This is a genomic window from Kitasatospora sp. NPDC097605 (genome assembly GCF_040302725.1).
GTDB lineage: Bacteria > Actinomycetota > Actinomycetes > Streptomycetales > Streptomycetaceae > Kitasatospora.
On record NZ_JBEOSF010000010.1, the window covers coordinates 1 to 56981 of the forward strand.

Annotated in this window: 49 protein-coding genes and 3 pseudogenes (1 of these 52 running past the window's edge); 31 read left to right on the forward strand and 21 right to left on the reverse strand. The window is 75.9% G+C overall.

The window, feature by feature from the left end:
* Nucleotides 1-173: 173 nt before the first annotated feature.
* Together ABTX81_RS13735 and ABTX81_RS13740 are read left to right on the forward strand one after the other, a co-directional pair.
* The gene (locus ABTX81_RS13735; RefSeq protein WP_350544180.1) at nt 174-1451 is read left to right on the forward strand and encodes a DUF5685 family protein; all 1278 of its coding nucleotides are present in this window, start codon (nt 174-176) and stop codon (nt 1449-1451) included.
* Between the two features lie 140 nt (nt 1452-1591).
* Nucleotides 1592-2776, forward strand: a complete 1185-nt coding sequence (locus ABTX81_RS13740; RefSeq protein WP_350544182.1) for an alpha/beta hydrolase family protein — start codon at nt 1592-1594, stop codon at nt 2774-2776.
* Nucleotides 2777-2867: 91 nt separating this feature from the next.
* Here the strand turns inward: ABTX81_RS13740 and ABTX81_RS13745 are convergent, their stop codons facing one another.
* From ABTX81_RS13745 to ABTX81_RS13760, 4 genes are all read right to left on the reverse strand, one after another.
* On the reverse strand, nt 2868-3029 hold the full coding sequence (locus ABTX81_RS13745; RefSeq protein WP_350544184.1) for a hypothetical protein: 162 nt from the start codon (nt 3027-3029) through the stop codon (nt 2868-2870).
* 56 nt (nt 3030-3085) lie between these two features.
* On the reverse strand, nt 3086-3487 hold the full coding sequence (locus tag ABTX81_RS13750) for a pyridoxamine 5'-phosphate oxidase family protein (protein WP_350544186.1): 402 nt from the start codon (nt 3485-3487) through the stop codon (nt 3086-3088).
* A 78-nt stretch (nt 3488-3565) separates the two neighbouring features.
* Nucleotides 3566-4204 (reverse strand): MBL fold metallo-hydrolase, encoded by a 639-nt coding sequence (locus ABTX81_RS13755; protein WP_350544188.1) that lies wholly within the window; start codon nt 4202-4204, stop codon nt 3566-3568.
* Nucleotides 4201-5286: an S-(hydroxymethyl)mycothiol dehydrogenase gene (locus tag ABTX81_RS13760; protein WP_350544190.1), complete on the reverse strand. Its 1086-nt coding sequence runs from the start codon at nt 5284-5286 to the stop codon at nt 4201-4203. Before ABTX81_RS13760 ends, ABTX81_RS13755 begins: the two co-directional genes overlap by 4 nt.
* 424 nt (nt 5287-5710) lie before the next feature.
* Here ABTX81_RS13760 and ABTX81_RS13765 point away from each other — a divergent pair, with 424 nt between their 5' ends.
* Both ABTX81_RS13765 and ABTX81_RS13770 read left to right on the forward strand, forming a co-directional pair.
* Nucleotides 5711-6952: a cytochrome P450 gene (locus ABTX81_RS13765; protein ID WP_350544192.1), complete on the forward strand. Its 1242-nt coding sequence runs from the start codon at nt 5711-5713 to the stop codon at nt 6950-6952.
* Nucleotides 6949-7221 (forward strand): ferredoxin, encoded by a 273-nt coding sequence (locus tag ABTX81_RS13770; RefSeq protein WP_350544194.1) that lies wholly within the window; start codon nt 6949-6951, stop codon nt 7219-7221. The genes ABTX81_RS13765 and ABTX81_RS13770 overlap by 4 nt, the downstream gene beginning before the upstream one ends.
* A 61-nt stretch (nt 7222-7282) precedes the next feature.
* Here the strand turns inward: ABTX81_RS13770 and ABTX81_RS13775 are convergent, their stop codons facing one another.
* Nucleotides 7283-8530, reverse strand: coding sequence for a phosphotransferase (locus ABTX81_RS13775; protein ID WP_350544196.1), 1248 nt, complete (start codon nt 8528-8530; stop codon nt 7283-7285).
* 122 nt (nt 8531-8652) lie between these two features.
* Between ABTX81_RS13775 and ABTX81_RS13780 the strand changes: the two genes are divergently transcribed.
* Nucleotides 8653-9078 carry a hypothetical protein gene (locus tag ABTX81_RS13780; RefSeq protein ID WP_350544197.1) on the forward strand — a complete coding sequence of 142 codons (426 nt, stop codon included), beginning with the start codon at nt 8653-8655 and terminating at the stop codon, nt 9076-9078.
* Nucleotides 9079-9115: 37 nt separating this feature from the next.
* Nucleotides 9116-9624: pseudogene (locus ABTX81_RS13785) on the forward strand (DUF4262 domain-containing protein).
* A 191-nt stretch (nt 9625-9815) separates the two neighbouring features.
* Here the strand turns inward: ABTX81_RS13785 and ABTX81_RS13790 are convergent.
* Nucleotides 9816-10682 (reverse strand): PhzF family phenazine biosynthesis protein, encoded by an 867-nt coding sequence (locus ABTX81_RS13790; RefSeq protein ID WP_350544199.1) that lies wholly within the window; start codon nt 10680-10682, stop codon nt 9816-9818.
* Nucleotides 10683-10838: 156 nt separating this feature from the next.
* Here ABTX81_RS13790 and ABTX81_RS13795 point away from each other — a divergent pair, with 156 nt between their 5' ends.
* From ABTX81_RS13795 to ABTX81_RS13805, 3 genes are all read left to right on the forward strand, one after another.
* The gene (locus ABTX81_RS13795; RefSeq protein WP_350544200.1) at nt 10839-11642 is read left to right on the forward strand and encodes an MBL fold metallo-hydrolase; all 804 of its coding nucleotides are present in this window, start codon (nt 10839-10841) and stop codon (nt 11640-11642) included.
* Between the two features lie 5 nt (nt 11643-11647).
* Nucleotides 11648-12079, forward strand: coding sequence for a nuclear transport factor 2 family protein (locus tag ABTX81_RS13800; RefSeq protein WP_350544201.1), 432 nt, complete (start codon nt 11648-11650; stop codon nt 12077-12079).
* Between the two features lie 121 nt (nt 12080-12200).
* A complete protein-coding gene (locus ABTX81_RS13805; RefSeq protein WP_350544202.1) occupies nt 12201-13457 on the forward strand; it encodes an NAD(P)/FAD-dependent oxidoreductase in 1257 nt (418 codons plus the stop codon).
* Between the two features lie 81 nt (nt 13458-13538).
* Here ABTX81_RS13805 and ABTX81_RS13810 read toward each other — a convergent pair whose 3' ends face one another.
* Entirely contained in the window at nt 13539-15161 is a 1623-nt protein-coding gene (locus ABTX81_RS13810) for an alpha/beta fold hydrolase (RefSeq protein ID WP_350544204.1), read from the reverse strand.
* A 765-nt stretch (nt 15162-15926) separates the two neighbouring features.
* Here ABTX81_RS13810 and ABTX81_RS13815 point away from each other — a divergent pair.
* On the forward strand, nt 15927-18308 hold the full coding sequence (locus ABTX81_RS13815; protein ID WP_350544206.1) for a xanthine dehydrogenase family protein molybdopterin-binding subunit: 2382 nt from the start codon (nt 15927-15929) through the stop codon (nt 18306-18308).
* Between the two features lie 48 nt (nt 18309-18356).
* The gene (locus tag ABTX81_RS13820) at nt 18357-18824 is read left to right on the forward strand and encodes a (2Fe-2S)-binding protein (RefSeq protein ID WP_350544208.1); all 468 of its coding nucleotides are present in this window, start codon (nt 18357-18359) and stop codon (nt 18822-18824) included.
* A gap of 6 nt (nt 18825-18830) precedes the next feature.
* Here ABTX81_RS13820 and ABTX81_RS13825 read toward each other — a convergent pair whose 3' ends face one another.
* Both ABTX81_RS13825 and ABTX81_RS13830 read right to left on the reverse strand, forming a co-directional pair.
* Nucleotides 18831-19142, reverse strand: coding sequence for a hypothetical protein (locus ABTX81_RS13825; RefSeq protein ID WP_350544210.1), 312 nt, complete (start codon nt 19140-19142; stop codon nt 18831-18833).
* Between the two features lie 59 nt (nt 19143-19201).
* The gene (locus tag ABTX81_RS13830; RefSeq protein WP_350544212.1) at nt 19202-20215 is read right to left on the reverse strand and encodes a zinc-binding dehydrogenase; all 1014 of its coding nucleotides are present in this window, start codon (nt 20213-20215) and stop codon (nt 19202-19204) included.
* 95 nt (nt 20216-20310) lie between these two features.
* On the opposite strand from ABTX81_RS13830, the gene ABTX81_RS13835 reads away from it, so the two are divergent.
* Both ABTX81_RS13835 and ABTX81_RS13840 read left to right on the forward strand, forming a co-directional pair.
* Nucleotides 20311-20958 (forward strand): TetR/AcrR family transcriptional regulator, encoded by a 648-nt coding sequence (locus tag ABTX81_RS13835; RefSeq protein WP_350544214.1) that lies wholly within the window; start codon nt 20311-20313, stop codon nt 20956-20958.
* 93 nt (nt 20959-21051) lie between these two features.
* Complete coding sequence (locus tag ABTX81_RS13840; protein ID WP_350544216.1) at nt 21052-22248, forward strand: alpha/beta hydrolase; 1197 nt, start codon at nt 21052-21054, stop codon at nt 22246-22248.
* Nucleotides 22249-22288: 40 nt separating this feature from the next.
* Here ABTX81_RS13840 and ABTX81_RS13845 read toward each other — a convergent pair whose 3' ends face one another.
* The 6 genes from ABTX81_RS13845 to ABTX81_RS13870 all read right to left on the reverse strand — a co-directional run bounded on the left by ABTX81_RS13845 (nt 22289) and on the right by ABTX81_RS13870 (nt 30493).
* A complete protein-coding gene (locus tag ABTX81_RS13845; protein WP_350544218.1) occupies nt 22289-22888 on the reverse strand; it encodes a TIGR03086 family metal-binding protein in 600 nt (199 codons plus the stop codon).
* 105 nt (nt 22889-22993) lie between these two features.
* A complete protein-coding gene (locus tag ABTX81_RS13850) occupies nt 22994-23749 on the reverse strand; it encodes an SDR family NAD(P)-dependent oxidoreductase (protein ID WP_350544220.1) in 756 nt (251 codons plus the stop codon).
* Nucleotides 23750-23976: 227 nt separating this feature from the next.
* Nucleotides 23977-24735 carry a transglycosylase family protein gene (locus ABTX81_RS13855; RefSeq protein WP_350544222.1) on the reverse strand — a complete coding sequence of 253 codons (759 nt, stop codon included), beginning with the start codon at nt 24733-24735 and terminating at the stop codon, nt 23977-23979.
* Nucleotides 24736-25342: 607 nt separating this feature from the next.
* On the reverse strand, nt 25343-26011 hold the full coding sequence (locus tag ABTX81_RS13860) for a response regulator (protein WP_350544223.1): 669 nt from the start codon (nt 26009-26011) through the stop codon (nt 25343-25345).
* Nucleotides 26012-26096: 85 nt separating this feature from the next.
* Nucleotides 26097-27863: a sensor histidine kinase gene (locus ABTX81_RS13865; protein WP_350544226.1), complete on the reverse strand. Its 1767-nt coding sequence runs from the start codon at nt 27861-27863 to the stop codon at nt 26097-26099.
* Nucleotides 27864-27958: 95 nt separating this feature from the next.
* A complete protein-coding gene (locus ABTX81_RS13870; RefSeq protein ID WP_350544228.1) occupies nt 27959-30493 on the reverse strand; it encodes a SpoIIE family protein phosphatase in 2535 nt (844 codons plus the stop codon).
* 93 nt (nt 30494-30586) lie between these two features.
* Between ABTX81_RS13870 and ABTX81_RS13875 the strand changes: the two genes are divergently transcribed.
* From ABTX81_RS13875 to ABTX81_RS13885, 3 genes are all read left to right on the forward strand, one after another.
* Nucleotides 30587-30925 carry a DUF4326 domain-containing protein gene (locus ABTX81_RS13875; protein WP_350544230.1) on the forward strand — a complete coding sequence of 113 codons (339 nt, stop codon included), beginning with the start codon at nt 30587-30589 and terminating at the stop codon, nt 30923-30925.
* Nucleotides 30926-31028: 103 nt separating this feature from the next.
* Nucleotides 31029-32330: an outer membrane protein assembly factor BamB family protein gene (locus ABTX81_RS13880; RefSeq protein WP_350544232.1), complete on the forward strand. Its 1302-nt coding sequence runs from the start codon at nt 31029-31031 to the stop codon at nt 32328-32330.
* Nucleotides 32331-32391: 61 nt separating this feature from the next.
* Entirely contained in the window at nt 32392-33027 is a 636-nt protein-coding gene (locus tag ABTX81_RS13885; RefSeq protein WP_350544234.1) for a nucleoside/nucleotide kinase family protein, read from the forward strand.
* Between the two features lie 31 nt (nt 33028-33058).
* On the opposite strand, the gene ABTX81_RS13890 is transcribed toward ABTX81_RS13885, so the two are convergent.
* The 5 genes from ABTX81_RS13890 to ABTX81_RS13910 all read right to left on the reverse strand — a co-directional run bounded on the left by ABTX81_RS13890 (nt 33059) and on the right by ABTX81_RS13910 (nt 37735).
* Nucleotides 33059-33898 (reverse strand): DNA-formamidopyrimidine glycosylase family protein, encoded by an 840-nt coding sequence (locus ABTX81_RS13890; protein WP_350544236.1) that lies wholly within the window; start codon nt 33896-33898, stop codon nt 33059-33061.
* 58 nt (nt 33899-33956) lie between these two features.
* On the reverse strand, nt 33957-34430 hold the full coding sequence (locus ABTX81_RS13895) for a universal stress protein (protein ID WP_350544238.1): 474 nt from the start codon (nt 34428-34430) through the stop codon (nt 33957-33959).
* A gap of 172 nt (nt 34431-34602) precedes the next feature.
* Nucleotides 34603-35610, reverse strand: coding sequence for a zinc metalloprotease (locus ABTX81_RS13900; RefSeq protein ID WP_350544240.1), 1008 nt, complete (start codon nt 35608-35610; stop codon nt 34603-34605).
* 305 nt (nt 35611-35915) lie between these two features.
* Nucleotides 35916-36608 carry a P-loop nucleotide/nucleoside kinase family protein gene (locus ABTX81_RS13905; RefSeq protein WP_350544242.1) on the reverse strand — a complete coding sequence of 231 codons (693 nt, stop codon included), beginning with the start codon at nt 36606-36608 and terminating at the stop codon, nt 35916-35918.
* Between the two features lie 200 nt (nt 36609-36808).
* Nucleotides 36809-37735, reverse strand: coding sequence for an LLM class F420-dependent oxidoreductase (locus ABTX81_RS13910; RefSeq protein ID WP_350544244.1), 927 nt, complete (start codon nt 37733-37735; stop codon nt 36809-36811).
* A 177-nt stretch (nt 37736-37912) separates the two neighbouring features.
* Between ABTX81_RS13910 and ABTX81_RS13915 the strand changes: the two genes are divergently transcribed.
* Nucleotides 37913-38275: a DUF6401 family natural product biosynthesis protein gene (locus ABTX81_RS13915; RefSeq protein WP_350544246.1), complete on the forward strand. Its 363-nt coding sequence runs from the start codon at nt 37913-37915 to the stop codon at nt 38273-38275.
* A gap of 15 nt (nt 38276-38290) precedes the next feature.
* Here the strand turns inward: ABTX81_RS13915 and ABTX81_RS13920 are convergent, their stop codons facing one another.
* A complete protein-coding gene (locus ABTX81_RS13920) occupies nt 38291-39100 on the reverse strand; it encodes a mechanosensitive ion channel family protein (RefSeq protein ID WP_350544248.1) in 810 nt (269 codons plus the stop codon).
* A gap of 205 nt (nt 39101-39305) precedes the next feature.
* Here ABTX81_RS13920 and ABTX81_RS13925 point away from each other — a divergent pair, with 205 nt between their 5' ends.
* The 14 genes and pseudogenes from ABTX81_RS13925 to ABTX81_RS13990 all read left to right on the forward strand — a co-directional run.
* Complete coding sequence (locus ABTX81_RS13925) at nt 39306-40082, forward strand: alpha/beta hydrolase (protein WP_350544250.1); 777 nt, start codon at nt 39306-39308, stop codon at nt 40080-40082.
* A gap of 464 nt (nt 40083-40546) precedes the next feature.
* Nucleotides 40547-40969: a CU044_2847 family protein gene (locus ABTX81_RS13930; RefSeq protein ID WP_350544252.1), complete on the forward strand. Its 423-nt coding sequence runs from the start codon at nt 40547-40549 to the stop codon at nt 40967-40969.
* Nucleotides 40966-41940 carry an effector-associated domain 2-containing protein gene (locus ABTX81_RS13935; RefSeq protein WP_350544254.1) on the forward strand — a complete coding sequence of 325 codons (975 nt, stop codon included), beginning with the start codon at nt 40966-40968 and terminating at the stop codon, nt 41938-41940. The genes ABTX81_RS13930 and ABTX81_RS13935 overlap by 4 nt, the downstream gene beginning before the upstream one ends.
* Nucleotides 41937-42257, forward strand: coding sequence for a hypothetical protein (locus ABTX81_RS13940; RefSeq protein WP_350544256.1), 321 nt, complete (start codon nt 41937-41939; stop codon nt 42255-42257). Before ABTX81_RS13935 ends, ABTX81_RS13940 begins: the two co-directional genes overlap by 4 nt.
* Before the next feature lie 65 nt (nt 42258-42322).
* Nucleotides 42323-43435, forward strand: coding sequence for a VMAP-C domain-containing protein (locus ABTX81_RS13945; protein WP_350544258.1), 1113 nt, complete (start codon nt 42323-42325; stop codon nt 43433-43435).
* A 50-nt stretch (nt 43436-43485) separates the two neighbouring features.
* Nucleotides 43486-44571, forward strand: coding sequence for an AAA family ATPase (locus ABTX81_RS13950; protein WP_350544260.1), 1086 nt, complete (start codon nt 43486-43488; stop codon nt 44569-44571).
* 5 nt (nt 44572-44576) lie between these two features.
* Entirely contained in the window at nt 44577-49349 is a 4773-nt protein-coding gene (locus tag ABTX81_RS13955; protein ID WP_350544262.1) for an SAV_2336 N-terminal domain-related protein, read from the forward strand.
* 98 nt (nt 49350-49447) lie between these two features.
* Nucleotides 49448-49948 (forward strand): hypothetical protein, encoded by a 501-nt coding sequence (locus ABTX81_RS13960; RefSeq protein ID WP_350544264.1) that lies wholly within the window; start codon nt 49448-49450, stop codon nt 49946-49948.
* A 109-nt stretch (nt 49949-50057) separates the two neighbouring features.
* Nucleotides 50058-50780 carry a DsbA family oxidoreductase gene (locus tag ABTX81_RS13965; protein WP_350544266.1) on the forward strand — a complete coding sequence of 241 codons (723 nt, stop codon included), beginning with the start codon at nt 50058-50060 and terminating at the stop codon, nt 50778-50780.
* 28 nt (nt 50781-50808) lie between these two features.
* Nucleotides 50809-52227 (forward strand): phytoene desaturase family protein, encoded by a 1419-nt coding sequence (locus ABTX81_RS13970; protein WP_350544268.1) that lies wholly within the window; start codon nt 50809-50811, stop codon nt 52225-52227.
* Nucleotides 52228-52339: 112 nt separating this feature from the next.
* A pseudogene (locus ABTX81_RS13975) lies at nt 52340-53935 on the forward strand (AMP-binding protein); the annotation flags it as partial.
* 84 nt (nt 53936-54019) lie between these two features.
* Nucleotides 54020-54364 (forward strand): annotated as a pseudogene (locus ABTX81_RS13980) (acyl-CoA thioesterase); the annotation flags it as partial.
* Entirely contained in the window at nt 54361-56745 is a 2385-nt protein-coding gene (locus ABTX81_RS13985) for an oxidoreductase (RefSeq protein WP_350544269.1), read from the forward strand. The pseudogene ABTX81_RS13980 and the gene ABTX81_RS13985, both read left to right, overlap by 4 nt.
* Nucleotides 56742-56981, forward strand: the start of a protein-coding gene (locus ABTX81_RS13990) for a carbon-nitrogen hydrolase family protein (RefSeq protein WP_350544271.1). The gene runs 765 nt beyond the window's last position; only the first 240 of its 1005 coding nucleotides appear in the window; it begins with the start codon at nt 56742-56744; its stop codon lies beyond the right edge, outside the window. Before ABTX81_RS13985 ends, ABTX81_RS13990 begins: the two co-directional genes overlap by 4 nt.

The following is a 56981-nucleotide window of genomic DNA, read 5'->3' on the forward strand; positions in this document are numbered from 1 at the left end:
CGGGGCGGTGGCGGACCCGCAGGCCGGTGATCTCGACGCCGAGCGGCCCGTCGGCGGCGGGCGGGAGCGGGAGCGGGTCGGCCGGGTCGGTGGTTCCGGGCAGCCGGGTTGGCGATCATATGATGTGCCCGATCATGGGCCGGGTGGCCCACGCGCGACACGGGGGGAACCACATGTTCGGCATCATCAGACCCTGCCGCCACCGCCTCTCCGAGCGGTTGCAGGCGAGCTGGATGGCCCACCTCTGCGGGCTCTGCCTGGCCCTGCGGGACGACCACGGGCAGTTGGCGCGCACCGCCACCAACTACGACGGGCTGATCATCTCGGTGCTGGTCGAGGCCCAGGCCACCGCCGGCGACGGCGCCGGACGGCGGACCGCGGGGCCGTGCCCGCTGCGCGGCATGCGGACGGCCTCGGTCGCGCGGGGCGAGGGCGCCAAGCTGGCGGCCGCCGTCTCGCTGGCGCTCGCCTCGGTGAAGATCCGCGACCACGTCGAGGACCGGGACGGCGTCTTCGCCCGGCGGCCGGTGGCGGCGGGCGCCCGGGCGGTCACCCGGCGCTGGGACCGCAAGAGCGCGGGCAGCGCCTCGGTGGTCGGCTTCGACACCGCCGTCCTGCTGGACGCGGCCGCCCGGCAGGGGGAGCTGGAGCGCGCGCTGCCGGCCGGCGGCTCGCTGCTGCTGGTCACCGAGCCCACCGAGACCGCCACCGCCGCCGCGTTCGCGCACACCGCCGCACTGGCCGGCCGGCCCGGCAACGCGGCGCCGCTGGCCGAGGCCGGGCGGCTGTTCGGCCGGCTCGCGCACCTGCTGGACGCCGCCGAGGACGAGCAGGCGGACGCCGCGAGCGGGGCCTGGAACCCGCTGACCGCGACCGGCACCGACCGCGCCGAGGCCGAACGGCTCTGCCGGGACGCCGTGCACGGCATCCGGCTCGCGCTGCGGGACGTCGAACTGGCCGACCGCACGCTGGTGCACGTCCTGCTCGCGCACGAGACCGAGCGCGCCGTCGAGCGGGTCTTCGGCCACCCCGGCCACACCGCCTGCCGGGTCGGGGCCGAGGGCGGCGACGGCGCCCCGCTGGCCGCCAACCCGTATCAGGCACCGCCGCAGCACGACCCGAACCAGGCCCCGCCGCAGCACCCCGGCGCGCCGATCCCGCCGTGGGTCCCGCAGGGCCCCGGCTTCACCCCGCCCGGCGGCCCGCCGCCCAACCGCCGCAACCTGCTGGCCGGTTGCGCGCTCTGGGCGCTGATGGGCTGCACCTGCCAGCTGCTCTGCTGCGAGCACGACCACCCGTTCACCGGCGAGCGCCGCGAGGGCTTCTGCGCCCGGCACGACTGCTGCGACTGCGGCAACTGCTGCGACGCCTGCCAGTGCTGCGGGGAGGGCTCCGACTGCTGCAGCGGCTGCTGCGACTGCGGAGACTGCAGTTGCGGCTGCGACTGCTGACCGGCCGCGCACACCCTCAGGTGGAGCCGGCCCCCGGTCCGACGGCGCTCCGGCGGCCGGGCCGGCTCCCCCTCGCGGCGTACCGGCGGTCCCCCGGCGGAGCGACGTGCCGGGGCCCACGCCGAACCTAACGTGACGTCATGTCGAAGAACCGACGGTGGCGTTCCGCCGCCCTGACGATCGTGTCCACCACCCTGGTCCTGGCCCTGGCCGGTCCGGCCACCGCCGCGACCGGCGCCGTTGCCGAGGGCCCCCCCGGCACCAGCAGCACCGCCGGCCAGGCCAGGCCGTACGTTCCCGCACCGACCGCGCACCGCCCGATCGGCACGACCTCGGCCCACCTGGTCGACCCCGGCAGGCCCGACCCCTGGCGTGCCGACGCACCGGCCCGCGAGCTGATGGTCACCTTCTGGTACCCCGCGAACTCGCCCCGCGGCGCCCACGCGCCCTATGTGTCCAAGGAGTTGTCCCGGGCGCTGTACGGCCTTGAGCAGCCCGCCGCGCTCCGGACCCATGCCGTGGCCGACGCCCGCCCGGCCGCCGGCCGGCACCCGCTGATCCTGCTCTCCGCCGGCTTCGGCATGAGCCGCACCTCGCTCACCGCCCTCGGCGAGGAGTTCGCCTCCCGGGGCTACGCGGTGGCCGCCGTCGACGCCACCTACGAGACCTCGGTGGAGTTCCCGGGCGGCCGCATCGAGTCCTGCCTGGCCTGCGGACAGGAGGGCAGCGACCCGGAGTTCGGCGCCAAGTCCTCCCGTGCCCGGGCCTCCGACCTGCGCTTCGTGCTCGACCGGCTCACCGCGCCCGGGCGCGGCGGCCCGGTCCGCGGCCTGACCGTGGACGCCTCCCGGATCGGCGCCGCCGGGCACTCGCTCGGCGGGGCGGCCGCCCTGGAGGCGATGCGCGAGGACCCGCGGATCAAGGCCGCCGCCAACCTGGACGGCAGCATCTGGATCCCGGCCGGCGACGACACCGGGCGCCCGGCCCTGCTGTTCAGCGCCGGAGTCGGCGCCTCACCGGAGGCCACCCAGAACTGGGAGGACAACTGGAAGCGCTTCACCGGCCCCCGCTACTGGGTGGACCTGTCCACCGCCGGGCACCTGTCGTTCTCCGACGATCACTGGCTGGTCGACAACCTCGGCCTGCGTGACCAACTGACGCCGGAGGCCTACCGGGAGAACTTCGGCACCATCGACGGCAACCGCGCGCTGGCCGCCACCCGCGCCTACCTGGGCGCGTTCTTCGACCGGCACCTGCGCGGCCGTCCGGCCCCGCTGCTCGACCGGCCCTCGCCCGCCTTCCCCGAGGTCCGCTTCACCAAGTAGCCCGCCGGGCACCGCGGTTCGATTCGAGTCGCCCGTCCGCGCGCCACGCTGCCAGAGCGGCAGCACCGCGACGCGCGCGGCCGGGCGGCGCTCATCCCTCACGGCCCGGCACCACCGCGGTGCGGCGGTCCGCCGCCAGCGAGTCCTCCAGCCGGGCCAGCAGCACCCGGAACCGGTCCGCGTCCTCGGCCGTCATCCGGCCGCCGTCCACCGGGGCCCGCACGCCCCGGTCCCCCGTCGTTCCCTCGTTCATGGCCCGACCGTACGGCGTGACGATCAACACCGGATAAACGGAACGCCGGCCGCGGTTCAGGCCCGGCCGAGCACCCGGTCCACGGTGATCTCGATGACCACCCGGTCCGGGTTCACCCGCGGCTCGCGGTAGCGCTCGGTGTACCGCCGCTCCGCCTCGGCCACCGCCTCCGGCGCGTCCCGGACCACGGCCACGCCCTCCAGCGTCGACCAGCGCGCCCGGTCCACCTGGCAGACCGCCACCCGTTGCCCGGCCTCCCCGGCCGCCAGCACATTGCGCACCTTGCGGCTGGTGCGGCTGCTGATCACCCGCGCGATGCCGTGCTCCGGCTCGAACGTCACCCCCACCGGCACCACGTGCGGCGACCCGTCCGGCCGCCGGGTGGTCAGGGTGGAGATGTGCCGCTCCCGCCAGAAGGCGAGGAAGGCGTCGTCGAGCGCGCGCGGGTCATGGGCCATGCCCGCGATCGTACGTGCCCGGGCCCGGCGGCCGACCGCCGGGCCCGGGACACGGGCCGGTCCCCGGGGGCGCCGGGCTCAGTGGCCGCGGGCGATCCACTCCGGCAGGGCCGGGGCCTCGGCGCCGATGGTGGTCGGGTCGCCGTGGCCGGTGCGCACCACCGTCTCCGCGGGCAGCGTGAGCAGCCGCTCGCGGATGGAGTCGATGATGGTCGGGAAGTGCGAGAACGAGCGGCCGGTGGCGCCCGGGCCGCCGTGGAAGAGGGTGTCGCCGGTGAACACCGTGCCGAGGTCCGGGGCGTAGAGGCAGACCGCGCCCGGGGCGTGGCCGGGCGTGTGCAGGACGGTCAGCCCGGTGCCGGCGACCTCGATCCGCTGCCCGTCGGCGAGCTCGCCGTCGGGGAGGCGGTCGGGGTGGGTGAGCTTCCACAGCGGCAGGTCGTCCGGGTGGAGCAGGATCGGCGCGCCGGTGCGCGCGGCCAGCTCCGGGGCGGCGTCGATGTGGTCGTTGTGCGCGTGGGTGGAGACGACGGCGAGCAGCCGGCGCCCGCCGAGCGCCTGCTCGATCGCGGCGGCGTCGTGGGCCGCGTCGATCACCACGGCCTCGGTGTCGTCGCCGACGATCCAGACGTTGTTCTCCACCTCCCAGCTGCCGCCGTCGAGTTCGAAGGTGCCGGCGGTGACGAGCCGGTCGACGCGCAGGGTTCCCCCGCTCACAGGACCACCACCGAGCGGAGCACGTCGCCGTGGTGCATGCGCTCGAACGCCTGCTCCACCGCGTCGAGCCCGATGGTCTCGCTGACGAAGGCGCCGAGGTCCAGGCGGCCCTGGAGGTAGAGGTCGATCAGCATGGGGAAGTCCCGGGAGGGCAGGCAGTCGCCGTACCAGGAGGACTTCAGCGCGCCGCCGCGCCCGAACACGTCGAGCAGCGGGAGCTCCAGCTTCATCTCCGGGGTCGGCACGCCGACCAGGACGACGGTGCCGGCCAGGTCGCGGGCGTAGAAGGCCTGCTGGTACGTCTCCGGGCGGCCGACCGCCTCGACGACCACGTCCGCGCCGTGGCCGCCGGTCAGCTCGCGGATCGCCTCGACCGGGTCGGTGGACTTGGAGTTGACGGTGTGGGTGGCGCCCAGCTTCTCGGCGGTGGCGAGCTTGCGGTCGTCGATGTCCACCGCGATGATCTTCGACGCGCCGGCCAGCCGCGAGCCCAGCACGGCCGCGCCGCCGACCCCGCCGCAGCCGATCACCGCGACCGTGTCACCGCGACCCACGTTGCCGGTGTTGATCGCGGCGCCGATGCCCGCCATCACGCCGCAGCCGAGCAGCCCGGCGACGGCCGGGTCGGCGGCCGGGTCCACCTTGGTGCACTGGCCGGCGGCGACCAGGGTCTTCTCGGCGAACGCGCCGATGCCCAGCGCCGGGGACAGCTCGGTGCCGTCCAGCAGCGTCATCCGCTGCTTCGCGTTGTGGGTGTTGAAGCAGTACTGGGAGCGCCCGCGCTTGCAGGCGCGGCACTGGCCGCAGACCGCGCGCCAGTTGAGGACCACGAAGTCGCCGGGCGCGACCTCGGTGACGCCCTCGCCGACCGTCTCCACGATGCCCGCGGCCTCGTGGCCGAGCAGGAACGGGAACTCGTCGTTGATCCCGCCCTCGCGGTAGTGCAGATCGGTGTGGCACACGCCGCAGGCCTGGATCCGCACCACCGCCTCGCCCGGCCCGGGGTCGGGCACGACGATGGTCGTCACCTCCACGGGCGCGCCCTTGGCGCGTGCGATCACTGCCTTGACCTGCTGGGCCATCCGTTCCACCTCCGTCGGCCGGTGCCGCTCTGCACCGGCGTGACCTGCGTCGACGCGGTCGGTCGACACGAGTCGGGTGACTCGCCCACGAAGCGTAGCGCCCGGCCCGGCGGAGGGTCGGGGAGCGTCCCGGGTGATCCGGCTCACCGGGGACGCTCGCCGCGGCGCCCACCCCGGGGGCGCGCTGCGGGGCGCACGGCCACCGTCGAGCGCCCCCGGCTGCCACTGCGCCCTCACCATGCCCTCGGTGCCCGGGCGTTGGCTGGATTCCACGCTGACGGCGGCCCGTCGTCCACGTACGGTCGGAGCGGAACCCGGCCCCTCCGGCGCACCGTCGGCCACCCCGCCCGTCCCCCGCGCACCACCCGGATCCATCCCCCCGCAGGCCGCCCGTGCGGCCACCGCCCTGGAGTCTGGAGAACGGATGACCGCCGATCACAGTGCCACCGGTGCCGGAACCGGTACCGCCCCGCACCCCGGCACGGCCCCGGCCGCGCTGCCGCCGCTGCACTGCCTGCGCCTGCTCGAACCCGGCCCGCCCCGACTGGCCGCCCTGCCCACCGGCACCCCGGTCTGGCTGGTCAGCCGGCACACCGACGTCCGACAGGTGCTCACCGACCCGCGCCTGGGCCGCGCCCCGCTCTACGCGCCGGACGCCCCGCCGGTCACCCGCGCCCCCAACCTGCTCGACGACCCGACCGCGCTGCTCAACATCGACGGCGTCGAGCACCAGCGGCTGCGCCGCACCGTGCAGCGCGCCTTCACCCCGCGCGCGATCGCCCGCTGGCGCCCCTGGGTGGCCTCGGTCGTCGACGGGCTGATCGACGAGCTGATCGAGCAGGGCTCGCCCGCCGACATCGTCGCCGCCTACACCCGTCCGCTGCCGGTCGCCGTGATCAGCCGGCTGATGGGCCTGGACCTGCTCGACAGCAAGCGGCTCGAACACTGGAGCGACCACGCCCTGGCCACCACGGCGTACCCGCCGCAGGCCATCCGCGCCGCGATGGAGGAGTTCGCCGGCTTCGGCACCGAGGTCATCGCCGAGCGCCGCGCCGCGCCCGGCGACGACCTGGTCAGCGGACTGCTCGCGGCCGCCGACGACACCCCCGGGATCACCGAGGAGCAGATCGTCACGCTGGTCATCGGCCTGGTGGTGGCCGGGCACGAGACCACCATGACCTCGCTCGGCAACGCCCTGGTCTACCTGCTCGGCGAGGGCCGGGACGCCTGGCGGCAGCTGGCCGCCGACGAGCAGAGCGCGGCCGCCGCCACCGAGCAGCTGCTGCGCGCCGTCCCGCTGGGCGACGCCGACGTGCTGCCCGGCCTGCTGCGGCGGGCGGTCGAGGACGTCGAGATCGGCGGGGTGCGGATCCCCGCCGGGAGCGTGGTCGCCGCCGACGTCGGCGCCGCCAACAGCGACCCGGCGGTGTTCACCGGGGACCTGCTGACCGAGCTGTTCTCCCCGCTCGCCGCGTCGAGCTACACCTTCGGCGCCGGGCCGCACCACTGCCTGGGCGCCTGGCTGGCCCGGATGGAACTGGAGCTCGCCCTGCACCGGCTGGCCCGCCGGCTGCCCGCGCTGCGGCTCACCGCGCCGCAGGACGCCATCGAGTGGCGGCGCGGCCTGCTGACCCGCAGCCCGCAGCGCCTCCAGGTCGCGTGGTGACGGGCCGCGACACGGCCGGGACCGCCCCCGAGGTGATCGTCCAGGTCGACCGCGACCGGTGCATCGGCTCGGGCATGTGCGCGCTGACCGCGCCCGGCTCGCTGGCGCTCGGCGCCGACGGCCTCGCCCGGCCGCTGCGCGAACAGCCGACCGGCGCCGCCGGGGAACCGCTCACCCCGGAGCTGGCCGACGCCGTCGACTACTGCCCGGTCGAGGCGCTCACCCTGTACGGCGCCCGCGACGGGCGCCGGATCAGCCCGGCCGGCTGACCCTCCGTCGGCGCCGCGCCCCGTCCGGCGCGGCGCCGGCGACACCGGCGGCACCGGGGGTTCAGCCGAGCGCCGCCAGGGCGTTCCTGACCTCCGTCGCCGGGTCGCCCTCGTGGTAGGGGCGCTCGCTGTCCTCGATGTGGTCCAGGAACTCCTGGTAGCGCAGCGCGTAGCCGAGGTGGACCAGCGGGCCGGCCAGCTCCAGCGCCCGCTCGGGTGCGCAGCCCGGCACCCGCTCGCGCCAGGCCCGCGCCCACACCCCGGCCAGCTGGGCCCACCGCTCGTCGTCCACGAAGGCGCGCGGCCGCCACCCGTCGGCCACCGGGTGGCCGAGGCAGGCGTCGGCGTAGTCGATGACGACCGGCCCGCCGTCGCCGCCGTCGCCGTCGCCGGAGCGCCAGTTCCCGGGGTGGAAGTCGCCGTGCACCACGGTCTCCGGCAGCCCGCACGCGGTCAGCTCCTCGACCAGGGCCGGCAGCCGCGCGGCCAGCGCCCGGGCGGCGGCCAGCTCCTCGGCCGTCAGCTCCGCCCCGGCGGCGAGCCGGTCGAGCAGCGCGGGCACGGCGGCGGCCAGCGCGCGCGGGGTGCGGTCGCGCAGCCCGGCGGCGGCGGCCCGGCCGTCGGCCGCGAGCGCCGCCTGGGCGGCGACCAGCCGGGGCACGACGTCCGCCACCTCCGCCTCCGACGGGCCCCAGCAGTCCTCGCCTGGCACCTCGTCGAGCAGCACCCGCCCGTGCGCCGGGTCGGCGGCGAGCACCACCGGCACCAGGGCCGGGTCGGCGGCGCCGAACAGCGCGATCGCCTCCGCCTCCCGGGCGTTGAACGCCGGGTTGACCACCTTCAGCCAGGCCGGGCCGGCCGCCGTCGGCAGCCGGAACAGCCCGGACAGGTTCCAGCTGCGGACCTGCTCGGCGCGCCCGGTGACGGGCCGTCCGGCCGACGTCAGCGCCCGCTCCGCCCAGTCCACGGCCGCCCGCAGCCCCTCCGGCGTGGCCCAGCCGGCCCGCCGCTCGGCCGGCCCCAGCAGCGCCGCGGTCCCGGCGTCCGGCTGCCGCGCCGCCCGCCCGGCCGGGCGCTCCAGCGCCTCGACGTGGTACACCGTGTGCCCGCCGCGACCGCCCTCCCCGCCGGTCACCCCGACCAGCCGGACCACCACCACGGGCACCCCGACCTCCGCCGAGACCCGCTCCACCACCACCCCGACCGCCGACCACCACGGCACCCCCACCTCGAAGGGCCCCACCGGCCCGAGGTACCCGCCGTCATACGTGAGGTGGACGCCGACGGTCCGCCCGTTCCCATGATCCATTCGCGCAGCCTCCCCCACCGCCCCCCGAAGCGCGACCGATTTTCCACACCCAGCTGCCACCACCCCGGCACCCACGACCGCCCCCCAGCCAGCGCGACCGCGCAGTGCGGCATGATCCACCCATGGAGACGGTCGTGGACCTTGACGAGGCAGCCGCCGAGGTGGCCGCCCGGCGCCCCGGGTGGGAGGCCGCCGGGGCCGGGCTGGCGGTGGGGCGGGTGACATGGCGTGAGGGCGCGGCGCCGGGGCCGCACGGGCTGGAGACGGACCGGTCGCGGGTGGCTGATCCCGACGCGCTGGGCGTCCTGCTCTCCGGCCCGGCGGACACCCTGCTGTCCGTGGTGCTCTTCCGGGGCGGCTGGGCCGACGTCGACTACGCCGCCGGGCCGGACGACGCCGGAGTGCTCCCCGGCGCGGGGATCGGCTCGGCCGCGGCCTTCGGCGCCCGGCTCGACGCCTGGGTGACCCGCGTGTTCGGCGCCCACCTCCCCAGCACGGCCCGGTCGCGCAGCCCCCGCCCCGTGGCTGCCGAGGCCTGCCCTGTGTGATCTGCGCCGCCGACAGCCCGAAGCGTGCCCGCCCGCTGTGGTCGGCGCTCCGCCGGGGCGGTGGGCCCGGCGTCCCCCGGCACCGGCGGCGCGCCGCGGCGGACGTCCTGGCCCACGGCCACCACGCCTCCCGGACTGGGCCTTCACCGTGGGCCTCTGGCACACCTCCCGCGTGCCCGAGCCGGTCATGGCCGGCCTGGACGCGCACGAGCGGATGTATCGGCTCAACGAGGCCGTGGCCCGGCTGCGCGAGGGCGCGTCCGCCGAGCCGGACTGCCTGCTCGGCGGGGTGATCGACGACTACCCGCTGCTGGTCAAGCCCGTCGACCCGGCTGGCACCAGGCCCTGCTCGGCACGGCCGTCGGCTTCTACCGCCGCGTCCCCGTCCCGGTGCTCCAGCTGGTCTGGCCCGACCGGAACCACCGCTGGTGGCCATGGGCCCCGGACGCCTCCCCCGGCTGGCGGGCGCAGCCACGCCTCCGGCTGCCGGTCGACGGCCACCCGGAGGGCGCCTGGACGGCGGAGGCGGCGGAAGCCGCTCGCTGAACCGCCGCCGCCCCGACACCCCCACGCGGAGGCTGCCGGTCGACGGCCACCCGAAGTGCGCCTGGGCAGTGGAGGCGTCCGAAACCGCCCGCTGAACCGCCGCCGCCCCGACACCCCCACGCGGAGGCTGCCGGTCGACGGCCACCCGAAGTGCGTCTGGACAGCGGAGGCGGCGGAAGCCGCCCGCCGCGCTACGGGATGGCCACCGCCGCGCCCGAGACCCGCACCCGCGGGGCCTCCGTGTGCAGGTCGACGTGGAGGATGCCGGGGCGGCCCAGGTCCTCGCCCTGGTGGAGGGTGAGGGTGGCCGGGGCGGTGGCGGGGTCGAGGGTGCGCAGGTAGGCGCCGAAGGCGGCGGCGGCCGCGCCGGTGGCCGGGTCCTCGACGACGCCGCCGACCGGGAACGGATCGCGCACGTGGAAGACGTCGGGGGCGGCGCGCCAGACCAGTTGGACGGTGGTCAGGTCACGGGCGGCCATGTAGGCGGCCAGGCCGTCGAAGTCGTAGGCGAGCCGCGCCAGCCGTTCGCGGGTGGCGGCGGCCAGCACCAGGTGCCGGGCGCCCGCGTAGGCGTAGCGCGGCGGCAGCGCGGGGTCGAGGTCCCCGGGCGCCCAGCCGAGCAGGGCGAGCGCCTCGGCGACGTCCGCCGCGCCCGCCTCCGTGACGTGCGGCTCGACGCTGGTGAGGGTGGCGCGCAGGGCGCCGTCCGCGCCCTCGGTGACCTCGACCGGCACCTCGCCCGCCGCCGTGCGGTAGAGGTAGCGCCCCGGGCCGACCCGTTCGGCGAGCGCCACGGCGGAGGCGACGGTGGCGTGGCCGCAGAACGGCACCTCGGCCAGCGGGCTGAAGTAGCGCACCGCGTAGCCGCCCGCCGGGTCGGGGGTGAGGAAGGCGGTCTCCGAGTAGCCGACCTCGGCGGCGACGGCGAGCATCCGCTCGTCGGACAGTCCGGCGGCGTCGAGCACCACGCCCGCCGGGTTGCCGCCCTCGGGGTCGGCGGAGAAGGCGGCGTAGCGGAGGATCCCGGGTGCGCCGGCGGCGGCGTCGTCACTGGTCATGACCGCTCGAACGTGCCCCGCCCGGCCCGTGTTCCCGGCCCGTGTTCCCGGCCCCTGCTCCCCGGCCCGGGGTGCGGGCGGGCGGCGGGTCGCCGATGCTGGGCGACGGGGCACGCGTACGCGCCCGGCTCCCGGTCCCGAGGAAGGACAAGGCTCATGAGCGCCCTCGACTTCGAGGTCATCGACACCCCGGACAGCTCGCTCAACAAGACCTCCGTGCTGGTCACCGGGCCGCAGGACGCGCTGCTGGTGGACGCCGGCTTCACCCGGTCCGACGGACGGCGCATCGCGGAGCGGGTGAAGGCCGGCGGCAAGCGGCTGACCACGGTGTTCGTCAGCCACGGCGACCCGGACTTCTACTTCGGCGCCCAGGAGGTGCAGGACGTCTTCCCGCAGGCCCGGTTCCTGGCCACCGCGTCGACCGTCCAGCACATCCAGGAGACCTTCGACGCCAAGGTGCGTGCCTGGTCGCACCTGGGCCCGGAGCTGCCGACCCGGCTGGTGCGCCCGGAGGTGCTGCACGCCGACGAGCTGGTCTTCGAGGGCCACCGCTTCGAGCTGCGCGGGGCGGACTTCCACCTGCCGGACCGGCACTACCTGTGGCAGCACCACCACCGCACGGTGCTCGGCGGGGTGCTGCTGTTCCAGGGGCTGCACGTGTGGACGGCCGACACGCCGACGCCGGAGCAGCGGGCGGCCTGGATCGACCTGCTGGACGGCATGGCGGCGCTGGAGCCGGCGTTCGTGGTGGCCGGGCACCGGACGGCGGACGCGCCGACGGACACCTCGTCGATCGACCACACCCGGGAGTACCTGCGGGCCTTCGAGACGGAGATCGGCCGGGCGGCGGACGCGGCGGCGGCCAAGGAGGCGCTGGAGCGCCGTTTCCCGGACCTCGGCATGCGGCTGGCGGTCGACCTCGGGACGAAGGTGGCCAAGGGCGAGCTGAGCTGGGGCTGAGCGCGATGATCGAGATCCCGCGCTCCGACGCGGCGTTCGCGGAGTCCGAGGCCCCGGCCGACGTGGTCCGCCGCCTGTACCTGGCCTCGGCCCGCGGCGACCTGGGGGCGCTGCGGGCCACCCTCGCCGACGACGTGGAGTGGACGGAGATGGCCGGTTTCCCGCTGGCCGGCACCTACCGGACGCCGAAGGGCGTCACCGGCGCGGTGATGGAGCGGCTGGCCGCCGAGTGGGAGGACTGGACGGTGCACGACGACCGGTACGTGGTGGCCGGTGAGGACGTGGTGGTGCTGGGCCGGTACACGGCGGTGCACAAGGCCACCGGGCGGCCGCTGGCGGTGCGGGTGGTGCACCACTTCACGGTGCGCGGCGGGCGGATCGTGCGGTTCGAGCAGTTCACCGACACCGCGCTGGTCCGGGACGCGATGACGCCCTGACGCGGTCCCCTCCTGTCACCCGTTCGGGGGAGCCGTCGCGGCGCGCCGGACGCCGTCTCGACAGCCCCGCCGGGCGGCGGCAGGCTGTCCGTGGTTTCCGCCGGAGAGCGAGGAGTTCACCATGAGCACGGACAGCACGGGCAACGACGGCGGCGGGCGGGAGCGCCCCATCGTGATCGTCGGCGCCTCCCTCGGCGGCGCGAAGGCCGCGCAGGCGCTGCGCGAGGCGGGGTACACGGGTGGCATCGTGCTGATCGGCGACGAGCACGAGCGCCCGTACGAGCGCCCGCCGCTGTCCAAGGGCTATCTGCTCGGCACGTCCGCCCGGGAGAAGATCTACGTCCACCCCCCGCAGTGGTACGCCGAGCACGACGTGACGCTGCGGCTGGGCACGCCGGTGGTCGCCGTCGACCCGGCCGCGCACACGGTGACGCTGGCCGACGACGGGCGGGTGGAGTACGCGAAGCTGCTGCTGACCACCGGCTCGGTGCCGCGCCGGCTGCCGGTGCCCGGGGCCGGGCAGGAGGGCGTGCACTACCTGCGGCGGGTGGAGGACAGCGAGCGGATCCGCGAGGCCTTCCGGGCGGGCGCCCGGGTGGTGGTGATCGGCGCGGGCTGGATCGGGCTGGAGACGACGGCCGCGGCCCGGGCGGCGGGCGCCGAGGTGACCGTGCTGGAGGCGGCCGAGCTGCCGCTGCTGCGGGTGCTGGGCCGCGAGGTGGCGCAGGTCTTCGCCGATCTGCACCGCGACCACGGGGTGGACCTGCGCTTCGGCGTACAGGTCGCGGAGCTGACCGGCGAGAACGGCCGGGTGACCGGGGTGCGGCTGGCGGACGGGACGACGGTGGCGGCGGACGCGGTGGTGGTGGGCATCGGCATCGCCCCGGACACCGCGCTCGCCGAGGCGGCGGGCCTGGAGGTCGACAACGGCATCAAGACCGACGAGCACCTGCGCACCTCGGACCCGGACATCCACGCCGCGGGCGACGTCGCCAACGCCTACCACCCGCTGTTCGGACGGCACCTGCGGGTCGAGCACTGGGCGAACGCGCTCAACCAGCCGCAGACGGCGGCCCGGGCGATGCTCGGCGAGGACGCGGTGTACGACCGCGTCCCCTACTTCTTCACCGACCAGTACGACCTGGGCATGGAGTACGTCGGCTGGGTGGAGCCGGGCGGCTACGACCGGGTGGTGTTCCGGGGTGACCCGGCGACCCGCGAGTTCATCGCCTTCTGGCTGTCCGAGGGCCGGGTGCTGGCGGGCATGAACGTGAACGTCTGGGACGTCACCGACCCGATCCGGGAGCTGGTCCGCTCGGGGCGGCCGGTGGACGTGAAGGCGCTGGCCGACCCGTCCGTTCCGCTCGACGAGCTCTGAGATCCGTCGTGAAGGCCGAACGGCCCGCCCCCGGAAGGCTGTTGCCGGGAGCGGGCCGTTCTGTTCCGGGAAGGTCGGGCGTCAGGCGACCGGCGGGAACGCCTCGACGTCCGGCTTCAGCAGCTGGCCGGGGGCGGGGGCCTTCTGGTTCACCAGGTAGTCGGTGACCAGCTTGCCCAGCTCCTTGCTCCGGCCGACGGCGCAGTGCTCGACCACGTCGACCGAGACCAGCACCGCGTTGCCCAGCTGGCGCTGCATGCGCTGGGAGAAGGTGTAGTTGGTGGCCGGGTCGTAGAGGTTGCCGATGACCATCACCGGGTTGGCGGTCTTCTTGCCCCACGGGCCGGTGAAGCGCTCGGCGTCACGGGCCGGGGCCGGCCAGGTGGAGCAGGTCGGGCCGTCGAAGGCCTGGTAGCGGCCGAAGGTCGGCGACTCCTTCTCCCACTTCTTCGCCACGTTGACGAAGGACCACGGGTTGGACGGGTACGGCTTGTCCTGGCAGTTGACGCCGTAGTAGGAGTCGTCGGCGGTGTACGGGGTCTCCGGCAGGGCCTCGCGCAGCGCGTTCGGCACGGTCGTCGCGAGCACCTTGGCGTCCTCGACGGCGGCCGGGTCGACCGGGGCGGGGGCGACCAGGCCCTGGGCGGCGGCCGGGGCCTGGATCACCTGGTGCAGCGCCTGGAGGGACTTGGCGAGCGGCGCCTGACGGCTCTGCGAGTACAGGGCGTTGGCGACCTGGCTGGTGAAGCTGGAGAGGGTGACCTGGGTGCCGTCCGGCAGGGTGACCGGGGCGGTGCGCAGGTGGTCGCGGATCGCGTCGAACTTGCTGCGGGTGTCGCCGTCGCCGAAGGCGCAGCGCGGGGCGCCGGCGCTCTGGCAGCGCTTGAGGTACTCGGCGAGGGCGACCTCGAAGCCGGTGGCCCGCTGGCGGTCGTACTCGACGCCGTTGTGCATCCGCAGGTTGGGGTCGACGTTGCCGTCGACGATCAGCGCGCGGACCTTGTCCGGGTACATGCCGGCGTAGGTGGCGCCGATCAGGGTGCCGTAGGAGAAGCCGGCGAAGTTGAGCTTGGCGTCGCCGACGGCGCGGCGCATCCGGTCGAGGTCGCGGACCACGTTGATGGTCGACATGTGCTCGATGAGCGGACCGGCGTTGCGCGAGCAGGCGTCGGTGTAGTCCTCGGTGGCGTCGATGGTCTGCGCTATCTCGGCCTTGGTCACCGGGACGCCGGTCATCCGGTCGTTGACGGAGGCGGCCTCCTCGTCGGTGGTGAAGCACTTGAGCGGGTTGCTGCGGGCCACGCCGCGCGGGTCGAAGCCGACCAGGTCGAAGCGGTCCTGGACGTCCTTGCCGAAGCGGGTGGTGGTCGCCCAGAGGTAGCCGCTGCCGCCGGGGCCGCCGGGGTTGAGGAAGAGCGAGCCGATCCGCTTGGCCGGGTCGCTCGCGCGGCGGCGCATCATCGCGATGCCGATGCTCTCGCCCTTCGGGTGGTCGTAGTCGAGCGGCACCTGGTAGACGGCGCAGTCGTAGATCTTCGGGTCGGGCTGGCTCGGGTCGGGGTTGCACGGCTTCCAGTCGACCGGTGCCACCTTGGCCTCGGCGGCCGGGCCGGGGTCCGGTGCGGCGACGGCCGCGGCGGCCGAGCCGGCGACGAGGGCGAGCGCACTGGTGACCGCCAGTGCCGCGCTGGTGATACGGGACACGAAACCTCCTCCGGTTCTGCAAACCCGGACAGCCTGTCAGGCCGCGATCAACAGGGGAAGACGTGTGCGACGGAGATTCTCGCGAGGATGGCCCGAATGGGCGTCAATCCGCTTTTCCCGGGGCCGATTGACGGGAAACAGTGCGGCCGATGGCTGAAGATCACCATTCACCGTATGAGCTGGCACGCCCCTGGGCGGCTCGCGGGCGGTCCGGCCGGGATCCTGCGGCCCGGCCGGGCGGGGCTTGCGTCCGGGCCCGAACCACCCGGCGCCCGCTCAGCACACCTCGCTCAGCACACCTCGGTGAGCGCCCCGGCCAGGAACGGCAGGAAGCAACGGGCCGTCAGGAAGGAGGCCACCACCACCCTCGCCGGCGCGAGCGCGTTGGGTCGAGGAGGTGGGGCGGGGGCGGAGCGGCACGGTTCTCCCTGGGTGATGGGTGGGGCGGTACCCCCGGTCTCGATCACCGGCGGACCATTCGTGAGGGCCAGTAATAACCCGTGATCGTGGGCCACTTCGCCCCACCGGGGCGCCCGGAACACCCCTCGGCGCCGGGCCGTGCCCCCGTCCGCCCCCTCGGCCGGGCGCGCGCCCCCGGGGCAGTTGTCCCCCGGACGGCGGCACCTCCCGCCGTACCCGGCCTCTTCCACGCCCTCCGTGTCCGTCCCGTCCGCCGACCGTTCAGCTGTCCGATCCCGCCCCGGAACGGCGTGTTGACCGGCCAGTAGGGCCCTCCTATGCTCGACCGCGTTCTCGTTCGCGATCGTGAACACGACCAGAACGTGCACGCCCCGCGAGCGCCGTCCGGCACCGGGGCGGGACCTCGCGGCTCCCGCCCGGCGGGAGCCGTCACCCGGCGAGAAGGGCTCTCCCATCAGCACCTCCATCGCACCCGCAGAGGGCACGGGCGCCGCCCCCGAGCCGCGGTCCGCCGGCACCGCCCGCCGCCGCTTCCTGACCTACCTGCTCGCCGCGCCGACCCTCACCGTCGCTGCCCGGGCCGGACTCGACGCCGCCGCGCCCACCGCCGCCCGGGCCGCCGAGGCCGCCGGAGCCCCGGCCGCCGGAAGCCCGGCTGCCGCCCCCTCGCCGCTGCTCGGCCTGCCCGGCATCCCCGACATCGTCGACCTCGGCCAGGCGCTCCAGGTCGCCGGCCTGCCCACCGCGCACCTGCTCGTCCTGGAGATCACCGCCGCCGGCCGCGCCGTCCTCCACCTGCCCCGGCTGGAGGTCGGCCAGGGCCTCACCACCACGGTCGCGATGATGGTCGCCGAGGAGCTCGACGCCCGCCTCGCCGACGTCGACGTGCCGCTCTCCGACAGCCGCCCGGACCTGCTGTTCAACCAGCTCACCGGTGCCTCCAACTCGGTCCGCACGCTGTACGACCCGGTGCGCGCCGTGGCCGCCGCCGCCCGCGCCCGGCTGGTCACCGCCGCCGCCCGGCACTGGTCGCTGCCGGCCGGCACCCTGCGCACCGCCGACTCCGCCGTGCTCGCCCCCGACGGCCGCCGGGTGGGCTACGGCGACCTCGCCGCCGCGGCCGCCGCGATCGCGGTGCCGGCCGTGCCCGCCACCCCCAAGCCGGCCGAGCAGCGCCGGGTGATCGGCCGCCCCACCGGCCGGATCGACGCCCGCGACATCGTCACCGGCCGCGCCATGTACGCCGGCGACCTCGCCGTGCCCGGCGCCGTGCCGACCGTCGTCGCCCGCCCCACCACCATCAACGGCACCCTGGCCACCCTGGACGCCTCCGCCGCCCGCGCCATGCCCGGCGTGCTCGGCGTGGTGACCATCCCGAGCGGCGTCGCCGTCCTCGCCGAAACGTTCGACCAGGCGCTCAGGGCCCGCGACGCGCTGCGCACCAGCTGGCACCCCGGCCCGGTCGCCGCGCTCTCCGACGCCGACATCAGGAAGCGGCTGCGCGACGCCCACGCGCCGTTCCTGGTGCCCCCGCTCACCCCGTACGTCGACGGCGAGTTCGACTTCGCCTTCGTCAACCACGCGCCGATGGAGGTGCTGACGGCGGTCGCCGACGTCCGCCCGAACCGCGCCGAGCTCTGGTTCGCCGCGCAGACGCCGATCGTCGCGCAGCAGACCATCGCCGCCGAACTCGGGATGCCGCAGGAGGCGGTGACCGTCCACGTGGTGCGCGGCGGCGGATCGTTCGGCCGGCGGCTGTTCTACGACGCCGCGTTGGAGGCCGCGCGGATCTCCCGGGCGGCCGGCCGTCCGGTCAAACTGATGTGGACCCGCAACGACGACATGCGGCACGGCCGGATGCGCCCCGCCACCCACCACCGGATCCGCGCCACCTACGGGCTCGGTCAGGTGCTCGGCTACGAGCACCGCGCCGCCACCGTGCGGACCGACTTCGGCCACGGCCTCGGCGAGGCGCTCACCGCCGCCGGCTTCCAGCTCCAGCTCGCCGGGCTGTCGGTGGCCCAGGCGTTCTTCCTGCTCAGCCAGAACAACCCGTACGACCTGGGCATCCCCACCCAGGTGCTCTCCGAGGTCCCGCTGGACATCCCCACCGGCAGTTGGCGCTCCGTCTACTCCGGCACCGTACGGGTGGCCGACGAGATCATGGTGGACGAGCTGGCCCGTCGCCTCGGCCAGGACCCGGTGGCCTTCCGCCGCGCCCGGGTGCGCGAGACGGCCGGCCGGGCCGTGCTCGACACCGTCGCCCGGGCCGGCCGCTGGGGCCGCGCCATGCCGCCGGGCCACGCCCAGGGCGTCGGCTACCACGCCGAGAACGGCGGCCGCACCGCCTACCTGGTCGAACTCGACGCCTCCGAACCCGCCCAGCCCCGGGTCACCAAGGCCGTGATCGCCGCCGGCCTCGGCACCGTGATCAACCCGACCGGCCTGGAGGCCCAGCTGACCGGCGCGCTGATCGACGGCATCTCGGTGATCCTGCAGGCCGGCAACCACATCGACCGCGGCACCGTGCGCGAGGGCAGCTACGGCGACTTCCACTACGCGCGGCAGAAGCACAGCCCGCCGGTGGTCGAGATCCACCTGCTGCCGCCGAGCGGACCGCCGGGCGGCGCGGGCGAACTGGGCGTCCCCGCGGCCTCCGCCGCGGTGGCCAACGCCTACGCCCGGGCGACCGGCACCGGCCCGCGCTCCTTCCCGATCAACTTCTGAGCCCGCATCACCTCCCCCCGCCCGCCAGACCCGAGGAAACGCGCCCCCATGCCCAGCCACACCTTCGTCCTCAACGGCCGACCGGTCACCGTCGAGGCACCGGACGACATGCCGCTGCTCTGGGTGCTGCGCGACAAGCTCGGCGTCACCGGCCCCAAGTACGGCTGCGGGGTCGGCGTCTGCCGCTCCTGCACCAGCCACCTGGACGGCGAGGAGTTCCAGCCCTGCATCGTGCCGGTCAGGGACTGCGCGGACCGCCGGGTCACCACCATCGAGGGCCTCGCCGACGGCGACACCCTGCACCCCGTCCAGGAGGCCTGGCTGGAGTGCGACGTCGCCCAGTGCGGCTTCTGCCAGCCCGGCCAGATCATGACGGCGGTCGCCCTGCTGCGCCGCACCCCGAAGCCCACCGACGCCGACATCGACCGGATCCAGAACGTCTGCCGCTGCGGCAGCTACCCCCGGATCCGCGAGGCCATCAAGCGCGCCGCCGCCCGCACCGCCGCGGGGAGCTGACCCGCGTCAGGACTGGTCCCAGGCGTCGACGGTCAGCAGCGCGTCCGGCGGGCAGGCGGCGATCCGCTCGGGGTCCAGCTCGTGCGGCCGGTGCCCGGTGTCGAACACCGAGCCGTCGGCGAGCAGCGGCAGGACGTCGCCGGCCCGGACGGTGTAGCGCAGGGGGTAGCCGTCGAACCGCAGCTGTTCGGCCCGCCCGGCCCCGGCCAGGCCGGCGATCCAGTCGAGGCCGCCGAGGCCGGTCTCCCACTTGGCGAGGACCTCGCCCTCACCCTCCCCCACGGCCGGAGCCGTGACCACGAACCACCACCCGAGCATCCGACGCCCTCCCCCTTGGTGCGTCCTGCACCAAGGGGGAGGCTACGCCACCCCGGTGGTCAGGGGGTGAGGACCAGCCGGATCGGGTCGCCCTTCTTCTGCTCCAGGGCCTCGACCGCCTCGGCGGCCCGGGGCAGCGGGAAGGTGCCGCTCACCGAGCGGGAGAAGTCCAGGCGACCGCCGCGGACCAGGTCGACCAGGTCGACGACGTCCTTGCCCTCCGAGCCGTAGTGGCCGCGGATCTGCTGACGCAGGTAGCTGACCAGGGTGCCGTTGGTGACGGTCAGCGGCTTGTCGGTCAGGCCGACCAGCACCAGCCGGCCCTGCTCGCCGAGCGCGGCCATCGCCTGCTCGCGGACCGGGGCCACCCCGGCGAAGTCGAACGCGGCGGCCAGCGGACGGCCGCGGGTCGCGGCGCGCAGCCGGTCGGCGAACGCCGGGTCGCCCGGGTCGAGCGCGGCGTCGGCGCCGAAGGCGAGCGCGCGCTCGCGGGCGGCGGGCAGCGGGTCGACCGCCACGATCGGGTGGGCGCCGACGGCGCGCAGCAGCTGGACGCCGTGGGCGCCCAGACCGCCCACGCCCCAGACGCCGACGGCCTCGGCCGGCCGGACGGCTCCGGTGCCGGTGATCGCGGCCCAGGGGGTGGAGACCGCGTCCGGGATGAAGCAGGCCTGCTCGAACGGCAGGTCGTCGGGGATCGGCACCAGGGTGTCGGCGGTGGCCAGCGCGTACTCGGCCCAGCCGCCGTCGTAGTCGACGCCCCGGGTGAGGACGACACCGTCGCGGGTCTCCCCGGCCTGGAGCAGCACGCGGTCGCCGACGGCGGCGGTGGCGACGCCCTCGCCCAGGCTGTGCACGGTGCCCGCGACCTCATGGCCGAGGGTGACCTTGTCGCCGCGCAGGTGCAGCGGCTTGAGCATGCCCTCGATCAGGTGAACGTCGGAGAGGCAGACGCCGGCGGCGCCGACCTTGATGAGGACCTGGCCCGGCCCCGGCGTGGGCACCGGAACCTCCTCCACGGCGAAGGCGCCCTTCGCGACGTCGAGCCGGCCGGCGAGCATCGTGGCGGTCATCCCGGTTCCCTTCCACAGGGGGTGGCACGGTCGGCGGCCGCACCATCCAAACTTACTTGTTGTTCAACAAGCAAGTTCCACCCTAGCATGGTGGTATGCCCACGCACGTTTCCCCGACAGTCCCCTCCCCCGAGCCCGCGCGCCGTACCCAGGCCGAGCGGCGCGCGCGGGCCGAGCACGCGCTGCTCGCCGCCGCCGCGCGCCTGGTCGCCGAGCACGGCAGCGCCGGGGTGACCCTGGCCCGGGTCGGCGAGGAGGCGGGCTTCAGCCGCGGCCTGGCCTCGCACTACTTCGGCTCCAAGGGCGCCCTGCTGGCCCGGCTCCAGGAGGAGGCGCTCGCCGAGGCGATGGCCGCCGCCGCGCCGGAGCGCAGCGGCGCGGGCGCCGTGCGGGAGTTGTGCGCCTTCGCGCAGGCCTGCCTCGACGGCGTGCGGCACCCGACCGACCTCGGCCGGGCCTTCGTCGTGCTGGGCGCCGAGGCCCTCGCCGGCTCCTCCGAACTCACCGACGCGGTGGCCCGGCTGGACGCCCGGATGCGCGACTGGGTGGCCGAGGTGGTGCGCCAGGGCGCGGCCGACGGCGAGGTCGGGGCGGGGGTCGACCCGGACGCGGCCGCGACGGCGGTGGTCGGCCTGCTCAAGGGCCTGGTCGTCCAGGCCGCCACCGCGCCCGGAGCGCTCGCCCTCGACCGCGCCACCGCCGAGGCCCAGCGCTGGATCCGCCTCGCCCTCACCGCCGCCTGAGCGCCGCCCGCACAAGCGGCCCCTATCCCCGGCAGGCCCGTTCCACCTAGGGTGAGGTGTCATCACATCCGATGAACCGAAGGGTGGATGGCCATGCTCGGGCGCCGTTCGCTGCTCACATTCGCGGGACTGGGCGGTGCGGCGCTCGCACTGCCGGGCACGACGGCGCACGCCGCGCCCGCCCCCGCGCCGTCCTCCGCACCACCCGCCGCGACACCCGCCACGCCGATCGACCTGCCGGCGCCGACCGTGCGGCGGACCGTCGGCACGGTGTCGCTGCACCTCGTCGACGAGGACCGGCAGGACCCGTTCGCCCCCGTGCCCGCGCCCCGGGAGCTGATGGTGCAGCTCTGGTACCCCGCGCTCGGCGCCGCCGGGCGCCCGCGCGCGCCGTACACCACGGCGCGCGTCGCGGACGCGCTGGACCAGGGCGCCCTGCTGGACCCGGGCACCATCGCCCGGCTGCGCCCGACGGCGCGGCTCGGCGCCCCGGCCGCCCCGGGGGCGCCGCCGCTGCTGCTGCTCGGCCACGGCCGCAAGGGCGGGCGCAGCAACTGCACCGCGCTGGCCGAGGAGTTGGCGGCGCACGGCTATCTGGTCGCGGCGATCGACCACACCTACGACGCCGCCGCCGTCGAGTTCCCGGACGGCCGGCTGGTGCGCAGTGTGCTGGCGGACGACCCGGCCGACTGGGGCGCCACCGAGCGCAAGGAGATCAGCACCCGGGCGGCCGATCTCCGCTTCGTGGCCACGGAGTTGACCACCGGGCGGACGCCCCGCCGGCGCGCCGGGCTGCCCTGCGCCGACCCCGGGCGGATCGGCGTGCTCGGCCACTCGATGGGAGGCTCGGCCGCCGCCGAAGCGGTCCGGCAGGACCCGCGGTTCGCGGCCGGGCTCAACCTGGACGGCGGCTTCTTCGGCTCACCGGTGCCGGACGAGGGGCTGGACCGGCCGTTCCTGCTGCTCACCACGCTCGCCGACCACGAGACCTGGCAGCGCTGGCGCGAGCACCAGCGCGGCTGGGGGCGCCAGCTGCTGCAGCGCGACTCCGGCCACCTGAGCTGCACCGACCTGCCCTACGCCGCCGGCCCGGGCCACCTCGCCGACCACCTGCCGGCGGATGTCGCCGCCCAGTTGCTCGGCACCATCGCCCCGGCCCGCGCCACCGAGCTGACCCGCACCTATGTGCGCGCCCACTTCGACCGCTTCCTGCGCGGCCGCCCGTCCCCCCTGCTGAACGCGCCGTCACCCCGCTACCCGGAGATCTCCTTCGTCTGGAGCCGCGGCTGACGGCTCACGGCTCACGACTGACGGTTCACGGCTGCCGGAACTACCCGGCCGCCCCGGGGTCGCGGCCGAAGAAGGCGGCGAGCCGGTCGTACACCGGCGCGTCGCCGGCGACGGCGGCCTCCGGGCCGAAGGCGTGCTGCTCCTCCTCGCTCCCCCGGTACTCCGGGCGCAGCGCGCCGCGCCCCCAGGCCAGCGAGGCCTCGGCCACCTCGTGGTCCAGCCCGGCCGTGGACTGACCGGTGGCGCGGGCGAGGTCCCAGGCGTGCACGGCGAACTCGGCGATCTGCTGGTCCACCGGGAAGCGGGCCGGCAGCTCGCCGACGCCGGGGACCTCGATGACGCCGTCGAGGTCCCCGGCCTCGCGCCAGGCGGCCACCAGCCGCTCGGCACCGGCCTCGAAGCGGTGCAGCCAGTCGTCCTCGACCCGCTCGAAGGGCAGCGACCAGTCGGGCGCGCCGCCCTCCGCCCGGACGGTGAACTGCCGCAGGTCGTGCAGCAGATGGCTGATCAACCGGCCGACGTCCCAGGACCGGCAGGGCGTCGGGTGGCCGGCCAGCTCGGCGCCGACCCCGTCGATCAGCCCGGCCGTCTGGGCGAGCGCACGGGCGAGCAGCTCGATCGGGTCTTCCGTTCCGGTCATGACGCACCACTCCTCCGTCGTCGGGGACGCACCGGCCGATCGTAGACGGAGGCACCGACAGCCGGCCCGGAGCAACACCCCGGGCCGGCCGACGGCGTGCCGGGGTCAGACGGCGAAGCCACCGTCCACGGCGATCTCGGCGCCGGTGATGTAGCGGCCCTCGGGGCCGGCCAGGTGCGCGACGGTGGCGGCGACGTCGTCCGGCCGGCCGAAGCCGCCGAGCGCGGTGAAGCCGGACTGGAAGTCGGCCGACGGGCCGTCCGCCGGGTTCATGTCGGTGTCGATCGGGCCGGGGTGGATCACATTGACGGTGATCCCGCGCGGGCCCAGCTCGCGGGCCAGCGCCTTGGTGAGCCCGATCACCGCCGCCTTGCTGGTCCCGTAGAGGCTGCCGCCGGGGAAGGCGGCCCGCTGGGCCATGCAGCTGCCGATGGTCACGATCCGGCCGCCCCCGGTCAGGTGGGCGACGGCGGCCTGGGCGTACAGGTACGGCGCCCGGACGTTGACCTCCAGCACCCGGTCGACGTCGGCCAGGCCGGTCTCCTCGATCGGGCCGATGTAGCCCGCCCCGGCGTTGTTGACCAGGATGTCGAGCCGCCCGTACCGCTCGGCGACCGCCTCGACGGCGGCCCGCACCTCCTCCGGGTCCGCGCTGTCGGCCCGGACCGCCCAGCCGCGGCGGCCCATCGCGGTGATCTTGGCCGCGACCGCCTCGGCCCGTTCGGCGCTGCCCAGGTAGGTCACCACCACATCGGCGCCGTCCTCGGCGAGCCGCAGCGCCACGGCCGCCCCGATGCCCCGGCTGCCGCCGGTCACCAGCGCCACCTTGCCGTCGAGCTTCGCGAGCGTGGTCGTCGTCATATCGTCAGAACTCCTCGGGTCGTTCGCGGACATGACTCGATCCTCGGCCCGCGCGGCCCGCGGGTCCGGCGGTATTCGGACGTCGCGTTCAACCTTCAACTACCGCCTCGACACGCCGTCCGGCCTCCCGCGACACGCCGCACGGCCACCCCCCGGGGGCGGGGGTGGCCGTGCGGGCCCCCGGGCAGGGGGTGCCGGGGAGTGCGGATGGCGCCACGGAGCCGGCGTCAGAAGGACAGGGTCTGGCCCGGGAAGATCAGGTTCGGGTTGGTGCCGATCGCCTTGATGTTCCTGGCGTGCAGCGCGGCCGGGCTGAGGCCGAACTTGGCCGCGATGCCGCTCAGCGTGTCACCGCTCTTGACGGTGTAACCGCCGGCAGCGGCGTTCTTGCCGGGCGCGGCGGGCTTGGCGGCGCCCTGGGGCGGGGTCTGGGCCGGGGCGGCCGGCGCCTTGCGGGGCGTCGCCTTCTGGCCCTGGCCGGGGTCCTTGGCCGGGGCCTGCTTCGCCGGCTGCTGCTTCGCCGGCTGCGGCGCGGGGGCGGGCTCGTCGGCGACGGCCGCCGGCGCGCCGCCCCGGCTGAGGCCCGCCTTCGCCGAGCAGACCGGCCAGGCGCCCGGCCCCTGCTTGGCGAGGACCTTCTCGGCGACGGCGATCTGCTGCGCCCGGCTGGCCTGGTGGGCCTGCGGGGCGTACGCGGTGCCGCCGTACGCCTTCCAGGTGGAGGGGTTGAACTGGAGCCCACCGTAGTACCCGTTCCCGGTGCTGATGCTCCAGTTGCCGCCGCTCTCGCACTGGGCGACGGTGTCCCAGGAGGAGGCGGGGGCGGCGGAGGCCGAGGTGGCCGTGACGAGGCCGGCCACCGGCAGCGCCACGACGGCGCCCGCCACGACAGCCAGCCGGACCCGGTTGCGCTTGGCAATGCCGTTGGTGCCGGTGGTGGAGCTGTCGACGGTGGTGGAAGCGGCGGTCTCGTGACGGGGATCCATGGAAGTCCTCTCGACAAGCCCCGGGCAGGGCACGCGGAACCGGACCCCTGCCGGGGCCGGCTGTCGCTCCCTCACTCGACGGGCGGCCGGGCACGTGTCCGACGTGCCGTGCCGCCGCAGCCACCCTCCGCTCGCCGACGGCCTGTCCGAGCCGGTCGCGTCGACGGGCACCGCCCTCGCGCCGGTGGTCAGTCGGCGGACGGTGCGTCGGGGGTGATCCCGGGTGGTGCTCGTTGCACCGCCAATGAAGCTAAGGGCGGCCGCCGGGCCGCATCAAGCAATTCTTGGACGCCGCAGGTCAGTTGACCGTTACCGGCGGTATCGATCATGTAATCGACCGGGAAACGACCGGCTTTGGCCGCATTTCCCGGCCCAAACGGTCGATTTCCGTGCCCTCACTCACACCCGATCGACCGGGATCACACCCCCGTCGTCGACAAATCGCTACGGCCACCTGACGCGCCGTCACCGGGTGAATCGGAGTTCCCGATTCCATCCGCCGTCCGTGTGGTGTTCACCACTCCCACTACCGAGCGTCACCAAAAAATCGCTCAGCGCATGGCACACGACCCGTCCGCGCACGGAGCGAACGGGCCGTCAAAGCGCCTCAGCGGGCGCCGTCCAGCCCCGCGTCCCGGGCCAGCAGCGCTGCCTGCACCCGGTTGTCGCACCCCAGCTTGGCCAGGATCCGGCTGACGTACGTCTTCACCGTCGCCTCGCTCATGTGGATCCGGGCGCCGGCGTCCGCGTTGGACAGACCCTCCCCGAGCAGGGCCAGGACCTCCAGCTCGCGCTCGGTCAGCACCTCCAGGCGCCGCCGGGCGTCCGCCCCGCGCGCCGCGGCCGGCCCGGACCGCCCGCCGGCCAGCGAGTCCACGATGTGCCGGGTCGCGGCGGGCGACAGGAACGCGTGCCCGGTGGCGGCCGCCCGGACGGCCTGGATCAGCTCCCCCGGCGCGGTGTCCTTCAGGAGGAAGCCCGCGCCACCGTCGCTCACGGCGCGCAACACGTTCTCGCGCTCCCCGAAGGTGGTGAGGATCAGCGCCCGCGCGCCGGGGGCGGCCCTCGGCAGCTCGGCGAGCGCCGTCAGCCCGTCCATCACCGGCATCTGGATGTCCAGCAGGACGACGTCCACCCGGTGCGCGCGGGCCAGCTCCAGCGCCTGCCGGCCGTCGGCGGCCTCCGCCACCACGTCGATGTCGTCGGCGGAGGACAGGATCATCCTGATCCCGGCCCGGATGAGCGGCTCGTCATCGGCGACGAGGACTCGGATCACTGCTGGTCATCCCCTTGTACTGGTCCTGACGGTGTGGCAGCGGACCGGCCGGTGCCGCCGGGGACCATCCTCACACCCCCGTGGATCACTGCTTCGCCTGGTACAGCTGCTTGTCGACCAGCACCCCGTCCTTGAAGCAGAACCGGATCACGGTGTCCTCGTCCCAGCTGCCGCCCGCCTGGTCGTCGGAGAGGAAGTAGTGGCAGACCGACCCGGCCGGCGGGGTGGGGCCGGTGCCCCGCAGGCTCTGGGTGAAGAAGTCACTGCCGGGCGGCAGCAGCCGCTTCACCTCCTCCTCCGGGGTGCCGAGCCGCACCTCCTCGTACACCGCCCGCCGCATCGTGGAGTCCTGGGCGGAGCGGATGACCCCGACGACGCCCCAGACCAGCAGGCCGACGAGGACCAGCAGCACCGCGACGCCACCGATCGCGCAGCCGATCGCCGGACTCCGCCGCCGCGCCGGCGCGGGGCCGGCCGGCGGTACGCCGTCGAGCGCCCACCCGGGCGCCCCCTCCGCGCCCCACGCCCCTTCCGCGCCCGACGCGCCGTCCACGCCGGCGGCCGCGGCCGCGCTCCCGGCGCCCGCCCCGGACTCCACGCCCTGGTAGGGCAGCACCGCCGCCAGCCGGAACCCGGCCTCGGCCGTCGGCCCGGCGTGCACCATGCCGCCGACCAGCCGGGCCCGCTCGCGCAGACCGGTCAGCCCCTGGCCGCCGCTGACCGCCGCCACCGCGCCACCGGGGCGCACCCCCACCGGCTCGGGCGCCGCCGGATTCACCACCTCGACCACCAGCGCGTCCGGCTCGTACCGGAGCGCGACCGTGATCGGCGCGCCGGGGGCGTGCTTGTGCGCATTGGTGAGCGCTTCCTGAACGACCCGGTACGCCGCGTGACCGGCGGACGCGCTCAGCGCGCGGCGCTCGCCGTCCCGGGCCAGCGACACCACCGTGCCCGCCGCCCGCGAGGAGGCGACCAGCCCGTCGATCCCGTCCACCCCGCCCGTCCCGGCGCCCCCGGCCCCGGCCCCCGCCGCCGGCGAGCCGCCCGCCGGCGCACCCGCGCCGGCCCCCGGCGCGGACGGCGCCGCCGTCGACTCGTCGTGCAGCACCCCGACCACCTCGCGCAGCTCGCGCATCGCCGCGACCGCCGCCAGCCGCAGCACCCCGACCGCCTCGCGCTGCCGGTCGGTGAGGGTCCGGTCGACCTCCAGCGCCCCCGTGTGCACCGAGATCAGGGCCAGCTGGTGGCCCAGGCTGTCGTGCATGTCCTGGGCGATCCGGTGCCGCTCGCGCAGCCGCGCCTGGTGCGCGACCATCGCGCGCTCGCGCATCAGCTGCTCGTTGCGCTCGCGCAGCGCGTCCAGCAGCGCCCGGCGCTGCGCCCGGTAGCGGCCCCAGAGCGCCGGCAGCACCGCGAGCAGCAGGAAGCCGCCCAGCGAGAACCCGATGATGAGCTTCGGCGGCACCTGCGCCGCGTCCTTCACCACCCCGATGAGCGTCATCAGCACCCAGCCGCCGGTGAAGGAGCCGGCCAGCACGGCGACCCGGCGCACCCGGGCCCCGGCCGACCAGCCGGCGCAGATCAGCAGCGGCAGCGGTCCGCCGCCGAAGCCGGCGGCCACCGCGGTGAGCACCAGCACGGTCGCGGGCAGGCCGCGGCGCAGCAGGAAGAGGACGGCCACCAGCGGGCCCATCGGCAGCGCCAGGCCGGTGTGGCTGGCCACCTCGATCAGCGCGCCGAGCCCGCCGAGCAGCAGCGCTCCCGCCACCTCGCGGAGCACCGTCCCGACCCGCCAGGGTCCGGGCAGCGCCGTCCGTACCGCCTTCGACCAGGCTCTTGCTATGACGTCCACCCGTCGAGGCTAACGAAACGGCCGGGCCGGGCACCGCCACCGTTCGTCGCGGCCGGGGCCGACGAAAGTCGCTCCCGCGCCGCACCGGCGCCGGCTCACCGGTAGGCGGTGAGCATCAGCGCGATGTCGTCCACCCGGTGCGTCGAGCCGAGCTCGTGCAGCACCCGCTCGGCCAGCCCGTCCGGTCCCTCGGCCGCCAGCCACCCGGCGTCCGGGCCGGCGAGGGCGGCGCACAATCGCTCCACCCCCTCGTCGATGGCCGCCGACGGGTCCTCGACCAGGCCGTCCGTGTAGAGCGCGAGCACCGAGCCGGGCTCCAGGGTCAGCGGGCTGACCGGGTACGCGGCCGCCTCGTCCACGCCGAGCAGCGGACCGCCCGGCACCTCCAGCGCCTCCGCCCGCCCGTCGGGGCGGCGCAGCACCGGTGGCACATGGCCGGCCCGGACGACCAGCGCGGTGCCCTCGCCGGGGGTGAGCCGGACCAGGCAGCAGCTGGCGAGCAGCCCGGGGTCGAGGTCGAGCAGCAGCTGGTTGGTGCGGGCCAGCACCTCGTGCGGCGGGTGGCCGCCGGTGGCGAAGGCGCGCACGGCGCTGCGCAGCTGGCCCATGGTGGCGGCGGCGCTCACGCTGTGGCCCTCGACGTCGCCGATCACCAGGCAGAGGTCACGGCCGGTGACGATGGCGTCGTACCAGTCGCCGCCGATCTCCATGCCCCGCGTGCCGGGCAGGTAGCGGGCCGCGATCCGGACCCCCTCCAGGCGCGGCAGCCGGTGCGGGAGCAGCGCCTGCTGGAGGCCGCGGGCCAGGGTGAACTCGGCGTCGTACAGCCGGGCGCGCTCCAGCGCCTGGGCGATGAAGCCGGCCAGCGCGGTGAGCAGGCCGCGTTCCTCCACGGTGAAGACCCGGGGCCGGTCGAAGCCGAGGATGCAGCTGCCGACCGAGTGGCCGGAGGCCATCAGCGGCAGGAACGCCCACGCCCCCATGTCGTCCAGGGTGAGCTCGGGGTAGGCGGCGGCCAGTTCGTCGACGGACTCGAAGAAGATCGGGGCGGCGCTGCTGATGGTCTCCGCGCCGGGGACCCGGGCGCCGACCGGGATGCCCTCGAAGCGGTCGAGGAAGCCGTCGGGGTAGCCGTCCTGCGAGACCAGGTGCAGCCGCTTGTCGCGCACCGCGTAGATGGCGAGCTCCTGCCCGCCGAGCGCCGGCAGGATCTCGTCGGCCACCGCCCGGAACACCTCGCGGGCGGTGACCGCCTCGCTCAGCGCGCTGGCCAGCTGGAGCAGGTGGTACATGACGCCGAGACCGGTCCAGGTGCCGGGCGGGGCGGGTTCGGCGGGCGGCGCGGGCGCGTCCGGCGGCGGGTCGGCGGCGACCACCCGGCCGGTGACGCCGTGCGCGTCAGGGTAGAGCGAGAACGCCAGCCAGTTGTCCGGCGGGCGCAGCGCGAGGAACGCGGTGGGCCGCTGGGAGAGCAGCGCGGCCCGGTAGCGGTTCTCGTACACCGGGTCGGAGAGCCAGGACAGCACCTGCCACGGGTGGTGGCCGACCAGGTCCTCGCGGCGGGCCTGGAGCAGCAGCTCGACGCTGTGGTTGGCGTAGGTGATCCGGCCGTCGGGGTCGAGCGAGAAGACGCCGTCGCGCAGGCGTTCCACGGCGGCGGCCGCGGCGGTGCCGGTCCGGGTGTCGAGGACGGCGCCGACCAGCCGGCCCCACTGCGCCGGGCGGCCGTGCGGCACCCGGGCCCACAGCTCGACGGGATAGGGGTGGCCGTCGCGGTCCAGCACCCGCAGCCGGGCGGCGAGCACCCGGTCCCCGTCGAGGGCGACCCGCACGGCGGCCCGGAACTCGGGCAGGTCGCCGGGGGCGATCCGGGCGGACAGGGTGTCGGCGCGGCCGTCGAAGTCGCCGGGGGCGAGGCCGAAGATCTCGCAGAACTGGTCGTCGGCGGTCACCGTGCCGGCCAGCACGTCCCACTCGAACAGACCCACCCGGGTGGTCGGCGCGGACGGCGGGGTGAGTTCCACGACCGTGGTCTCGCCGTTCGGCTCCACCGGGTGGCCGGCCTCCTCCAGCCCGGCGAGTCCGCCGGCCAGCCGGTCGGCCACCGCCCGCAGGTGGCGGCGCGCGCCCTCGGGCACGCCGTCGCCGGAGGCCGGCCAGAGCACGCCCAGCACCCCGTAGGTCTCCCCGCCGGCCCGGACCGGGACCCAGGCGGAGGCGAAGTCGTACGGCAGGCCGAGGGCGAGCTGCGGGAAGCGGCGCATGGTGTCCTCGGTGTCGGCGAGCAGCACCGTGCGGCCGGTGCGGTAGCCGACCGCGACCGGCAGCGGCCCGGCGGCGGCGATCCGGCGGAACGGGGCGAGGACCGACAGCGGCACGCCCGCGACGGCGCACAGGACGAGCGAGCGGCGGTCGCGGGAGCGCAGGTGGAGGGTCGCGCCGTGCGCGTCGGTGCCGCCGAGCACGGTGCGCACGGCGGAGGTCAGCAGGGCCTCCCGGTCGCGGACCGCCTGCTCCTCGGGGGGCAGCGCGGCGTGCTCGCGCGGGCGGTGCGGATCGGGTCGCACCGCCCGGGCACCGCCGCCGCTCGGTCGCGGACCGGGCGGGTCCGCCGGCACACCCTCGCGCATCTTCTCTTGCTACGCCGGGCCCCAGGGGCTGTCAAGGCGAGCCCCGCCCGTCCCGAGGTGCCCGCCGGCCCCGGCTGCGCCACCATCGACCCCATGACGCCCCGCGCCTCCGGCCCCGGTCCGACGACCGTGGTCAATCTGAAGGGCCACCGCGACGACCCCGCGTTCGCCGACGTGGTCTACGTCGGCCGGGCGATGCACCGGGGCGGCTGGCACCTCGCCGAGTCCCCGCTGCACTGCCCCTACCGTCCGGGCCCGGACCTCTCGCGCGAGCGGATGCTGGTCGAGTACCGCCGGTACCTCCTCGACCGCCCGGAACTGCTCGCGCTCGTCCCCGGCCTGCGCGGCCGCCGCCTCGGCTGCTGGTGCGCCCCGCTCCCCTGCCATGCCGACGTCCTCGCCGAGCTCGCCGACCACGGCCTGCCCGACTGAACCCGCCCGCCCGCCGGCGACCGCGGGACGGGGCGCCGGCTTGGGTATCCTCCCTGGACAGCGCAGCTCACCGGGCTGCCCCGGGGGAGACGAGTAGCAGCGTATGGGGTCCACACCGTCCGATCGTCCGGCGGGCGAGGCGTCCTGGCAGTGGGACGGGGACGACCCGGGCGGTGCCGGCGGCGCGCCCGCCGACGTGGTGAGCGGGGGCGCGGACGGGGACGGCCGCGGGCCGTGGCCGACCCGGCGCCGGCTGCTGACCGGGGCGGGGGTGCTGGCGGCGGGTGCCGCCGTCTGGGCGGTGTCGCGCTCCCTCGGCGGTTCGGAGCCCGCGCCGCCGAAGCCGCAGCCGCTGCCGACCCGGGTCACCGGCCCGGAGCCCAGCTGGGTCTACCGGGGTCCCGAGCCGATGACGCCGGGCCGGCTGAACGGCCGGCTGTTCGCACCCGTCTACATCACCCGAAGCGGCGTACGGGTACTCGACCCGGAGACCGGGACGGTGACCGGGACCGTCGAGGAGGCCCCTCCGAAGGGTCTCCCGGACGACTCCCCGCTGGTCGTCGGCGCGGGCCGGCTGTTCACCGTCTCACCGGGCCATGTCGACGCCCGGACGCTGGTGGGCCCCACCGCCGGCTGGAGCCTGCCGCTGCCGCCGGAGCTGGGCGAGCTGATCACCCTGTACGGCTGCGACGGCAGCCGGGTGTACGGCTCGGTCGCCGCCCGGGGCGTGCTGCGCCGCAACCTGTTCGCGATGGACGCCACCGGCAGGGGCCTGCTCTGGTCCCGCCCGGCCGCCGAGCGCGGCGAGCTGTCGGTCGCCGTGATCGACACCGGCGCCGGCCGGCTGCTCGCCTGGGACGCCGACCCGGCCACCGGAGTCTCGCTGCTGGACGGTGCCACCGGCCGCCCGCTCTGGTCCACGGAGAACAGCGGCACCGCCTGGTCCGGCTACGACCAGCGGCACGTCTACCTCCCGTCCGGCTCGGGCGGCGTGCGGGCGCTGGGCTCCCAGGACGGCGCGCCGCGCTGGTCGGTGCTCCCCCGGTCCGGCGAGCAGTGGCGCGCGCTGCCCCCGGTGAGCGACGACTTCCGGGTGTACGTGCTGCGCGACAGCGGCCTGGTCACCGCCCACGCGGCGGACGGCGGCGAGCAGGTCTGGCAGCTCCAGCTGCCGTTCCGGCTGGACCGGCGCTGCCGCCCGCTGCTGACCAGCACCACCCTGGTGGTGCCGGGCCCGGCCGACCAGGGCGTGCACCTCGTCGAGACGGAGTCCGGCCGGCTGTTCAGGAGCTTCGCCGACTCCGGCCCCGGGATCGACGTCTGGTCGGTGGCCAGCGACGGCGCCCGGCTGTTCGCGGGCCACGACGGCACGCTCTACTGTCTGGGCGCGCTGCCCGTGCCGTGAACGTCCGGGGCGTTCGACGACGAGCGCCGTCCCACCCGTCCGCCGACCGCAGGATGACGCCGTGCCGATTCGCCCGATCTCGCCCGACCGCCTCGTCGAGCTGCTCGCCGACCGGATCACCGCGCTGCCCGGGGCCGGCGAACGGTGGCTGCGGGTCGCCGTGGACGGCGCGGCGGCCGCCGGCCCCGGGGTGCTCGCGGACGCCCTGGTCGAGCCGTTGCGGCTGCGCGGCCTCCCGACGCTGCGGGTCCCGGCCGCGGGGTTCCTGCGCCCGGCCTCGGTCCGGCTGGAGTACGGCCGGCACGACGCGGACGCCTTCCACGACCTCTGGCTCGACGACGGCGCGCTGCTGCGCGAGGTGCTGGACCCGCTGGAGCCGGGCGGCACCGGCCGGGTGCTGCCGTCGCTCCGGGACCCGGTGACCGACCGCGCCACCCGCGCGCCGTACACCGTGCTGGCACCCGGCGGGGTGCTGCTGCTGGACGGCGCGCTGCTGCTCGGCCGGTGGCTGCCGCTGGAACTGACGGTGCACCTGGCGCTCTCCCCCGCGGCGCTGGCCCGGCGGACCGCGCCGCAGGAGCGGTGGACGCTGCCCGCGTTCGCCCGCTACGACGCGGAGACCGTACCGACGGAGGCGGCCGACGTCACCGTCCGCCTCGACGACCCGCGCCACCCGGCCCTGGTCGAACCCTCCTGACCGCCGTTCCCCGGAGATGCCCGAACGGTCCTCAGAGCCGGCGCCGCCCGGGCAGCCCGCGCGGTCCCGGGCGGACCGCCGGCGCCGGGCCGCGCTGGCAGGACGGGCACCAGTACGCGGGCCGTTCCTGCGGCGCCGTGCCGTGGTCCGCCGTCAGCACCGTGGCGCCGCAGCGCGCGCAGGGCCGCCCGGCCCGGCCGTAGACCCACTGCTGGTGGCCGTGCCGGGTGTCGCCGGTGGTGATGTGGCCGGAGCGCAGCCGGTTGGCGTCGAGGAGCTGGTGGGCGCGGGCGACCAGGCGGTCGGCGCTGGCCAGTTCGCCGACCGGCGTCCAGGGGGTGACGCCGGCGAGGTAGCAGAGCTCGTTGGCGTACACATTGCCGATGCCGGCCAGGTTGCGCTGGTCGAGCAGCGCCTCGGCGACCGGCCGGCCGGGATGGGCGAGCAGCCGGCGGACGGCCTCGGCCGGGTCCCAGTCGGGCCCGAGCAGATCGGGTCCGAGGTGGCCGACGGCGCGCTGCTCGTCGGTGGTGCGCAGCAGTTCGACGACGGGCAGCCGGTAGCCGACGGCGGTGCCGTGCTCGGTGCCGAGGACGGCGCGGATCTGGTGCGCCGGCGCGCCGGTCCAGCGCTCGCCGGGGCGGAAGACCATCCAGCGGCCGTCCATCCGCAGATGGGTGTGCAGGGTGAGGCCGCCTTCGAGGCGGGTGAGCAGGTGCTTGCCGCGCGGGACGACCTCCAGCACCCGGCGTCCGGCGAGGTCGGCGGTGGCGTGGGCGGGCACCCGCAGTTCGCCGGTGGTCAGCACCTGCCCGGCGAGGGCCGCGTGCAGGCGGGCCGCCGCGCGGTAGACGGAGTCACCTTCTGGCATGCCTCCATCCTCCCCCCGCGCGGCGGTCCCCCGCAGCCGAGCCTTCACGGCACGTCGGTCACGACGCGTCGCCGGTGCCCTCGTCGCCGGCCACCCCGTGGCGGACCACGACGACCGGGCAGGGGGCGTGCTCGGTGAGGTGGCGGCTGACCGAGCCGAGCAGGGCGCCGGTGAAACCGCCGAGGCCGCGGCTGCCGACCACGACCAGCGCCGCGCCGCGCGCAGCCTCCAGCAGGGCCTGGGCGGCGTTGCCGGGGACCACCGACTCGGTGATCCCCACGTCGGGCCGGGCGCCGACGATCCTGGCGACGGTGTCGGAGAGGGTCTTGCCGGCCAGCTCCTCGGGGTTGAACTCGGGGGCGGGCACGCTCGCCCCGGCCCAGCCGTAGAACGCCGGGTACTCCCAGGCGGCGACGGTGTGGACGGTGCCACCGGTCAGCCGGGCGTAGTCGACCGCCCAGCGCAGCGCCTGTTCCGAGGCGGGCGAGCCGTCCACACCGACGACGATCCTGGGGTTCGCGCTGTTGGCCATGCCGCTGCTCCTTGCTCGACGTGCTCCCTTGCCCTCCAAACTTAGATCAACAGGGACATTTGTCCGCCAATTGCCGCGCCGATCGGTTCGTACACCTCTGAAACTGGTACTGGCGGGTGCGCGGCATCCTCGCCACGCACCCGCCAGGGCTCAGGTTCCGACCCGGTGGCCGTCAGGCCCGGTAGGCGGCCCAGGAGTTGGACATCCGGGCGACCTGCCCGGGGGTGAACTGCGTCATGCAGGAGTCGTAGGTGTAGTCCATGAAGTTGTGGATCGGGTCCACCCCGGGAGAGGTGCAGGTGTCCCGGCCGGCCGGGCACTGGTAGGCGGCGCTCGCCTCGGCCGGGGTGTCGGCGACGTAGTCGCCCTGGCCGGTGCAGCCGCCCTGGAAGGTGTGGTAGAGCCCGAGCCAGTGGCCGACCTCGTGGGTGGCGGTGTCGCCCTCGTTGTAGTTGGTGGCCGAGCCGCCGGGGAACGAGGCGTCCAGGATGACCACGCCGTCGTTGGTCGGGTTGGACCGGTAGGAGCTCGGGAAGGTCGCCCAGCCGAGCAGCGACTGGCCGAGCTTGGCGCTGTAGAGGTTGAGGGCGTTGGCGGCGCCCTTGCGCAGCGCGGTCTTCATCGCCTTCTCGGCGCTGGAGCCCGGAGCCACGCCGTTGTACCAGGTGGCGTTGTCGGTGTAGTCGGTGGAGACCAGCTGGAAGCGGAACTGGCTCGCGGTGTTGCCCGTGCCCTGGCCGCTGTACGCGGCGTTGAGGATGTCGATCTGCCGGGCGATGGTGGTGGCCGACAGCTTGCCGGTGGTGCCGGAGTGCACGACGTGCATGTACACCGGGATGGTCGTGGTGGCGGCCAGCGTGCCGGGCGCGACCAGCGCGCCGCCCTGCGCGGAGTGCCCCAGCTGGGTGAGCCTCGCCTGCAGGTCCGCGTCCATGGCCTTGGCCTGGGTGTCGGTGACGGCGTTGGGCTCCTGGGCGTTGGGGCTGCCGGCGGGCTTGCGGGCCGAGGCGTCCTGGGAGGTGTCGCCGGCGCAGGCGACGGACGGGGCCTGGGCCGGGGCGCCGGCCGCGGTGAGCGCGGTGGGGGCCGCGAACTGGGTGAGGCCGAGGGCGGCGACGACTGCGGCCGCACCGAGGAACTTGTTGGTGGCACGCGAGGGGACACGGGCGGAACGACGCATCTGCGCTCCTGTGGGGTGGTGGGGGACAGCGGCTGAGGGGGGCCGCCGAGCCACAGGCTACGCAGAGTCGCGTGTACGCGTCAGATGGGTTCCGGCCTGGAACTTCTGACGACAAATCGGACATAATCCGGAAGTTTGAGCGGTCTGACCTCGCCGCACATGGAGCATTTCCCGTCGCGCGCGTGCGCACAGTACCGGCCCCGGCCTGTCCGAAACGTGACACCCCGTCTGCCCCGCGCAGCGGTGCGGCGGCCGGCGGGAAGGACGAACGGGGTGAACCGGGCGCCCGAACCGCCTCGCCGAGATTACGACGCCACGAAGACGATCTCCCGCAGGGCACGCGCACCGGCCCGGTCGAGTACCACGGCCGACGCACATCCGGCGGGCGGGCACCCCGTGCCGGCCAGCCGCCGGTGCAGCCGCCGGGCGGCGTCCCGGTGCCGGGCGAAGGCGTACGCGGAGACGCCCTGCCCGCGGGCGCGCTGGCCGTCGCGGGCCTCCTCGGCGGTGGCGTCCAGCAGGACCAGGTGCACCCGGCGCCCCTGCCGCGCGGCCACCCGGACCAGCCACTGCCGCACATGGGGCACCGCCCCGCAGTCGTGCACGGCGAGCGGCCCGCCGGCCAGCACCGCGCGCCGCAGCCGCCGGTAGTGCGCGATCCGCACCAGCGGGCGGTACACCGCGTACGGCAGCCAGGACGGCATCCGGGCCGCGTACTCCTCGCGGACCGTCTGGGAGTCGATCAGCGGGGCGCGCACGCAGCGGCGCATCAGCGTGCTCTTGCCGCTGCCCGGCAGCCCGGAGACCACCAGCAGGTCGCCCGCCGGGTAGTGCAGCGCGGCCGGCCGGACCCGGCCGGGCCGGGTGTGCCGGAGGTCCTGCAGGCCGCGCGGGCGCAGCGCACCGGCGGCCGGCTCCGCCGCGACGTCCGGGCAGCCGGCCCGGGGCGTCCGGACCGTCCGGCCGAGGACCGTCCTGGAGACCTGCGTGTCCACCATCGAAACCCCCTGCCTCCCCGCCGGCCCGGGCTCTCCCGGACCCGCCCCCCGAAGAGTCCTTTCCCTTCAAGAGAGAGTAAAGACTAATGGTCACAACGGGTCCGGGCCGAGCCTTTTACCGCCCCAGGTACGTCACAGAAGCGCACCGGGACCGTTACAGGGGCCGCCCCCCCCCCGGATGACCGGGCGCACGGGGCGGCTCAGCCGAGCTGCGGGGCGATCCGGGAGGCGATCAGCTCCAGGTGGTCGAGGTCGTCCAGGTCCAGCACCTGGAGGTAGATCCGCTGGGAGCCGGCGGCGGCGTACCGGCCGATCTTCTCCACCACCTCGTCCGGGGTGCCGGCCAGGCCGGTGGCCTTCAGCACGTCGACCTCGCGGCCGATCGCGGCGGCCCGGCGGGCCACCTCGGCGTCGTCCCGGCCGGCGCAGACCACCAGGGCGGCGGAGTAGACGAGGTCGTCGGCCCGGCGGCCGTGCCGCTCGGCCGCCTCGCGGACCCGGCCGAACTGGGCGGCGGTGTCCTCGACGGATTCGAAGGGCAGGTTGAACTCGTCGGCGAAGCGGGCGGCCAGGGCCGGGGTGCGGGTCGGGCCCCGGCCGCCGACCAGCACCGGGATCCTCGCCTGGGCCGGCTTGGGCAGCGCCGGCGACTCGCTCAGCCGGTAGTACGTCCCCTCGAAGTCGAAGGTCTCGCCCAGCGCGGTGCTCCAGAGACCGGTGATGATCTCCAGCTGCTCCTCCAGCCGCCCGAACCTCTCCTTCGGGAAGGGGATGCCGTAGGCGGTGTGCTCCTGCTCGAACCAGCCCGCGCCGAGGCCGAACTCGATCCGGCCGCCGCTCATCGCGTCGACCTGGGCGACCTGGATGGCGAGCACACCGGGCAGCCGGAAGGTGGCGGCGCTCATCAGGGTGCCGAGGCGGATGGTGCTGGTCTCGCGGGCGAGGCCGGCCAGGGTGATCCAGGCGTCGGTCGGGCCGGGCAGGCCGCTCAGCCCGCCCATCCGGAGGTAGTGGTCGGAGCGGAAGAAGGCGCTGAAGGCCCCCAGCTCCTCGGCGGCCCGGGCCACCCGCAGGAGGGTGTCGTAGCTCGCGCCCCGCTGAGGCTCGGTGAAGATGCGCAGATCCATGCCGGCCATTCTGGTGCGGACCACCCGCCGCCCGCCCGGATTCCGCCGAACCGGTACCGGCCGGACGGCGGCGGCCGGCCGAGGACGACGGGCCGGCGCCGGCGGCGTGGCCAAGGTCTCAGCCCGGAACCGCCCCGCGCGGCCGGAGCCGCGCCCGCTCTCGCCTACCGTGGACGGATGTTCGCCACGCCCGACGAGTCCGACCGGGGCTCCCCCGACCCGCACAGCCGGCCGGCCGGCTGCCCGCTGCCGGGGATCGTCGCCGCCTTCACGCCCCGGCTCGCCGAGTTCGCCTTCGAGCCCGGCTTCACCGCGGCCGTCGACCAGCACGCCGCCGAGCTGCGCGAACTGCTGTACGCGCAGGGACCGGAGCTGCTGCCCCGGCCCCTGGACCGTGCGGAGTTGTCCGACTACGCGCTGGGCTTCCTCGACGCGCTCGCCGAGATCGGCTGGCGCGAACCGGTCGGGTACGACTACGCGGTGCACCGGCTGACCGCGATCTGCTGGCTGGTCCGGCAGGACGGCCTGCTCGCGGCCTGACCGGCGTCCGGCGGGTCAGCCCGGTTGCTCGCCCGGCCGGCCCGGGTCGATGCCCGGCGCCGGCGGCGCGGCCTGGGTGGCCGGCCGGGCCGGCTGGTTGGCCAGCGCGTCCGAGCGGCCCGCCTGGTAGGCGCCGCCGCGCAGCTTGGCGGTCTCCTGCTCGGCGCTGGAGAGCCAGCGCTCCCAGCGCTGGCGCATCGGGATGATCAGGCCGCCGCCGACGCCGACGATCAGCACGCCCGCGATCGAGGCCAGCACCGCGACCAGCACCGGTCCGGTGATCGCGGTGGCGATCCCGGCCTGCCCGAGCGCCGCGATCACACCCAGCAGGACGATGAACGCCCAGGCGACGGTGGCCACCGTCCGCCCGTACGCCGCCCCGGCCAGCGCGCTGCGCACGATGTCGCGCACGGCGTTGGCGATGGCCATCGCGACGACCACGATGACGACCGCGACGATGCCCCTCGGCAGCCAGGCGACGATCCCATTGATCATCACACTGATCGGGTTCGGGCCGAAGACGCCGAAGGCCAGTTGGAGGGCCATCAGCAGGATCGCGTAATAGACGATCTTGGCGACGATCCCGGTCAGGTCGTACTTCGAGCCCTCCAGGTGCCGGGCGATCCCGGACCGCTCGGCGACCCGCTCGGACCCGACCCGGCGCAGCACCCGGTCGAGCAGCCGGGCGATGGCCTTGGCCACGAACCAACCGATGACCAGGATCGCCAGGAAGGCGATGAACTGGGGAATGAACTTGGCGACCTTCGACCAGGCTTCGGTGAAGCCGGAGCCGAAGTCGACGGACAGGGCGAGCTGCTGGGCCACGGGAGTCCTCCACTCGGCGACACCGCGCCGGGCGGCGCGGGCCCCCCTCCCTTCGTGGATAGCAGCGGCGCCCGGGGCCCGCACGCCCCGGCCGCCGGTCGTGGCCTTCCCGGGTGAACCTCTCCGGCCGCCGGGGCTCCCCGCCGAGCGCGCCCGGCACGTACAGTGGCGGTCCGGACGGACGGCAGGCGGGGAGCGGAACGACGTGAGCGACAACCGTACGGGCGGCGGCCACCGGGCGCTGGTCTGGCACGGAGCCCCGGAGCGGCCGGGCGCCGCGGTGCTGGTCCTGCACGGCGGCCAGGAGCACGGCCTCGCCAGGCCGGGTCCGCTCAACCTGCCCGGCCTGCGGATGAGCGGCTTCGTGCGGGCGCTGCGCCGCGAGACCGCGGGCGCGGGTGTGGCGATCGGCACCGTCCGCTACCGCCACCGGGGCTGGAACGGCGAGCGGGCCGACGCCGCCCGGGACGCCGTCGCCGCGCTCGACGACCTCGCCGAGGAGCTCGGCCCGGTGCCGACCGTCCTGGTCGGCCACTCGATGGGCGGCCGGGCCGCCCTGCACGCGGCCGGCCACCCCACGGTCACCGGTGTCGTCGCGCTCGCCCCCTGGTGCCCGTCCGACGACCCGTGCGAGCAGCTGGCCGGCCGGGACGTCCTGATGCTGCACGGCGACCTCGACCGGATCACCTCCCCCGCCGACACCCGCGCCTTCGCCGCCCGTGGCCGCGCGGCGGGCGCCCGGGTCTGCGGCTACACCGTCGCCGGCACCGGCCACACCCTGATGCGCCGGATCGGCGACTGGCACCGCGCCACCGCCCGGCTCTCCGCCGGCCTGCTCGGACTGCGCGACCTGCCCCCGGAGACCGCCGCCGCGCTCGCCCTCCCCGCCGCCTCCGGCGACTGCCTCGGCCTTCCCCTCCCGGCCCACCCCCGCACCGCCCCGCCCCGGGTCCCGGCCCGCCCCCTGCCCACCGACGCCTGAACGGGTCCGCGCCGGCCGACGGATGCCGCCCGGCGCGGTGCCGTGGTGGTGCTCGGGATGGCCGCGTACCGGTCAGCGGCCGGTGCCGCCGAGGCCGGCCGGGGGCGGGTGGGCGACATGGTGGTCCGTTCCTTTGCTGGAGGTGCGACGGCGGATCGGCATCGGCGCTTCGCGTCCCGCGGTTGACGCTCGTTCCGGTGTCCCGCCGTTCCCGGCGGGAGCGTTCCCCGCCGGCGATGAACAGCTTCGCCGGTGGACCGGGGGCCGGGGAAGGTCCTGCGGCTGTCTCCCCCCGGACTGGCGCCCTTCGGACGCCATCATGCCCATGCCAATAGTTGCCGAGGCAGGGGCCTTCGGAGCCGGGAGCGGTTTCCCCGGGGACGGCCCGACTGTCCGCGCGGGCGGGTATCCTGATGCACCGTCGGGGCGGATCTTCGAGGGGGCGGGGCCCGGTGACCGAAACGGTGACGATCGATCTCGGGGACGGCACGACCGTCCGCGCCGAGGTGATCGGCGAGGTGAGCTTCCAGCAGCCGGAGGCGGCCCCGGACGAGGCGGGCGATTTCGGGGACGCCGCGTTCCGCCCGGGCCGGCGGGCCGCCGAACAGCTGGGTTCGGCGGTGCTGCTCACGCTCGACGAGGTGCGCAACACCGTTCAGGGAATCGGCCGTTGGGCGGCCGAGAGCATCGCGCAGGACGCGGCCGGCGCCCCCGACGGCTTCGAGGTCGAGTTCGGCCTCAAACTGGCGGTCAAGTCGGGACAGCTCCTCGGCGTCATCGCCGAGGCCGGCAGCGAGGCCGGGCTGACCGTCCGGCTCTCCTGGGACCTCGCGGAACGGCGCCGCCGGCCGGCCGTCACGCCGAGCGCCCCGGCCGACGCCGAGTGAGCGCACCCGCCCGGATCGGTCTCGCCGAGGCCGAGGCCCTACGCCACTGCACCGTCAGCGTCGAGATCGCGGGCTCCTTCCGCGGCAGCGGCTTCCTGGTCGCCCCGGGGCTCGCCGTCACGGCGGCGCACGTCCTCGTCGCGGTGGCGCCGCCGGCCCCGGTGCGGGTCCGGCACGCCTCCGGCGCCCACGACGTCCCGGCCGACGGCATCCGGCTGGCCCCCGCGCGGGGCGACGCCGGGAAGTTCCACCCGTTCCCCGATCTCGCCCTGCTCCCGGTGCCCGGCTGGACCGGCCACCCCGTGGCCCGGCTCGCCGCCGAGGAGGCCGAGCCGGACACCGTCCTCACCGCCCTCGGGTACTCCACCTACACCCCCGGCCACGGGCCGCAGCCCGACACCCTGGCGCTGCGGGTGGTCGGCCGCGCCGGGGACTTCGTCGGCGTGCGCGGCGACGGCATCCGCGACGGCCACAGCGGCAGCATGCTGGTCGGCGCGGACGGCCTGGTGCGGGGTGTCCTCAAGGGCAGCCGTTCCTACCAGCGGGACGAGGGCGGCTGGTACACCCCGGTCGGCGCGCTGGCCGCGCTGCTCGGCACGGCGGGCGTCGAGCCGGGCATCGGGCCGGCCGGCGGGGCAGTCGCGCCGTCCGCCACCGCCCCGCCGGGCGACGGCGAACTGGTCGCCGCCCTGATGGCCTTCCGGCTGCTGCGGCGCTCCGACGGGCGGTTCCTGCTGCTGGACGCCATGGGCCGGCGACTCGGCCTGCCGTACGCCTTCGAGGCGGACGAGCTCCCCGAGCAGCGGCTCCACCTGCACAGCGTCGTGGACGCCTGCCGGAGCTTCCGCGACGGACGCGAAGCGCTGCGGGCGCTGGTCACCGCGCTGGAGGAGCTGGCCCCCGACGACGGTGCCCTCGACGGTCTGCGCGCACTCGTCGACCGGGCCACCGGTGACCGGGTGGGCGGATGAGCGGAGCGGCGGACGCCCCACCGGCTCCGAGACCCTGGTCCGCGGAGGCGGACCGTCTGCTGGTCGCCGTCCTCCTCGACTTCCGGCAGATACCGGACCAGCAGTTCCGGCGGCGCCTGGTGGCCCTGGTGGGCCGGTCGGCGGAGGCGGCGGGCATCGAGTCGGACGTCGTCGAGAACGGCCAACCGCGCGCCCACCTCTGGAACCTGGTCGACGCCGTCGCGGCGCGCGCCGACCCCTGGGCGCGCTGGAAGCCGTCCAGGAGGCCCTGCGCACCCTGGCCCCGAACGACGGGGCGCTGCCCTGGCTGGAGCTGACCGCGCTGGCCGCGGGACGCGGCGCCGCGCCGTCCGCCGACGAACTCCTCCCGCTGATCGCCGAATTGCGCACCCTGCCGGCGCTGCCCGGACTGCACCGCCACGTCCCCGAGAACACCGGGGCGCTCCGGACCCCGGCCCCCGGGAGGACCCTGCCCGCCATCCTGTGCCGCCTCCTCGACCGGCGCGGCCCCGACATCCTCGGACCCCTTGTCGCCTTCCTCCGCGCGCTCGACGCCGACCCGGACGTCACCGGCTGCGCGGACCTCCCCGCGCTGCGGCGCTTCCTCGACACCTTCCGCGGCCCCGTGCCGGTGGCCGCGGCGACCGGGGCCCGAGAACGGCTGATCGTCCAGATCCGGCTGGACAAGGAGAGCCCCGAGCACACCGGCGACACCCGGTACCGCCTGCACGTCTCCTACTACCGTCAACCGCTGGCGGGCGGACCGTTCCGGCGGGTCGGCAGCCACAGCGACACCAAGCCGTTCACCAAGACCGAACTGCTCGACACGGGCAGCGCGCGACTGTACGTCTGGAAGGAGCTGAAGCAGGCGATCTTCCGCTCGACGGGCCCGGTCCGGATCGAGTTCCTGCTGCCGCGCTCCATCCTCGGGTACGCCGCCGAACTCTGGTCCGCCGGCCCCACCGGCCGCCCGCTGGGCCAGCACCACCCGGTGGTGGTACGGCAACTGGAGCGGTACACCGACCTGTTCCCCGACTTCCAGGTCTGGCGGGACCGCTGGGAGCACCTCGGCGTCCTGGGCACCGATCCCGCCGAGGTCCTCGGCCGGATCGGCTGGCCCTCCCTCGACCCCGCGCACGTCGCCGACCTGCACCGCTGGCTGGACGCCGACGAGAGCGTCGCCTGCCTGGGCCTCGACATCCCGTACGACCAGCTGGACCCCGAGGTGCAGTACGCCGTGGACAACGCGATGTACTTCAGCGGGATGCCGGTCCTGCTCTGGCGGCGGGTCGCCGGTGACGCGGGCCCGCTCGTGGAGGCCCTGTGCGAGCACCGCCCGACCCGGCTCGCCGAACTGCCCGACGCCGTCCACCGGTACCGAAGACGGATCCAGGGGCGGGTCGCGGACCCGGAGCACACCGTCACGCTCCTCTGGGACGACCCGGACTGCGTGGATCCCGACCAGGACTACCTCTTCCCGGGGATGGCCGGATGACCGCCCATCTCCACGGAGCCCAGACCACACGCGGCGAGGCAGGAGCGGACATGGCCGAGGACTGGTGGATCTACCAGGGCACCGGAGGTCCCCACGACGGGATCGCCGCACTCCCCCCGGCACCCCCCTGGCGGGCCTTCGGCGCCCCGGGCACCGACCCCGCGACGCTGCCCGCCCCGCCCCCGGAGGACGCCTCGGCCGGGCTGACCGCCCGCCGACTCGGCAAGGCCCGGCAGGCCGCGGCCTACCAGGCGGACGAGCGGGAGGTGCAGGCCGTCAACCTCGCCCTGCACCTGCGCCGCCCCCTGCTCATCACCGGCAAGCCCGGTGTCGGCAAGTCGACCCTCCCCTACGCGGTCGCCCGCGAGCTGCGCCTCGGCCCGGTCCTGCGCTGGCCGATCAGCAGCCGTTCCACCCTGCGCGACGGCCAGTACGCCTACGACGCGATCGGGCGGCTGCACGAGGCCGGGCTCTGGCGGGAGAAGGACCGGCGCGCCGACCGGCCCGAGGAGCGGCGCCGCTACGGTGTCCTCCGCGACCGCGCCGACCGTGAACCCCCCGCCGTCGGACGGTTCCTCCGGCTCGGTCCGCTCGGCACGGCGCTGCTGCCCTGGCGGACCCCCCGGGTGCTGCTGATCGACGAGCTCGACAAGAGCGACATCGACCTGCCCAACGACCTGCTGAACGTCTTCGAGGAGGGCGAGTTCGAGATCCCCGAGCTGTCGCGGCTCGGCCCCGGCCCGCAGGAGATCGGCACCGCCGACCAGGGCCGGACCGCGGTGGTGCGGGGCGGCGTGGTGCGCTGCGCGGAGTTCCCGCTGGTCGTGCTCACCAGCAACGGCGAACGGGACTTCCCGAGCGCCCTGTTGCGGCGCTGCGTCCGGTTGGAGATCCAGCCGCCGGACGAGCGGCGGCTCGCCGCCATGGTCGCCGCCCACCTGGGCTGGACGGCGGGAGCCTCCCCGGCGACGGTGGCACTGATCGGCGAGTTCCTGCGCCGTCAGCAGGCGGGCGCGGAACTGGCCAACGACCAGTTGCTCAACGCCCTGCTGATGGCCGGGCGCGGGCTGTGGGACGGCGAGCGGGGGCACGCGGTCCTGCACGACGTGCTGCTGCGCGCGCTCAACGAGAGCTGACGCCGGTGCGGCCGCCGGCGGAGGAGGGGCTGCGGGAGGCGCTCGCCGGTCTGCTCGACCCGGCCGGCGGCGGGCCGACGGCCGAGGACGTCGCGGACGTCCTGTGGATCGCCCGCGTGGCCGCCCGGTCCGCGCCGCCGACGGCCGGGCGGCCGCCGTCCGCCGCGGGCCGGCCGGCCCGGCCCGCTCCGCCGGCTCCGCTGCCGCCGCTTGCTCCACCGCTGCCTCCGCCTTCGGCCTCCACGGCGACGGTGGGGCCCTCCGCCCCGGTGCCGCCGCCGCGCCCTTCCCTGCCGCCGGCGCCCCCGCCACCGCGCGACCACCGGCCCGCCCCTCGGCGCGCCCCCGCGGCCACGCCCCGGCCGCCCGCCCCGCCGGCCGCCGGGCCCCGGGCCGCGCTGCACGCCCGCGAGGGCACCGCCGCCCCGGACACCCCGGGCGCCGCGGGGGCCCGCGGCGGCCACATCGTCCAGGTCACCCAGCCCGCCGCGCTCGCCGGCGGGCTCGACCTGGCCCGGGCGCTGCGTCCGCTGCGCCGCCCGGTCGACGCGCCGGGGCGGGCCACCCTCGACGAGGAGGCGACCGTCGAGGCCACCGCCGAGACGGGCATCCTCCTCCCGGCCTGGCGCCCCGCCCAGCAACCGCACTTCTCCGTCGACCTGTTGGTGGACACCGGCGCCACCATGGCGGTCTGGCACCGGCTCGCCGGAGAGCTGAGCACCCTGCTGGAGCGGCACGGCGCGTTCGCCGACGTACGCTGCTGGGCGCTCGGCACGGACGGGCCGGTGCCGACGCTCGAACCGTTCCACCGCCGCCGCCCGGTCCGGCCCTCCGAGGGGACGGCGCAGCGGGCCCACTGGTCCCGGCCGCTCGCGGACCCGACCGGCCGGCGGATCCTGCTCGTCCTCACCGACGGGGTCGGCCCGGCCTGGTACCACACCGAGCTGCCGGGCTTCCTGGCACGGGCCGTCGCCGCCCGGCCCACGGCCGCGCTCCAGGTGCTGCCCCGGCGGCTGTGGCACCGGACGGCCCTGCGCACCGCCCCCGTCGAGGCGCGGGCCGCGGTGGCCGGCCGGGCGGTCCCGGAGTTCCGTTCGGACGCCGCCCTGCCCGGCGTGCCACGCGGCGTCCGGGGAGCCGCCGACCGGGCCCGGGTCCGGTGGCTGCCGGTGCTGGAGGTCGACGCCGACTGGCTCTCCCCCTGGGCCGAGCTCACGGCCGGGCGCACCGCCGGGTGGACGCCGATGCTCGCCGCGCCGGTCGCGGGCGTGCCGCGCCCGCGGCGTCCCCCGGTCACCGCCGAGGACGGCGTCCCGCCGGGCCGCCGGGTCGAGCGGTTCCGGGCCGGCAGCTCACCGACCGCCTACCGGCTGGCCTGCCACCTGGCGGCGGCCCCGCTGAGCCTGCCGCTGATGCGGCTGGTCCAGCGGGCGACCGTGCCCGAGTCCGGTCAGACCGACCTCGCCGAGCTGTTCGTCTCCGGCCTGATCGAGAGCCGGGGCACGGCCGAGGACCCGGACGAGCAGGTCTACGACTTCCGGACGGGCGTCCGGGAGGAACTGCTCGGCGAGCTGACCCGCACCGAGTCGGTCCACGTCCTGAAGCACGTCCTCACCAGGGTCTCCGGCCGGGTCGCCGCGACCTTCGGCGGCACCCTCGACTTCCGCGCCCTGGCCACGGTCGGCCCCGACGGCTCCGGCGTCCTGCTCCCGGACCGCAGCCTGCCGTTCGCCGAGGTCGCGCTGGCCGTGCTGGCCGGTGCGGGCGGCCGGCACGCCGACCTGGCGACCCGGCTGGCCGAGGCGGTCCGGCGGCACGCGCGCGGCCCCGGCGTTCCGGTCCCCAGACCGGAGCTGCTGAACCCCGTGCTGCCGGTGCAGAGCCCGCCCGAGTTGCCGGACATGATCGGGCGGCGTGCCGAACTGGCCGCGCTGGCGGACGCCTTCGACCCGGCCCGGCCGCCGCTCGCACCCGACCGTCCCCGGCTGGTGGTGATCGCCGGCGCACCGGGCTCGGGCCGCCGCCGGCTCGTCCAGGAGTACATCGGGCGCCACGGCGGGCGGCACACCTTCAGTCACTGGATCAATGCCGGCACCGCCACGTCCCTGGCGACCGGACGCGGCTGGCTCCATGACGCGCTGACCCGGGCGGGCGAGCCCCCCGGCGAGCCGTCGCCCGACGCGCTGTGGCGGCGGCTGGCCCGGCACCGGGACTGGCTCCTGGTCTTCGACGGCCTTGCCCCGTTCAACGACCTCGACCAGGGCGCGCTCCCCTTCTCCTTTCCCGACCAGGGCGAGGGCTGCGTCATCGTCACGACCGACCGCGCCGGCGGCTGGACCGGTACGACCGCCACGATCGTCACCCTCGGCCCGCTCACCGACGAGGAGATCCTGGAGGCGCTGCGGGCCCGTCTGGGCGAGGCCCACGACCCGGCGGACCGCCGTCAGCAGGAGCGCCTGCGCGAGGTGGCCGCCCGGCTGCCGCGCGACCCGGAGTTCCTGGCCGGGTACCTGCTCGACTCGGAGCTCTCGGTGGTCCGGGCGGAGGCGGCGCGCCGGCGCGCGGCCGCGGGCGCCCCGGCCGAGGAGACCGCGGCCCCGACGTCCGGGGCGGGCGTCGCCAACGACCCGGCGGAGCCCGGGGAACCGGCCACCGCCGGCGCGGAACCCCCGCCGGCCGCGGCGGACGGGGAGGACCCGGCCGAGGCGCCCGGGGCGGGGCGCGGCCCGACCGTTCCGTCACCCGCCCCCCGGTCCTGGCACCCCGATGTGCGGATGTCCCCCGCGTTCACCGGCCGGGAGAGGGAACTCGACGAGCTGCTCGGTTTCCTCGCCCCCCGTGAATCCGCCGTCCCCCGGATCGCCCTGGTCACCGGCATGCCCGGGGTGGGCAAGTCCGAACTGGTCGTCCAGGCCGTCGGCCACGCGGTCGAACGGCGGTGGTATCCCGGCGGGACCTTCCACCTCGACCTGGCGCACCGGCACACCGGGCTCCGGCTCACGCCCGCGGAGGGCCTGAACGCCATGCTCGACGCCCTCGGCGTCGACACCTCCGAGCTTCCGGCGGCCCTGGACGACCGGACCCACCTCTACCGCCGCACGCTCACCGCGACCGCCCGGCGGGAGGGGGCGGTCCTGGTGATGCTGGACAACGTGACGAGCGCCGAGCAGGTCACCACGCTCCTGTCGTACGACGGCCGCGTGACCATCGTCGTCACCTCCCGCCGTTTCCTGCCGATCGACGCCCGCCGGTGGGACGTCGACGTACTGCCCGCCGAGCCGTCCGTCCAGCTCCTCCAGAACATGCTGCAAGCGCTCAGACCCCAGGACACCCGCATCGGCCGGGCACCCAACCAGGCACTGGCCCTCGCCGAACTCTGCGGTGGCCTGCCGATCGCGCTGACGGTCTGCGCCGGCCTCCTGGCCGACGACCCGAACCGTCCGGTGCGCTCGCTGGTCGAGCAGCTCACCGCCCCGAACTTCCACCTCGACGAGCTCCACTACGGGGCGCAGCGCCTGGACACGACCTTCCGCGAGTCGTACGCGGAACTCTCCACCGAGGAGGCCCGGCTCCTCCGGCTGCTCACCGTGTACCCGCACCCCGAACTGTCCACGGACGTCGCCGCCGGCCTCGCGGACTGCGACTTCCCGCAGGCGGACCGGCTCATGACCGCGCTGGCCCACGAACGGCTCGTCGAGGCCGCGCCGTCCGGGGACCGTTGGCGCCTGCACCCCATGGCCAGGCTCTACGCCGCCGATCAGATCCCCGGCCGCTACGGATTTCCCGCCGAGCGCGCCCGGCTGCTGCGGTACTACCGGACGCTGACCGGAGCCGCCGTCGAAGTCGCCCACGGCCCGGCCGACCCGTCCGCCGCGCGTTTCCAGGACGCCGCCGACGCGATCGGCTGGTTGCGGAGGGAACGGTCGATCCTGGTCGCGCTGATCGTCCTCGCGGCCCGGCACGATCTCGCCGAGGCCCTCGCCCTCGCCGTCCTCCTGATGCCCTTCCTCGTCGACGGAGGCCACGTCGACGATGTCACCACCGTGGCGAGGGCCGTGGTCGCCGCCGACGGCCGACGGGGGTACCGCGAGGGTGCGGCGGCGCTGCTGCGGGTCGCCGACGGCCTCCAGCGGCCGGGTCCCTACCCCTCGCCCGTCGAATCCGACCGGCGCCTCGCACACGCGCGCCTGGTCCAGCTCGTCGACGGCACGCTGACGGCGCGACAGCTGAACCTCGCCGTCCAGGTGGCGGACGACGCCCCGGGGACGGCGCTCGTCACGGTGGTGTGGCTGGGCGTCGTCCTGTCCGCCACGGAGCCCGCCGGCACGGTGGCCGAGGCGCCGGCCTCGTTCGGCGTCGACCACCTGCTCACCGTCACCGGTCCCGCCGACCCGCTCGTGAGCGCCGGAAGGGTCCTCCTGGAACTCTGGGACCGGCTGGCCGCTCACCCCCACCCGCCGGCCCCGCGGGTCACCGTCGCCGTCCACTACGGGCCGCCCCCCTCCCACCAGCCCAGGGCGGCCCAGCTGAGGAACCGGCTCGCCCGGACGCCGGACCACCCGGGAAGCCCCATCGCGGCCGTCGCCGTCTCGGAAGCGGTGTTCGGGCTGCTCACCGAACGCTTCGGCATGAACCTGGCCCTCGACTTCGATCTGATCATCCCCGTCGGGACCGAGGTCCGCCCCGACGACGAGCCGACCTACCTGTACAGCGGCGACCCCCAACTCCTGGGCGTGATGCTCTCCGACCCCACCCGGCGGCGGATCACCGGGCCCTGACCAAGGCGGCGGCGCCCCGTGGCCGGTCCGATGTCAGTGGTGTCTGATCCACTACCCCTGTACCGGAGCCACCACCGAGCAGACAGGGACCGCCGGCCATGGGCGTACTGACCGACTACTTCCGCGCGGCCGACGACGCCGCCGTCCTCGCCGCGCTCGGTGATGCCGAGGGCGGGCCGCTGGTCGGGGGCGGGCGGGCGGTGTTCGACGGGACCGAGGCGAAGGGGGTGGACCCGGACGTCGTGCTGGGGCAGCTGATAGCCGTGGTCCGGCGGGTGGAGTGGGCGGTCGACCTGGTCGGCGGGACGCCGGTGTGGCCGACCACGCCCCCGCCCGGCCGGGAGGGGCCCGCGGACGAGGACGACCCCTGGGTGACCGGGCCGTGGGTGATGAGACTCGACCGCGCGGTGCGGGACACCCTGGCGGAACTCCCGGCGGCCGAGGCCGCCGAGGCCGGCGCCCGGTGGGCGGCGGCGACGGCGGAGGAGCTGCCCGGCCTGGACGGCGAGGACCTGCGGCCGCTGGTCGAGGACCTGTCCGGCCTGGCGCGTCGCGCCCGGGAGGCCGGCGAGGACCTCTACTGCTGGCTCTGTCCCTGATAGGGCGTGGGGTGGATATTTCACTGGCAGAAATATCCACCCGATCGACGGCGTTGGCCCCGGGAGGTGTGCGGGAAGGGCCCGCACCGCCGAGAACAGGAGCGGCCCCGTGCGCGTCGAGATCTGGAGCGACATCAACTGCCCGTGGTGCTACATCGGCAAGGCGCGGTTCGAGCGGGCACTGGAGACGTTCCCCCACCGCGCGGACGTCGAGGTCGTGCACCGGTCCTTCGAGCTCGACGCCCGGGCTCCGCACCAGGCGCGGCCGGTGGTGCCGCTGCTCGCCGCCAAGTACGGGATGGGGCTGGAGCAGGCGGAGGCGGCGGAGCAGCGGATCGCGGAGACCGCGCGGGCGGAGGGGCTGGCGTACGTCCGCGCGGGGCGGGACGCCGCGAACTCCTTCGACATGCACCGGATGCTGCACTTCGCCGCCGAGCACGGGCGGCAGGCGGCGCTGCTGGACCTGCTCTACCGGGCCAACTTCGCCGAGGAGGGGTCCGCGTTCGCGCCGGGGCGGCTGGTGGAGCTGGCCGTCGAGGCCGGGCTGGACGGCACGGAGGCGGCGCGGGTGCTGGCCGACCGGGCGGCGTACGCGGACGCGGTGCGCGAGGACGAGGCGACGGCGAGCGCGATGGGCGCCACCGGCGTGCCGTTCTTCGTTTTCGACCGCCGGCTCGGGGTCTCGGGCGCCCAGCCGGCCGAGACCTTCACGGCGGCGCTGGAGCAGGCCTGGGACAGCCGGACGGTCCTGCCGCTGATCGGTGGTGGCGGGGAAGACCGGGAAGGCGGAGAGGCGTGCGGCCCGGAGGGGTGCGCGGTCCCGCAGCGCTGAGCGCCCGCGGATGCGGGATGCTGGCCGCATGAGGAGCGCGGTGGTGGTGGGCGGCGGGCCGAACGGGCTCGCCGCCGCCGTCCGGCTGGCGCGGGCCGGGGTGCGGGTGACGGTGCTGGAGGCCGCCGGGGAGGTGGGCGGCGGGGCGCGCAGCGGCGAGGCGATCGTGCCCGGGCTGCTGCACGACCACTGCTCGGCCGTCCACCCGATGACCATCGGCTCGCCGTTCCTGCGCGGCCTGGGGCTGGAGCGCTTCGGGCTGGAGTTCCGGCTGCCGGAGATCGACTGCGCGCACCCGCTGGACGACGGCACGGCCGGCGTCCTGCACCGCTCGGTCGCCGACACCGCCGCCGGACTGGGCGGCGCGGACGGCCGGCGGTGGCGGCAGCTGTTCGAGCGCCCGGTCGCGGGGTACGACCGGCTCGCCGCCGACATCATGGGCCCGCTGCTGCGCCTGCCCCGCCATCCCCTGCGGCTCGCCCGCTTCGGTCCACCCGCGCTGCTCCCGGCCTCCGTGCTCGCCCGGGCGTTCTCCGGCGAGCGGGCGCGGGCGCTGTTCGGCGGGGCGGCGGCGCACGCCTTCCAGCCGCTGCACCGGCCGCTGAGCGCCGCGATCGGGCTGGGGCTGCTGACCTCGGGGCACCGGTACGGCTGGGCGGTCGCCGGCGGCGGCTCGGGGGCGATCACCCGGGCGCTGGTCGCCCTGCTCACCGAACTGGGCGGCACGGTCGAGACCGGGGTACGGGTCCGCTCGGCCGCCGGGATCCCGCCCGCCGACCTCGTCCTGTACGACCTCGCGCCCGGCGCCGTCGCCGACATCCTCGGCGACCGCCTGCCGGCCCGGACCGCCCGCGCCTACCGGCGCTTCCGCCACGGGCCCGGCGCCTTCAAGGTGGACTTCGCCGTCGAGGGCGGCGTCCCCTGGACGGCCGAACCCGCCCGCCGGGCCGGCACCGTCCACCTCGGCGGCACCTTCGCCGAACTCGCCGCCGCCGAGCGTGCCGTCGCCGCCGGACGGATGCCGGAGCGCCCGTTCGTCCTGGTCGGCCAGCAGTACCTGGCCGACCCGGGGCGCTCGGCCGGCGACGTCCACCCGCTGTGGACCTACGCCCATGTGCCGAACGGCTACACCGGCGAGGCGACCGGGGCGATCACCGCCCAGATCGAACGCTTCGCCCCCGGCTTCCGCGAGCGGATCATCGGCCTGGCCGTCCACCGCCCCGCCGACTTCGCGGCCGGCAACCCCAACTTCGTCGGCGGCGACATCATGACCGGCGCCAAGGACGCCGCCCAGCTCCTGCTCGGCCCCCGCCCCACCCTCCACCCGTACGCCACCGGCCTGCCGGGCCACTACCTCTGCTCCGCCGCCACCCCGCCCGGCCCCGGCGTCCACGGCATGTGCGGCGCCCACGCCGCCGAGGCCGCCCTGCGGTGGCTGCGGGGCTGACCGACAACGCATGAGCGGGGCTTGGGCCGAATGCGTGTATCGCTCTCTTGACTGGCGTCATCGAAGCGCGATACTTGCCTCACTCCCGCTCGCCCGATGAGGTGGCCCGCCCATGGAGCTCTCTCCCTCTGCGCACGTGGACACGTTCTGTCGCGACAACCTTCCGCCATTCGACGAGTGGCCCGAATTCCTTTTCGAACTGCCGGAGTTGGCGTATCCGGACCGGCTGAACTGCGCGCACGAGCTGCTCGACGCGACGATCGAGCGGTACGGCCCCGACCGCCGGTGCCTGGTCACCCCGGACGGGCAGTGGACGTACGGCGAGCTGCGCGAGCGCGCGGACGCGGTGGCCCGGCTGCTGGTCGAGGACCACGGGGTGCTCCCCGGGAACCGGGTGCTGTTACGGGGGCCCAACGCCCCGTGGCTGGTGGCCTGTTGGCTCGGGGTACTGAAGGCGGGCGGGGTGGCCGTGACCACCATGCCGCTGCTGCGCGCCGGCGAGCTGACCACCATGCACACGATCGCCCGGCCCGTCGTGGCGCTCTGCGACCACCGGTTCCTGGCGGAACTGGAGCGCGCCGGGACACCCGTTCCGGTCGTGGTGCCCTACGACCGGAACGGGCCGGCGGGCCTGACCGGGGGCGGCCGGTTCGCCGCCGTGCCGACCGCCGCCGACGACGTCGCGCTGATCGCCTTCACCTCCGGGACCACCGGGCGGCCCAAGGCGACCATGCACTTCCACCGGGATGTGCTCGCCAACGCGGACACCTTCTCCCGCCATCTGCTGCGCCCCACCCCCGAGGACCTGTTCGGCGGCACCCCGCCGCTCGCCTTCACCTTCGGGCTCGGCGGCCTGGTGGTCTTCCCGCTGCGCGCCGGCGCCGCCACCCTGCTGCTGGAGCAGGCCACCCCCGAGCAGCTGGCCGTCCAGGTCCAGCGGCACGGGGTGAGCGTGCTGTTCACCGCGCCGACCGCCTACCGGGCGATCCTCGCGGCCGGGCTGGCCGACCGGCTGGCGGGGGTGCGGCGCTGCGTGTCGGCGGGCGAGCACCTGCCGGCCGGCGTCTGGGAGGCGTTCCGGGCGGCCACCGGGCAGCGGCTGATCGACGGCATCGGGGCCACCGAGCTGCTGCACGTGTTCATCTCCGCCGCCGACGCCGACATCCGCCCCGGCGCGACCGGCCGGCCGGTGCCCGGCTACCGGGCGGCGATACTGGACGACCAGGGCCGGCCGGTGCCCGACGGGCAGCCCGGGCGGCTCGCCGTGAAGGGCCCGACCGGCTGCCGCTATCTGCACGACCGGCGCCAGCGCGACTACGTCCGGGGCGGCTGGAACCTCACCGGCGACACCTATGTGCGCGACGCCGACGGCTACTTCTGGTACCAGGCCCGCGACGACGACATGATCGTCTCGGCCGGCTACAACATCGCCGGTCCCGAGGTCGAGCAGGTGCTCGCCGAGCACCCGGACGTCGCCGACTGCGCGGTGGTCGGGGTGCCGGACGAGCGGCGCGGCGCGGTGGTCAAGGCGTACGTGGTGCTGCGCGCGGGGGCGACGGGCGGGCCGGGGGCGGTCCGGGCGCTCCAGGAACACGTCAAGCGGACCATCGCGCCGTACAAGTACCCGCGCCAGGTGGAGTTCACCGAGGCACTGCCGCGCACCGCGACCGGCAAGCTGGCCCGCGCCGAGCTGCGCCGGCGGGCGGCGGCCGCGCCCGCCGCGGCGCCGGCCAGCGTGAGCACCGAGCGGAGGGTCGAGTGGTCGGACACCGACGCGGCCGGCCACTACCACTTCTCGGCCGTCCAGCGCTGGGCCGAGGCGGCCGAGGCGACGCTGCTGCGCCGGCTGGGCCTGGACGGGCTGTTCGGGCGGATCCCGCGGGTGCACTTCGAGGCGGACTACCGCGAGCGGCTCTGGTTCGGTGACGTGGTCCGCACCGAGCTGCGGGTCGAGCGGGTCGGCGGCTCCTCGCTGCACTACGCCTTCGAGGTGCACGGGCCGCACGGCCTGGCCGCCAGCGGCCGGATGTCGGTGGTGCACGCCGCGCCGCACGCCGAGGGCACCGAGCCGTGGCCGGAGCAGGTGCGCCGGGCACTCGCCGCCGCCGGGCGCCAGGAGCCGGAGGTGATCCGGTGACGGCCGGCGCCGGCCGCGTCGCGGTGATCGGCGCCGGTCCCGGCGGGCTCTACTTCGCCGCGCTGGCCCGGCAGTCGGCGCCCGAGCGGGAGATCACCGTCTTCGAACGGGACGGCCGCGACGACGCGTTCGGCTTCGGGGTGGTCTTCTCCGACGAGACCCTGGACGGCATCGCCCAGGCCGACCCCCGGGTGTTCGCCGCGATGAGCGCGGAGTTCGCCCGCTGGAGCGACATCGACGTCCGGTACGCCGGCCGGTTGCGCACCTGCGGCGGCCACGGCTTCGCCGCCCTGGACCGCAACCGGCTGCGCGCGATCCTGCAACGCCGCTGCGCGGAGCTGGCGGTGGACGTGCGCTACCGCACGCCCGCCCCGCCGGCCGGGCTGCTCGCCGAGGAGTACGACCTGGTGGTCGCGGCCGACGGCGTCAACTCGACGACCAGGGCGGCGTACGCCGAGGCCTTCCGGCCGGATCCGGACGAGCGGCGCAGCCGCTACATGTGGCTCGCCACCGACCGGGTCTTCGACGCCTTCACCTTCATCGTCGAGCGCTTCGACTTCGGCGTGCTCCAGGTGCACGCCTACCCGTACAGCGCCGAGCGGTCGACGTTCATCGTGGAGCTGGCCGAGGAGCCCTGGCGGCGGGCCGGCTTCGAGGCCCTGGCCGCACGGGAGTTCGGACGCGGCGAGAGCGACACCGCGAGCGTTCGGCGCTGCGCGGAGCTGCTCGCCGGGCACCTGGAAGGGCACCGGCTGATCCCGAACGCCTCCCGGTGGATCCGGTTCACGACGGTGCGCAACGCCACCTGGCGGCACCGGAACGTGGTGCTGCTCGGCGACGCGGCGCACTCGGCGCACTTCTCGATCGGCTCGGGCACCAAGCTGGCCCTGGAGGACGCCCTCGCGCTCGCCGCGAGCCTGAACGAACAGCCCACGCTGGACAGCGCTCTGGAGGCGTACGAGGCGGAGCGGCGCCCGGTGGTGGAGTCCACCCAGCGGGCCGCGCAGGCCAGCCTGGAGTGGTTCGAGACCATCGGGCGGCGGACCGGCCAGGGCCCGGACCAGTTCGCGTTCAACCTGCTCACCCGCAGCCGCCGGGTCACCTACGGGAACCTGCGGGCCCGCGACCCCGGCTTCGTCGCGGACGTGGAGGAGGCCGTCGCGGGCTCGCCGGACACCGGCGGCACCCCGCCGATGTTCCGGCCGCTGAAGCTGGGCGCCCTGGAGCTGCGCAACCGGGTGGTGGTCCCGCCGCTCGCCACCTTCACCTCCGCCGACTCGCTGCCGAGCGCCTTCGACCGGGCGCAGCTGACCGTGCACGCGCTCGGCGGCGCGGGCCTGGTGATCGCCGGGATGACCGCCGTCACCCCGGAGGGCCGGGCCACCGACCGCTGCCCGGGCCTGTGGAACGATCCGCAGGAGGAGGCCTGGCGCGAACTCCTGGCCGCTGTCCGGGAGGTGAGCGACACCCCGCTCGGGATCCAGCTCACCCACGCCGGGCGCCGGGCCTCGCGGGCGGTGCCGGGACCGGACGGCACCGGGCCGCCGCTCGCCGAGGGCGGCTGGCCGGTGCTCGCCGCCTCGCCGCTGCCGTGGGACGCCGGCAGTCCGCTGCCGCACGAGGCGAACGCCGTCCAACTCGCCGCCGTGGTAGCCGACTTCGCGGCATCGGCGGAGCGTGCGGCGCGGGCCGGGTTCGACGCGCTGGAACTCCAGTTCGGCCACGGCCAGCTGCTCTCCGGCTTCCTGTCGCCGCTCACCAACCGGCGCACCGACTCCTACGGCGGCCCGCTCGCCCAGCGGCTGCGGCTGCCGCTGGAGGTGCTGGCGGCGGTCCGCGCGGTGTGGCCGGCCGGACGGCCGCTGCTGGTGCGGATCTCGGCGAGCGACTGGGCGCCGGGCGGCACCACCGAGGCGGAGGCCGTCGCGATCTGCCGGGCGCTCGCGGACGGCGGCGCGGACGCGGTGGACGTCTCCACCGGCGAGGTGGTGGCGCACCAGCGGCCGCCGTACGGACGCGGCTACCAGACGCCGTTCGCCGAGCTGGTGCGGCTGGCCACCGGCCTGCCGACGGTGGCGGTCGGCGCGATCTCCCACCACGACGACGCCAACTCGGTGCTGCTGGCCGGGCGGGCGGACCTGGTGGCGGTCGGCCTGGCCCAGCTGTACGACCCGCTGTGGACCCTGCACGCCGCCGCCGAGCAGGGCTACGCCGGCCCGGGTGCGCGCCGGCCGGAGCCCTGGGCGGCGGGCAGCCGCCGCCCGCCCGGCCCGGGGACCGACCGGGTGGCGCCCCGGCTGCGGCCGGTGCGCGAGCCGGCCCCGCCGGTACACCGCCGCTGGCGGCCCGGGGCCGACGAGCGATCCGAGGAGGAGCGATGACCGAGCCCGTGGCCGCCGCACTGCGGCTGCCCCGTTTCACCGCCGCCGCCGTGCAGGCCGCGCCCGTCTACCTGGACACCGCCGCCACCGTCGACAAGGCGGTCGCGCTGATCCACGAGGCGGCCGGCCACGGCGCCTCCCTCGTCGTCCTGCCCGAGGTGTTCGTCCCCGGCTACCCCTACTGGAACTGGACGATGAACCCGGTGCAGGGCTCGCCCTGGTACGAGCGCCTCTAC

Bases quoted from the DNA above. Each gene is read 5' to 3' on its own strand.
- ABTX81_RS13735 (WP_350544180.1), top strand. From the start codon at position 174: ATGTTCGGCATCATCAGACCCTGCCGCCACCGCCTCTCCGAGCGGTTG.
- ABTX81_RS13740 (WP_350544182.1), top strand. From the start codon at position 1,592: ATGTCGAAGAACCGACGGTGGCGTTCCGCCGCCCTGACGATCGTGTCC.
- ABTX81_RS13745 (WP_350544184.1), bottom strand. From the start codon at position 3,029: ATGAACGAGGGAACGACGGGGGACCGGGGCGTGCGGGCCCCGGTGGAC.
- ABTX81_RS13750 (WP_350544186.1), bottom strand. From the start codon at position 3,487: ATGGCCCATGACCCGCGCGCGCTCGACGACGCCTTCCTCGCCTTCTGG.
- ABTX81_RS13760 (WP_350544190.1), bottom strand. From the start codon at position 5,286: ATGGCCCAGCAGGTCAAGGCAGTGATCGCACGCGCCAAGGGCGCGCCC.
- ABTX81_RS13765 (WP_350544192.1), top strand. From the start codon at position 5,711: ATGACCGCCGATCACAGTGCCACCGGTGCCGGAACCGGTACCGCCCCG.
- ABTX81_RS13775 (WP_350544196.1), bottom strand. From the start codon at position 8,530: ATGGATCATGGGAACGGGCGGACCGTCGGCGTCCACCTCACGTATGAC.
- ABTX81_RS13780 (WP_350544197.1), top strand. From the start codon at position 8,653: ATGGAGACGGTCGTGGACCTTGACGAGGCAGCCGCCGAGGTGGCCGCC.
- ABTX81_RS13790 (WP_350544199.1), bottom strand. From the start codon at position 10,682: ATGACCAGTGACGACGCCGCCGCCGGCGCACCCGGGATCCTCCGCTAC.
- ABTX81_RS13795 (WP_350544200.1), top strand. From the start codon at position 10,839: ATGAGCGCCCTCGACTTCGAGGTCATCGACACCCCGGACAGCTCGCTC.
- ABTX81_RS13800 (WP_350544201.1), top strand. From the start codon at position 11,648: ATGATCGAGATCCCGCGCTCCGACGCGGCGTTCGCGGAGTCCGAGGCC.
- ABTX81_RS13805 (WP_350544202.1), top strand. From the start codon at position 12,201: ATGAGCACGGACAGCACGGGCAACGACGGCGGCGGGCGGGAGCGCCCC.
- ABTX81_RS13820 (WP_350544208.1), top strand. From the start codon at position 18,357: ATGCCCAGCCACACCTTCGTCCTCAACGGCCGACCGGTCACCGTCGAG.
- ABTX81_RS13825 (WP_350544210.1), bottom strand. From the start codon at position 19,142: ATGCTCGGGTGGTGGTTCGTGGTCACGGCTCCGGCCGTGGGGGAGGGT.
- ABTX81_RS13830 (WP_350544212.1), bottom strand. From the start codon at position 20,215: ATGACCGCCACGATGCTCGCCGGCCGGCTCGACGTCGCGAAGGGCGCC.
- ABTX81_RS13835 (WP_350544214.1), top strand. From the start codon at position 20,311: ATGCCCACGCACGTTTCCCCGACAGTCCCCTCCCCCGAGCCCGCGCGC.
- ABTX81_RS13840 (WP_350544216.1), top strand. From the start codon at position 21,052: ATGCTCGGGCGCCGTTCGCTGCTCACATTCGCGGGACTGGGCGGTGCG.
- ABTX81_RS13845 (WP_350544218.1), bottom strand. From the start codon at position 22,888: ATGACCGGAACGGAAGACCCGATCGAGCTGCTCGCCCGTGCGCTCGCC.
- ABTX81_RS13850 (WP_350544220.1), bottom strand. From the start codon at position 23,749: ATGACGACGACCACGCTCGCGAAGCTCGACGGCAAGGTGGCGCTGGTG.
- ABTX81_RS13855 (WP_350544222.1), bottom strand. From the start codon at position 24,735: ATGGATCCCCGTCACGAGACCGCCGCTTCCACCACCGTCGACAGCTCC.
- ABTX81_RS13870 (WP_350544228.1), bottom strand. From the start codon at position 30,493: ATGCGCGAGGGTGTGCCGGCGGACCCGCCCGGTCCGCGACCGAGCGGC.
- ABTX81_RS13875 (WP_350544230.1), top strand. From the start codon at position 30,587: ATGACGCCCCGCGCCTCCGGCCCCGGTCCGACGACCGTGGTCAATCTG.
- ABTX81_RS13880 (WP_350544232.1), top strand. From the start codon at position 31,029: ATGGGGTCCACACCGTCCGATCGTCCGGCGGGCGAGGCGTCCTGGCAG.
- ABTX81_RS13890 (WP_350544236.1), bottom strand. From the start codon at position 33,898: ATGCCAGAAGGTGACTCCGTCTACCGCGCGGCGGCCCGCCTGCACGCG.
- ABTX81_RS13895 (WP_350544238.1), bottom strand. From the start codon at position 34,430: ATGGCCAACAGCGCGAACCCCAGGATCGTCGTCGGTGTGGACGGCTCG.
- ABTX81_RS13900 (WP_350544240.1), bottom strand. From the start codon at position 35,610: ATGCGTCGTTCCGCCCGTGTCCCCTCGCGTGCCACCAACAAGTTCCTC.
- ABTX81_RS13905 (WP_350544242.1), bottom strand. From the start codon at position 36,608: ATGGTGGACACGCAGGTCTCCAGGACGGTCCTCGGCCGGACGGTCCGG.
- ABTX81_RS13910 (WP_350544244.1), bottom strand. From the start codon at position 37,735: ATGGATCTGCGCATCTTCACCGAGCCTCAGCGGGGCGCGAGCTACGAC.
- ABTX81_RS13915 (WP_350544246.1), top strand. From the start codon at position 37,913: ATGTTCGCCACGCCCGACGAGTCCGACCGGGGCTCCCCCGACCCGCAC.
- ABTX81_RS13940 (WP_350544256.1), top strand. From the start codon at position 41,937: ATGAGCGGAGCGGCGGACGCCCCACCGGCTCCGAGACCCTGGTCCGCG.
- ABTX81_RS13950 (WP_350544260.1), top strand. From the start codon at position 43,486: ATGGCCGAGGACTGGTGGATCTACCAGGGCACCGGAGGTCCCCACGAC.
- ABTX81_RS13960 (WP_350544264.1), top strand. From the start codon at position 49,448: ATGGGCGTACTGACCGACTACTTCCGCGCGGCCGACGACGCCGCCGTC.
- ABTX81_RS13970 (WP_350544268.1), top strand. From the start codon at position 50,809: ATGAGGAGCGCGGTGGTGGTGGGCGGCGGGCCGAACGGGCTCGCCGCC.